The following is a 57,521-nucleotide window of genomic DNA, read 5'->3' as shown; positions in this document are numbered from 1 at the left end:
GTGACGGGAAACAGCACGCTTTCGGACGGATCGCGGCTGCCCTCGCAATTGATCCGCGTGATATCGTCGCCGGGCACGTCCGACGCGTCGATCTGCGGCGAGATCGCCTGCTTGCTCGGCTTGTCGACGACGAACCCGTCGCGCTTGCTCCAATGGCCGGTGCGGAAGGTGACCGACGACACGTGCCCTTCGCCGATCCCGCGCAGCGACAGCAGGAAACGCACGCCGCCCTTAGGCGCGCCGGTTTGGTCGGACAGCGGGATCATGCTGGGATTGAACAGCGCGGCGGCCTCGAACGAATATTCCTCGCTGAAATAAGCACCGATGACCGTTTTAGCGTCGTCGCTCGCCTGCTCGGCGGCGGGGACCAGCGTGGCGACCTCCTCGTACCGGCGCTGCAGCAGCCGGTCGAGGTTGCGGTGGCGCTTGTGCAGCGGCGCGATCGTCGCCTCGCGCGCCTTCAGCTCGTTCGCGCCCATCGCCAGGATGGCGTCGACGATGCGTTCGGTGCGCGACGGCTCGGTATCGGCGAAGGGTTGGGGATATTGCGGGTCGAACGGGCGGATGACGGTGCGCGACGCGTCGGGCGCGAGATGCAGTTTCGAATGGGTCAACAGGCTCATGCGGGTCCTCGGTCGTTCCCCGCGTCAATACGCACGAGCAGCGATTTGGATCAGGCGCTAGTGCGATCCACCAGCGGGGCGAAGCGCGCGACTTGCTTGCCGACGAGGCACAGCTGCTCGATCACCGCCGGGTCGGTCGCGCCGCCATGCTCGTCGAACTTGGTGATCTGGGTGTTGATCGCGGCGGCGAACGGCGTCGGCCAGCCGCGCAGCGCGTGGACGATCGAGCGCAGCGCGGCGATCGTGCTCCCCGTCGCTTGCCAGCCATAGGCGGTCGCGATCAGCCCGACCGGCATGTCGGCGAGATAGGGCCGCGCGTCCTTCGATGTTTCCTCGAGCAGATCGAGCGCGTTCTTGACCACGCCCGAAATGCTGCCGTGATAGCCCGGGCTGGCAATGATCAGCGCCGACGCCCCGCGCACCGCCTCGACGAAATCCTGCTCGTGGTGCGTGCGGCTGGTCGTGCGCGGGTCGTAGAGCGGCAGCCGCGCCATGTCCTCGCCGCCGAACAGCCGGGTGCGGAACCCCTCGCGCTCGACCGCATCGAGCGCGATCCGCAAAGCGCGCTCGGTCGACGACACCGCGCCGATCGTTCCGCCAATTCCCACCACCAGCGGCGCGTCGGTCATGCGTTCGAATCTCCACGCCGCGGGTGCGCGACCGCCCAGCGATAGCGGCCCCCGGGCGCTGCCTCAATCCACGCACTGTGCGGTGGCGGCGATTTGGGCTAGATCGCCTTCCGATGCGGCGGTTGCGCGATCTGTATTATATAAGTAATACGCTAGAGGCCGATGCGCCGAGTGGATTTTGACGACGATGCGTGACGACCCCGAAGACCCCGGCCGCAAGCCCGACCCTTTATGGGGCGCGCATTCGGTCTATCCGACCGAACCCCAGCCCAACGCGCTCGACGGCATTCCGCCGCTCGATTATCCGGGCGCGGCGACGGTGCCGCCGAAAAAGCGGCGCCGCTGGGGGCGCATCATCGTCCGCACGCTGGCGGCGTTCGTCATCCTGTTCGTCATCCTGGTCGGCTGGCTCGCGGTCACTGCGCCGCTCTCCAAGTCGCTCCAGCCGCCGACCCCGCCCTCGATCACCCTGCTGGCATCGGACGGCACCACGCCGATCGCCAAGCGCGGTGCGATCGTCGGCAAGCCGGTCGATGCGGCGAAGCTGCCCAAATATGTGACCGGCGCGTTCATCTCGGTCGAGGATCGGCGTTTCTACTCGCACTGGGGGATCGACCCCTGGGGGATGGGCCGCGCATTGTTCCGCAACGTCGGCGCGGGTGGCGTGCGCGAGGGCGCGAGCACGATCACGCAGCAACTCGCCAAGAATTCGTTCCTCGATTCGGATCGCACCTTCCTGCGCAAGGGCCGCGAGATCCTGATCTCGTTTTGGCTCGAGGCGTGGCTGTCGAAGAACGAGATCCTGTCGCGCTACCTGTCGAACGTCTATTTCGGCGACAACGTCTATGGCCTGACCGCGGCGTCGGAGCATTATTTCGATTGCGAGCCGAACGAACTGAGCATCAGCCAGGCGGCGATGCTGGCAGGGCTGGTGAAGGCGCCGTCGAAGCTCGCGCCGACCGGTAACTTGAAGGGCGCGCGCGACCGCGAGAAGGTCGTGCTCGCGACGATGGTCGACACCGGCACGCTGACCAAGGCGCAGGCGGCGGCGGTCAAGCCCGCGACCCCGCGCCCGCGCCCGGTCAAGCTGGTACCCGACGGCACCTATTTCGCCGACTGGGTGCTGCCCGAAGCGCGTGACACCGCCGGTGACCTGAGTCAGGAAACCACCGTCACCACGACGCTCGACCTCCGCCTGCAGCATGCCGCCGAGCGCGCGGCGCGGCGCGCGGGGCTGCGCCAAGCGCAGATCGCGATCGTCGCGATGCGCCCCGACGGCCGCGTCGTCGCGATGGTCGGCGGCAAGGATTACAAGGCGAGCCCGTTCAACCGCGCGACGCAGGCGCGGCGCCAGCCGGGATCGGCGTTCAAGCTGTTCGTCTACCTCGCCGCGATGCGCGCCGGCCTTACTCCGGATGACAAGATCGAGGACGAGCCGATCACCATCTCCGGCTGGAGCCCGAAGAACAGCGACGGCAAGTACGAAGGCACGATCACGCTGCGCCGCGCGTTCCAGAAATCGTCCAACGTCGCCGCCGCGCGGCTGATCCAGAAGGTCGGGATCGATGCGGTGATCAAGGCGGCGCGCGACCTGGGCATTTCTACGCCGCTGCCGCACGAAGCGACGATCGCGCTCGGCACCGCGACGGGGTCGCTGCTCGAACTGACCAGCGCGTTCGCGGCGGTGGCGGGCGACGGCTATCCGGTCGGCGCGCGCGGGATCGAGGCGAACGACAACAAGAGCTGGTACGACCGGCTGGTCGGCACGCGCAGCGCGTTCGGCGACCACGTGCGCGACGAAATGCTCGACCTGCTCACCGCGTCCGCGACGAGCGGCACGGGGCATGAAGCCGCGCTGTCGGTGCCGACCTATGGCAAGACCGGCACGACGCAGGACAGCCGCGACGCCTTGTTCGTCGGGTTCGCCAAGGATCTGGTGGTCGGCGTGTGGGTCGGCAACGACGACAACACCCCCAATCCCGGCCTGTCGGGCGGCGGCGTACCCGCGCGGGTGTGGAAGGATTTCATGCAACAGGCGCTCGGCATCGCGCCGCCACCCCCGCCCGTCGTCGATGCAAACGATGACATCGCCAACGCGACCGACGGCAATCTGACGATCGATCCCGGCGCCGGGCCGCTGCCGGTCGAGGGCAGCATCGAGGGGCTGGGGGTCAACCTTCAGGTCAAGAAGGACGGCACGATCAAGATCAGCCCCGCGCCTGACACCGGCGACCGCCCGCCGCGCCCGCCCGATCAGCGGCCGGGCGATAACTAGACCGGATCGGCATTCGGCCGGCCACCGCGGCGAAAATCGCTACCAATTTAGGATTTCGTCTGATCTACCCTGCGCGATGACTAGTCCGGCAGATACGCGTTTCCCGTCCTCGCTTCGCCGCCGCGTCGGCGTGGCCTGGCGGGCGCAGGACGGTGGCTTCGATGGCGCGGACTCGTCGCGCACGTGTCGCGCTGGTGTCGCGTTGCCGGCGCTTCGCGGACGCGAACCCGATGCAAATCGCCCAAAACACCGCCGCAGTGTAAACTTTGTGAACTTAGCGCCTGGCGAGTTGCACCACGGACGGTGGCATAATCGGCGGCTTCGCGGCACATAGGGCGCATGCGCTTCTTCTCCGACAACGCCGCCCCCGCCTGCCCGCCGGTGATCGATGCGATCGCCGCGGCCAATGTGCTCGACACCGCGTACGACGGCGACCGCTGGAGCCGGCAGCTCGACGGGCGCTTCTCGGACCTGTTCGGGACAGAGGTCGCGGTGCTGTGGACGCCGTCGGGCACCTCGGCGAACTGCCTCGCGCTCGCCGCGCTCTGCCCGCCGCACGGCGCGGTGATCTGCCACCGCGAGGCGCACATCAACAACGACGAGGCGGGGGCGCCGGGCTTCTACCTCCACGGCGCCAAATTGCTGCTCGCCGAGGGCCCGGGCGCGAAGGTCACGCCGCAAGCGGTCGAGGCTATCCTCGCCGGCATCCGCAACGACGTCCACCAGGTGCAGGCGCATGCGCTGTCGATCACCAACGCGACCGAATACGGCCTGACCTACACGCCCGACGAGGTCGCGGCGCTGGGCGAGGTCGCGAAGGCGCGCGGGCTCGGCTTCCACATGGACGGCGCGCGCTTCGCCAATGCCGTCGCGCATTCGGGCGCCGATCTCGCCGACCTGACGTGGCGCGCGGGGGTCGACGCGCTGAGCTTCGGGTTCATCAAGAACGGCGGGATGACCGCCGAGGCGCTCGTCTTCTTCAAACCCGAGCTCGCCGCCGCGACGCACTATCGCCGCAAGCGCGCCGGGCTGCTGGTGTCGAAGGGCCGCTACCTCGCCGCACAAATCCTCGCGATGCTCGACGACGACGTGTGGCGCACCAATGCGCGCGCCGCCAATGCCGGGGCGGCGCTGCTGGCGAAGGCGGCGGGCGAGCGGCTGGTCTATCCGGTCGAGGCCAATGAAGTGTTCCTGCGCGCCACCCCCGACGAGGCCGCCAGCCTGCGCGCACTCGGGTTCGATTTCTACGACTGGGCGCCGGGCGAGGTTCGGCTCGTCACGTCGTGGAACCAGAGCGAAGACGCGATCCGCCCGCTCGCCGACGCGATCGCCGCGCTTCCATAGGCCAGCCTTATAACCCCACAATCATAACCGGGGTTGCCGGACGAGCGCGCGGGCGTAGAGCAGCGATCGTGCTCCAGCCGCCCCAAGCCAAGCCGCAATCGGCGCGCCTCGCGGTGTTGATCCCGTTCGGGATCGTGACGCTGATCTGGGGATCGACCTGGCTGGTGATCCGCGATCAATTGGGCGTGGTGCCGCCAAGCTGGTCGGTGACATACCGGTTCGTGGTCGCCGGGGTCGCGATGGCGGTCTACGCCATCGCGCGCCGCGACAGCTGGCGGTTCGATGCGCGCGGCCTGGGGTTCGCCGGCGCGATTGGGGTCGCGCAATTCTGCCTCAACTTCAATCTCGTCTACCGCGCGGAGCAGCATATCACGTCGGGGCTGGTGTCGGTGGTGTTCGCGCTGCTGCTAATACCCAACGCACTGTTCGCGCGGATTTTCCTCGGACAGAAGATGGGGCGCCAGCTTGTCGCCGGGTCGGGCGTGGCGATGGCGGGGATCGTGCTGCTGTTCGTCCACGAAGCGCGGATCGACCCCAACGGCCCGGGGCAAGCCATCGCCGGAGTCGCATTCACGCTGGCCGCGATCCTCGCCGCATCGAGCGCCAACGTGCTCCAGGCGACGCCGACGGCGGCGCGCTATCCGATGGCACCGACGCTCGCGCTCGCGATGCTGATCGGCGCCGGGCTCGACGCTTTGTTCGCGCTGGCGACCGCCGGACCGCCGTCGATCGAGCTGCGCGTGGCCTATTGGGCCGGCATTCTCTATCTCGGGCTTGCCGCCTCCGCGCTCGCCTTCCCGCTATATTATGGCGTGCTGCGCACGATCGGCCCGGCCAAGGCGGCCTATTCGAGCGTGATCGTGCCGGTCATCGCGATGATGCTGTCGACCTTGTTCGAAGGCTATCGCTGGTCGGGGCTGGCGGTCGCGGGCGCGGCGCTGACCGCGGCGGGGCTCGTCATCGCGTTGAGGGCACGCAGGCCGAACCGATAGTCGGGATAGGCGGGCCGCCAGCCGAGCACGCGCTTAGCCTTGCCGTTCGCGACGCGGCGGTTCTCGGCATGGAACGCGTGCGCTTCGGGTGACAGCGCTTCGAGCGGGACGATCGGCGGCGGTTCCCTCCCGAGCAGCGCGCTGGCGAACTCGATCACCACATCCTGCGGCGCGGGCAGGTCGTCGGACAGATTGTAGGCCCCCGGCGGCGCGTCGAAGCCGGCGATCACGCCGCTGGCGATGTCGTCGACATGGACTCGGCTGAACACCTGCCCCGGCTGTGCCGTGCGATGTGCTTGGCCCGAACGCACGCGATCGAGCGGCGAGCGGCCGGGGCCGTAGATCCCGGGCAAGCGAAACACCCGCGCGCCGAGCGCCAGCCAGTCACCGTCGGCCTGGTTGCGACCCGCGCGGCGACCCTTGATCGGGGCGCTTTCATCGACCCACGCCCCGCCCGTGTCGCCATAAACCCCGGTCGACGAGAGATAGCCGAGCCACTTGCCACCGTCGGCCAGCGCTGCGCCGTAACGCGCAAGCACCGGGTCGACCTCGCCCGGCGGCACCGACGACAGGATGTGGCTCGCCGCGTCGATCGCCGCGATCACCCCGGCGCGGTCGTCGAAATCGAGGTTGCCCGCGTTCCCGGTCGCGTCGATCCACCACGCGTCGAGCCGCGCCGCGATCGCGTTCGCCGCATAGCCCAGCCCGAAGATCAAAAGCCTGGCCACACCACTCCGCCGATCGACATTGCCATGGCTTTCCTCTTGGCTGTCCCGCCGCTCCCGCGTAGCACGGCGCGAAGCCTTGGCAACCACGCGCCCCACCGGTCGTTTCCGCCAAGTACCGACGATAACGGGAAAAGAATGATCGACGCCCAGTCCGCCCTCGCCACGCCGACCATCACGCGCCGCGAGGATTATCGCCCGCCCGACTGGCTGGTCCCCGACATCGCGCTCGATTTCGATCTGGATCCCGCGACGACGCGAGTCACCGCGACGCTCGACGTGGTGCGGTCGAGCGCGCACGACCGTCCGCTGCGGCTCGACGGCGACGGGCAGGTACCGCTCCGCGTGCTGGTCGACGGCGCGGCGCACAACGACTGGCGGATGGACGGCGACACGCTTGAGATCGCGCTCACCGGCAGCGAGCACCGGATCGAGACCGAGGTCGCAATCCACCCCGACCGCAATACGCAGTTGATGGGGCTCTACGCTTCGGGCGGCAACCTGTGCACGCAATGCGAAGCGGAGGGGTTTCGCCGCATCACCTTCTTCCCCGACCGGCCCGACGTGCTCGCGCGCTATTCGGTGAAGATGACCGCCGAGCGGAAACGTTTTCCCGTGCTGCTGGCGAACGGCGATCCGATCGCGGCGGGGGATGCGGGAGACGGCCGTCACTGGGCCGAATGGCGCGATCCGTTTCCCAAGCCGTGCTATTTGTTCGCGATGGTCGCGGGCGACCTGTCGGCCAACCGCGCGAGCTTCACCACGATGTCGGGCCGTACGGTCGATCTCGCCATCTGGGTCCGCGCCGACGACCTCCCCAAGACGAGCCACGCGCTCGCCGCCTTGCAAACCGCGATGGCGTGGGACGAGAAGGTATACGGCCGCGAATACGATCTCGACGTGTTCAACATCGTCGCTGTCGACGATTTCAACTTCGGCGCGATGGAGAACAAGGGGCTGAACATCTTCAACAGCCGCTACATCCTCGCCGACCCCGACACCGCGACCGATTACGATTACGACGCCATCGCCGCCGTCGTCGCGCACGAATATTTCCATAATTGGTCGGGCAATCGGGTGACGTGTCGCGACTGGTTCCAACTGAGCCTGAAGGAAGGTTTCACCGTCTTTCGCGACCAGAGCTTCTCCGCCGACCAGGGATCGGCCGCGGTCAAGCGGATCGAGGATGTGCGGGGGCTTCGTGCGAGCCAGTTTCCGGAGGATGCCGGCCCGCTCGCGCACCCGATCCGGCCCGATTCGTACATGGAGATCAGCAACTTCTACACCGCCACCATCTACAACAAGGGCGCCGAAGTCATCCGCATGATGGCGGCCATCCTGGGGCCCGAGCGCTTCCGCATGGCGACCGACCTCTATTTCGACCGCTACGACGGGACGGCCGCAACGTGCGAGGATTTCGTGCGCTGCATGGAGCACGGCGGCGGGGTCGACCTATCGCAGTTCCGGCGCTGGTATTCGCAGGCGGGGACGCCGCGCGTTTCGGCGGCGCTCGACCATGACGCCGGATCGGGGCGCGCGACGTTGCGGCTCGCCCAGCACACCCCGCCTACCCCGGGCCAGCCCGACAAGGAGCCGTTCGTCCTCCCCTTACGGATCAAGCTGTTCGGCGAAAGCGGCGCGACGCTGAGCGATCAGCAACTTTACATGCTCGACCAGCCGACGGTGGCGATCACATTCGAGGGTGTCACTGAGCATCCCGTGCTGTCGATCAATCGCGGTTTCTCGGCGCCGGTGATCATCGAAAGCGACCGCTCGACCGACGAGCTCGCCTTCCTGTCCGCGCACGACGACGATCCGTTCGCCCGCTATGAAGCGATGCAGCAATTGATGCTCGACACATTGGTGTCGGCGGTAACGCTGGGCCGCGTCGAGCATCGCGCGGTGATCGAGGCGGTGCGGCGCACGCTCGAAGACCCCGCGCTCGACCGCGCCTTCGTCGCCGAGGCGGTGCTGCTGCCGTCGGACGCGTTCATCGGCGACCAATTGCCGGTGGTCGATCCCGACGCGGTGTTCCGCGCGCGCGAAGCGCTGCGCCGCGACCTCGGCAAGAGCCTCGCCGGCCTGTGGCGCTCGGCCTATGCCGATGCGAGCCAACCCGGGCCGTTCGTCTATTCGCCCGCCGCCAAGGCGAACCGCCGGATGCGCACCGTCGCGCTCGGCTATATCGCCGCGAGCGGCGCGGACGACGCGGCGTCACTCGCATTCGCGCAGTTTGAATCAGCCGACAATATGACCGATCGGCAGGGTGCGCTGACCACGCTCGCCAACGGCACTTCCGACGAGCGCGTTGCGGCGCTCGACATCTTCTACAATCGCTATTCGACCAACCCGTTGGTGCTCGACAAGTGGTTCCAGACGCAGGCGCTGTCGGCGCGCGACGATACGCCGGCGGTGGTCGCGGACCTCGCGCGGCATCCCGATTTCAGCCTCGCCAACCCCAACCGCGCTCGCTCGCTGGTCGGCGCATTCGGAGTCAACCAGCGTGCGTTCCACGCCGCCAGCGGCGCGGGATACCGCTTCCTCGCGGATCATCTCATCGCGCTCGACAAGCTCAACCCGCAGACCGCCGCCAAGCTGCTCCCGCCGCTCGGCCGCTGGCGGCGGTTCGACGAAGCGCGTGCGGCGCTGATGAAGGCCGAGCTCGAACGCATCCTCGCAACGCCGGAGCTGTCGAAGGATTTGTTCGAACAAGCGTCGAAGAGCCTCGCGGGCTAGCGCATGGTCGACTCCGAAACTCGCGCCGCAGCCGCCCAGGAAAAGATCAAGCAATCGGCCGCCGCTCTGAAGATCAGCGCGGACGTGCAGGTCGACAGTGCGGATCGGCGTACCGAGCTCGCCGCCGACCGCACTATTCTGGCGGCCGAGCGGACCTACGCCGCTTGGGTGCGAACCGGGCTGACCGCGCTGGCCTCGGGGGTTGGGGCGCGCGCGTTGCTCGACAAGGTCGTTGCCGACTGGCTGACCAAATCGACCGGCGCGATGCTGATCCTGTTCGCGGCGTTCTGCTTCGTCGCAGCGGTATGGCGCGAACTGGCACCCAGCGTACAGCCCCCCAAGCCACGTGCGCGGCGCCTGCCGACCGCGCTTCTCGTCGCGATCAACGGATTCCTGGTACTCGTCGCGCTCGCCGCTTTTATCGGCGTGGTGATGACGCCTTAGGCAACAGATTGCGCATCGCCAGCGCGTTCTCGATCGCCGCGCCCGAGGTCGTGTTGTCGAAGATCGTCCAGCTTTCGACAACGCTCGCCGCCGCCGCCGCGGCCAAACGCGCGATCGTCGCATCGTCATAGCTCGACCAATAGATGCGCGGCGAACCGTGGAGGCGGGCATAGGTCAGTCCGGTCCAGCCGCCGGGCGTGGCGGCTTCGGGCACGCGCGCCGGGTCGGCAGCGACACGCGCGACGCGGTGTTCGGCGAGCGACTGATCGGCAGCGGCCGTGAACCAGCTGGCGTGGCGCGGCTCGCACACGATCGGGCCGTCGCCGAAGCAGTGCCGCAGATCGACGAAGAAAGACTCCACGGTGTTGGCGTCGAAGGCGAGACTCGGCGGCAACTGCACGAGCACCGGCCCGCGCCTGTCGCCAAGGTGCGCGGTCTGTTCGGCGAACGCCGCGACCAGATCGCCGCAATCGGCCAGCCGCCGTTCGTGCGTGATCGCCTTGGGCAACTTGACCGCGAAGCGAAAACCCTCGGGCACGCTCGCCGCCCAGCGCGCATAGGTCTCCGGCTTGTGCGGGCGGTAGAAGCTCGAGTTGATCTCGACCGCGTCGAACCGCGTCGCATAGCGTTCGAGCGCACTGCCGCCCTCGCCGAACCGGTCGGCCACCGCGCGCGGAATAGACCAGCCGGCGGTGCCGATACGGATCAGAACAGCCGCCCGCCGTTCGGCACCGCCTCGCTCGGTCCGATCAGCACGACCTTGCCATCCGCATCGGGAAAGCCGAGCGTCAGCACTTCGGACACGAACGGCCCGATCTGGCGTGGGGCGAAATTGACCACCGCGGCGACTTGCCGGCCCACCAGTTCGCCCAGCCTATAATGCTCGGTGATCTGCACCGACGATTTCCTGATGCCTATGCCCGCGCCGAAATCGATCCGCAGCTTGTAGGCGGGCTTGCGCGCCTCCGGAAACGGGTCGGCGGCAACGATCGTGCCGATGCGGATGTCGACCTTCAGCCAGTCGTCGAACGCGATCACCGGCTCGGCCGGCGCGCCCGCCTCGTGCGTGACATGCATCAGAAATTGACGTCGTCGTAATGCGGCGCGGGCGGGATTCCCTCCATCCGTTCGCTCAACAACGGGCGGAAACTGGGCCGCGACTTCATCCCCGAATACCAGCGCGCGGTCGCCTCGTGGCTACGCCAGTCGATCCCGCCGAGATAATCCACCACCGAAATCTGCGCCGCCGCTGCCAGATCGGCGAGGCTGAGCGTCGCACCCGCCATCCAGTTATGCCGGTCGAGCAGGTAATCGGTGTAATCGAGATATTCGAGGCCTGCCTTCATCGCTTCGCGCAGCACCTTCGCGTCGGGGCTCGCCTTGGTGATGATTCGCTTGATCATCCGCTCGCCGAGCAATTTCTCGGTCACGTCGCGGAAGAAATAGGTGTCGAACCATGTCGACAGCCGCCGGATCTCCGCGCGCTGCACCGCTGTCCCGTTGATCATCTGCGCCTTGTCGACCGTCTCGTCGAAATATTCGCAGATGACGAGCGAATCGATCAGCCGGATGTCGCGCTCCGCATCGGCAATCACCGGCGTCTGCCCCGCCGGGTTCATGTCGATGAACTCGTCGCGCCGCTCCCACGGATTTTCGCGCACCAGCGTGTAGCCGACGCCCTTTTCGCCTAACAGCAGCCGGACCTTGCGCGAAAACGGACAAAGCGGGAATTGATAGAGCTGCCACATGCCGCCAATGGTAGGGGCTACGGCCAAGCGGGGGAAGCAGCGAAATCTGGCCGATCCGCCAGGATAGTGCTACGCGCCCGCGCCTAATCAACTACGGATGACCAATGGCCGCCTACAAAGCCCCCGATTTCAACGAACGCGCGGCCGCCGCGCGCGCCGCCAAGCAGCGCGCGATCGAGCTGCTGCGCGACAAGCCCGTCGCCGATCCCGCCGCGATCGCCGCCCGTCAGGCCGCGCGCGAAGCCAAGGAAGCGGCCGAGGCCGAGCGCCGCGCCGCCAAGCGTGCTGCCGCCGAACAAGCCAAGGCCGACAAGAAGGCGGCGGCACTCGCCGCGGCGGAAGCGGCCAAGCCCGCCCCCAAGAAGGAAGTCGTGGTACCGAGCGCCGCCGAGCTAAAGGCAGCGCGCGACGCTCGCTACGCCGCGCGCAAGGCGCGCCAGCGCTAGCCGATCCGCGCGCCCATCCCGCCGTCGACCGGCAGGATCACGCCGGTCACGAACTTCGCCTCATCCGAGCAGAGGAAGAGCGTCGCGTAAGCCGTGTCCCACGCGTCGCCCATCTGCGCGAGCAGGGGCACGCGCTGAGCGCGTTCGGCGCGGACGGTTTCGCGGTCCAGCCCGCGCGCTTTGGCGATGCCGTCGATCGCCATCGGCGTATCCATCAATCCGGGCGCGACGGCGTTGACGCGGATACCGTACTTGGCGTTGGCGAGCGCGGTCGACTGGGTCAGCCGGTTCACGGCGGCCTTCGAGGTTTCGTACGCGACCATGTGCCACCCGGCGATTCCCGCAAGTGACGAGATACTGACGATCGCGCCACGCCGGCGCTCGCGCATCCCCGGGATCGCGGCGGCGATGCCGTTAAGCACGCCCTTCAGGTTGACCGACAGGATGCGGTCGAACGCATCCTCGGCGACCATATGCGCCGGGCCATCCTGCCCGCCGATCCCGACATTGTTGACGAGGATATCGACCGTGCCCGCCGCCGCGACCGCGGCATCGCAATCGGTACGCTTCGTCACGTCGCAGGCGATCGCCTCGACCTGCCCGCCTTCCGCGACAATCGCCGCGGCCGTTTCCTCGGCGCGCGCAAAATCGCGGTCGGCGCACCACACCTTCGCCCCTTCGCGGGCGAACAACATGGCGATCGCGCGCCCGTTCCCGATCGTCTCGCCCGGCGATTGCCCCGCGCCCATCACCAGCGCGCTCTTGCCCGCCACTCTCATTGCGGGAAATCCGCATCGAGCATTTGCCCCGCTTCGAGTTGCACCCCGAAGCTGTTCAGGAACATCGACACCTGTGTGTATTGACCGACGGTGAAGACGGCATCCATGCGCTGCTTCTCGGTCAGATCGCCGAGTCGCGCCCACGTCGCGTCGCTCACGAAGAAATCGCCGACCAGATCGTCGGCCACGCGCAGCAACGCGGCGTCGCTCGCACTCCAGCCATTGGCGTCCGGCCCGATCTTGATCCGCTCGATCTCTTCGCGAGTCAGCCCCGACTGCAGCCCGATCCGCGTATGCTGAACCCATTCGTAGCCCGAGCGGCACAACCAGCCGGTGCGCAGGATCAGCAATTCGCGCTCGCGAGCGCCGAGCGAATTGCGGTCGGACAGGATGTACCCGCCCCAGAGGTTGAACCGCTTGAGCGCCTTGGGCGCGCGGGCCATCGTGCGGAAGATGTTGAGGACGTGCCCGCCGAACCCGGCGAGCACTTCGCGCTGTTCGTCGTCAAGCTCGCCATTGGCCAGCGGTTCGATCCGCGGTCGGTCCAGTCGCATCACCTCTCCCTATCGTCGCGCGCCAGTGTAGCGCAACGACGGGCGGAGTCTTTACCGATTGACGGTGTCGATCACGCGCTCGAGGCGATCGATCGTGCGGCCAAGCTCGTCACTCATCGCAGCAGCATCGCGCGCGGTACGGCCGGCCACCGCCATCGCGCCGATCGTCCCGTTGCGCAATTTCTCGCGATAATAGGGGTCGCGGCGCGCCTGCACGTCGGCGAGCGTATCGTCGGGCCGGATGTCCGAATTTGGCGCGAGGTCGGCAAGCGGGCCGACGCGCGTTTCGAGCACCGCGTTGGCAAGCTGATCGACCAGGGCAGCGGCGGCAACTTGCGCGCGCGGATCGTTCAGCACGCGCGACGCGGTGCGCAGGTCATCGCGCGGCGGCGGGGCATAACGGTCGTGCGCGAGGGCCGGAGTCGCCATCGTCGCGGCGACGGCAAACAGGATGATGTTACGCATGATACCAGTCCGATATGGTGTCCGGGACGGCGGTACATAGCACGCAAACCGCTCGATTTGAAGGGCTCTACTCGGCCGCGACCAGTTCCACGCTGTCGTCGAGCGGATGGCTCAGCCGGTCGAGCATTTCCTTGGGGACGACCTGCCAGAACGCGCCCAGCGAGCGCCCCCAATCGTCGAGGATCGATTGCGACCAGGCGCTGTCGGTCGCCGCGGCGTGCGCACGGACGAGGTTCTTGAGCACCGCCTCCCAGTGCGCCGAGCTCAGCCTTTGCCACACGATCGATTCGCCATTGGCGCGGCGCTCGAAACTTTCGCTCGCATCGTAGACGAACGCCATCCCGCCGGTCATCCCCGCGCCGAAATTCGCACCGACCGGGCCGAGCACGACGGCCATGCCGTTGGTCATATATTCGCAGCCGTTCGCGCCGCAGCCTTCGACCACCACCGTCGCACCCGAGTTGCGCACCGCGAAGCGCTCGCCCGCCTGGCCCGCCGCGAACAGCCGCCCGCTGGTCGCCCCGTAGAGCACGGTGTTGCCGATGATCGTGTTCTCGTTCGACGCGAGCGGCGACGACACTACCGGGCGCACCACGATCGTTCCGCCCGACAAGCCCTTGCCGACATAATCGTTGGCGTCGCCGAACACTTCCAATGTGATGCCCTTGACCAGGAACGCGCCGAGGCTCTGCCCCGCGCTCCCCCGCAGTCGAACATGGACGTGGCCGTCGGCGAGCTTGTCCATACCGAAGATGCGGGTAATCTCCGACGATAGCCGCGTGCCGACCGCGCGGTGGGTGTTCCGCACCGAGTACGTCAACTGCATCTTCTCGCCGCGCGAAAAGACGTGCGCGGCGTCCTTGATCATCTGCGCGTCGAGGCTGTCGGGCACTTCGTTGCGCCACGTGTCGAGGCTGAAACGGCGTTGGACGTCGTCGGCATCGACCTTGGCAAGGATCGGGTTGAGGTCGAGATCGTCGAGATGCTCGGCCCCGCGGCTGACCTGGCGGAGCAATTCGGTGCGCCCGATCACCTCGTCGAGGCTTCGGAACCCCAGCCGGGCGAGGATGTCGCGCACTTCCTCTGCGATGAAGGTCATCAGGTTGATGACCTTTTCGGGCGATCCGGTGAACTTGTCGCGCAGCTTCGGATCCTGCGTGCAGACGCCGACGGGACACGTGTTCGAATGGCATTGCCGCACCATGATGCAGCCCATCGCGACGAGACTGAGCGTGCCGATCCCGAATTCCTCCGCGCCCAGGATCGCGGCGATCACGATGTCGCGCCCGGTCTTGAGCCCGCCATCGGTGCGCAGCTTCACCCGCCCGCGCAAGCCGTTGAGCGTAAGCGTCTGGTTGACCTCCGACAGCCCCATTTCCCACGGCGTCCCGGCATATTTGATGCTGGTTTGCGGGCTCGCGCCGGTCCCGCCGACATGCCCCGAGACGAGGATGACGTCCGCATGCGCCTTCGCGACTCCCGCCGCGACCGTGCCGATCCCCGCCGAGCTGACCAGCTTCACGCACACCCGCGCGCGCGGGTTGATCTGCTTGAGATCGTAGATGAGCTGCGCAAGGTCCTCGATCGAATAGATGTCGTGGTGCGGCGGCGGCGAGATCAGCGTCACCCCCGGCGTCGCGTGGCGCAGCTTGGCGATGAACTCGGTCACCTTGAAGCCGGGCAATTGCCCGCCCTCGCCGGGCTTGGCGCCTTGGGCCACCTTGATCTCGATCTCGTCGCAGGCGTTGAGATATTCGGCAGTGACGCCAAAACGCCCGCTGGCAATCTGCTTGACCCCCGAATTGGCATTGTCGCCATTCTCGTACGGGGCATAGCGGACCTTGTCTTCGCCACCCTCGCCCGACACCGCCTTGGCGCCGATCCGGTTCATCGCGATCGCCAGCGTCTCGTGCGCCTCGGGCGACAGCGCGCCAAGGCTCATGCCCGGCGTGACGAAGCGCTTGCGGATCTCGGTGATCGGCTCGACCTGATCGACCGCGATCCCTTCGTCAGGGAAGTTGAACTGGAGCAGGTCGCGCAGATACACCGGCGGCAGCTCGGCCACCCCGCGCGAGAACTTCTGATAGGTCGAATAGGAATCGGTCGCGACCGCGGTTTGCAGCAAGTGCATCAGCTGCGCCGAATAAGCGTGCGTCTCGCCGCCTTGCCGCTGACGATAGAAACCGCCGATCGGCAGCGTCGCGACGGCAGGGTCAAACGCTTGGTCGTGGCGCTGCTGCGCGTTGAGGTGGAGCGAGGCGTAACCCTCGCCCGAAATCTTCGCGGGCATGCCCGGGAACAAGTCGTTGACGAGGCTGCGCGACAGCCCGACCGCCTCGAAATTATACCCGCCGCGGTACGAGGAGATCACCGCGATCCCCATCTTCGACATGATCTTGAGCAGGCCTTCGTCGACTGCCTTGCGATGATTGGCGAGCGCCTTGTCGAGGGTCAGATCGCCAAACAGCCCGCGCCCGTGCCGGTCCGCGATCGCCGCTTCGGCCAAATACGCATAGACCGTCGTCGCGCCGACTCCGATCAGCACAGCATAATAATGCGTGTCGAGGCATTCGGCGGTCTCGATGTTGATCGAGCAATAGGACCGCAGGCCCCGCCGCACGAGGTGCGTGTGCACCGCCGCCGCCGCCAGCACGCCGGCGATGCCGACCGTGTCGCCGTCGATTGCGCGGTCCGACAGGAACAGCTCGGACTTGCCCTCGCGCACCGCCTGCTCGGCCTGGTTGCGGATCCGCTGAATCGCGGCGCGTAGCGTCTCGGGGTCGCCGCCCGAGGCGAAGGTACAATCGATGTTCGCCGCCGCGCTCCCGAAATGCGCCTTGAGCCGCGCCCAGTCCTTGCCGTCGAGCACCGGGCTTTCGAGCACCAGCACACCGTCCTGCGCCTGGCCCGTGTCGAGGATGTTGGCGAGGTTCGAAAAGCGCGTCTTGAGCGACATCACATGGCGTTCGCGCAAGCTGTCGATCGGCGGGTTCGTCACCTGCGAAAAGTTCTGCCGGAAGAACTGGCTGATCAGCCGCGGCTTGTCCGAAATCACCGCGAGCGGCGTGTCGTCGCCCATCGAGCCGATCGCTTCCTTCGCGGTCTCGACCATCGGCGACAGGATCAGCTCGAGATCCTCGATCGTCTGCCCTGCCGCGACCTGGCGCCGCATCAAGTCAGCGCGCTCGAACCGCGTGACGTGATCGCCTTTGGGTGTCGTCAAATCGTCGATGGCGATGAACTTGCCGATCATCGCGGCGTAATCGTGCTCGCCGGCGATCCGGTCCTTGACCTCGCGGTCGTGGAACAGCTTGCCCTCCTCGAGGTCGACCGCGATCATCTGGCCGGGACCGAGCCGGCCCTTTTCGACGATCATCGTTTCGGGCACGACGACCATGCCGCTTTCCGATCCAACGATCAGCAACCCATCGCTAGTCTGCGTGTAGCGCAGCGGGCGCAGCGCGTTGCGATCCATCCCCGCCACCGCCCAGCGCCCGTCGGTCATCGCGAGCGCGGCGGGGCCGTCCCACGGCTCCATCACGCTGCCGAGATATTTGAACATGTCGAGATGCGCCTTGGGCATCTCGCCCTTCGCGTCCCACGCCTCGGGCACGAGCATCAGCTTCGCGGTCGGCGCGTCGCGGCCCGATCGGCAGATCGCCTCGAACACCGCGTCGAGCGCGGCGGTGTCCGACGCGCCCGCGGGAATCACCGGCTTGATGTCCTCCGACGCTTCGCCGAACGAAGTCGCCGCCATCTTGATCTCGTGGCTGAGCATCCAGTTCTTGTTGCCGCGGATCGTGTTGATCTCGCCGTTATGCGCGAGGCAACGGAACGGCTGCGCGAGCCACCATTGCGGGAAGGTGTTGGTCGAATAACGCTGGTGGAAGATCGCGACGCGGCTCTCGAACCGCGGGTCCTTGAGATCGGGGTAGAAGACCGACAAGGATTCGGCGAGGAACAAACCCTTGTAGATGATCGAGCGGCACGACAGCGAGCAGATGTAGAAGCCCGAAATCTGCGCCGCGATCACCCGCTTCTCGATCCGGCGCCGGACGAGATAGAGGTCTTTCTCAAACTCCTCGGCGGATTGCCGGTCGGGGAGCGGTCCGGCGACCATGATCTGCTCGATCTCGGGGCGAGTCTCCTGCGCCTTGCGGCCGATCACCGACACGTCGACCGGCACCTGGCGCCAGCCATAGATCGTATAGCCCGCCTCAATGATCACGCTCTCGACGATCGTCCGGCACGCTTCCTGCGCGCCCAGATCGGTGCGCGGCAGGAAGATCATGCCGACGCCCAGCCGGTTGTCGGCGACCTTGTGCCCCGACGCCTGAATCGCCTCGTCGAAAAAGGCGAGCGGCAAGTCGATGTGCAGCCCCGCCCCGTCCCCGGTCTTGCCGTCGGCATCGACCGCGCCGCGATGCCACACCGCCTTCAGCGCATCGATCGCCGACTGCACCACGCGCCGCGACGGCCGCCCGTCGGTCGCCGCGACGAGCCCGACCCCGCACGCGTCGGATTCGAACTCGGGGCGATACATCCCCTCCGCGGCGAGACGGGCGCGCTGGTCGGTCATGGCTTGCCGGGTTTGCGCTTGGGCGGCGCGGGCAAGTCCTTGGTCGCAGCCTCGACCTTTGCCATGATTGCCGGCATGCGCTCCATGAACTTGGGAGTGAAGGCCTGCATCGCCTTCATCATGTCCGGCCCCATCATCAGCGTCATCGACTCGGCCGCATAAATGCGCCCCGTAGGCGTATCGAAAAAAGCGTGCAGATCGTTCAGCTGCGCCACCGTGAACCGGCGCGCATAAGCATTGGCGAACGCCACACGGACATCGGGTTCGACCTCATTCATCAGCGCGATCATCTCGTCGGTCATGACTTTCATCGAGCGGCGCATGCGCTCCTCGAAATAGGGGTCCTCCTTGCCCATCACGTCCCGAAAGGTCTTGCCACCGAGCGCCTTGTCGTCGGCGCCCATACCTTTGGCAAAATCATCGACCTTCATGTCGTACATGCTGGCCATCGACGCGTTGACCATCTGATCCATCACGACATGCATGATCCGTTCGTACGTCCCGAGCGGCCAGACTTGATCGATGACCGGCTTGGCGGCCGCCAGCCGTGCCGGGTCGACCGGTCCGGGATTTGCGGCGACTTGCGGCATTGTGGGTGCTGTCTGCGCCCAAGCGGGTGCCGCGACCGCCATCGCCACCGCCGTCAAAATCGTCTTCATGCTGCCTTCCTCTCCGAATTCGCCTTTGAGCGGAGATACTTATCGATATTCGCGGCTACATCCCGACCATCGCGCACCGCCCACACCACCAGGCTCGCGCCACGCACGATGTCGCCGGCGGCGAACACGCCGTCGATGCTCGTCATCAGCGTCGCATTGTCGACCAGCAGCGTTCCCCAGCGCGTCACGCCGAGATCGGGCGCGCCGAACAAGGTGGGCAAATCCTCGGCGTCGAACCCGAGCGCCTTGATCACCATGTCGGCGCCCCGCACTTCGCCCGCCGCGCCGTCGGGTTCGGGCGCGCGGCGGCCGCTGGCGTCGGGCGCGCCCAGGCGCATGCGGCCGATCAGGACATTCTCGACCGACGCCGCGCCGCCGAATGCCTGTGGAGCGGAGAGCCAGACGAACTCGACGCCTTCCTCCTCGGCGTGACCGACTTCGCGCTGCGACCCCGGCATGTTGTCGCGGTCGCGGCGATAGAGGCACGCGACCGAGGTCGCGCCCTGCCGCACCGCGGTGCGCACGCAATCCATCGCGGTGTCGCCGCCGCCCACGACGATCACCCGCTTGCCCGCCGCGTTCAGCCCGCCCTGGTCGAAAGCGGGCACGGCGTCGCCAAACCCCTTGCGGTTGGAGGCGGTCAGATAATCAAGCGCCTCGACCACCCCGCCGGTATCCGCGCCGGGCGTTTCCAGGCCGCGCGCGCGGTAGACGCCGGTCGCGATCAACAGCGCGTCGTGGCGGTCGCGGAGTTCATCCAGCGTCGCATCGCGCCCGGCCTCGAAGTTTTCGTGGAAGACGATTCCCCCTGCCTTGAGCCGATCGACGCGGCGCATCACGATCGGCTTTTCGAGCTTGAAGCCGGGGATGCCGTAGGTCAGCAGCCCGCCCGCGCGATCATGCCGGTCGTAGATATGGACGTCGTACCCGGCGACGCGGAGCAGTTCCGCCGCGGTCAGCCCCGCCGGCCCGGCGCCGACGATCCCGATCGATTGCCCGCGCGGCCGCCCCGCCACCAGCGGCTCGACCCAGCCTTCTTCCCACGCCGTATCGGTGATGAACTTCTCGACCGATCCGATGGTGACCGCGCCGTGACCGGAGAATTCGATCACGCAATTGCCCTCGCACAGCCGATCCTGCGGACAGATACGGCCGCAAATTTCGGGCATGGTCGAGGTCGCGTTGCTGAGCTCGTACGCCTCGCGCAGCCGCCCTTCGGCGGTCAGCCGCAGCCAGTCGGGGATATGATTGTGCAAGGGGCAATGCACCGCGCAATACGGTACCCCGCATTGCGAGCAGCGCGCCGACTGCTCCTCGGCGGTCGGAACGGCGTAGCGGTCGGCGATTTCCCGAAAGTCGGCGGCGCGCGCATCGGCGCTACGCTTGGCCGGATAGGCCTGCGCCATGTCGACGAATTTGAGCATGTCGCCAGCCATCGCCACTCCTTTCGGGAGCAGCGGTATCGCGTTCCACAGGTAGCGTCACGCGAAATCGGCTCTATAGGACAGCAATACTGACTATATTTTAGCTAGCTTAGGGTGTGGCGATCGACGCCAGCTTTAAATTCTAATGATTATATGACCGAACCGGTCTTATATGCCAACCAAGCGAGAGCGGCGGCACCTGCAACGATTCGATACCAGGCAAAGGGTGCGAACCCGCGCCGCGTCACGATCGCCATGAACGCCTTGATCACGGCCAAGGCGACCACGAACGCTACGGCCGCTCCTATCGCGATCAACCCGAAGTCGTGCGCGTGGAGTTCGTGGCGATGCTTGAACAGCTGCAACGCCGTTGCGCCGACGAGCGTAGGGAGGGCGAGGAAGAAACTGAACTCGGCCGCCGTCCGCCGATCGATCCCAAGCGCCATCGCCCCCATGATCGTCGCTCCCGACCGGCTGACGCCGGGGACCATCGCGAGGCACTGCACCAGTCCCACGGTGGCCGCCTGCCCCGTACCGACCGCCGCGACCCCGCCAGTCTCGCGCGGCCGAGCAAGCCGTTCGATCACCAGGATCGCGATGCCGCCGACGATCAGCGACCAGGCGACGATCCGCGCGCTTTCGAGCAGTGCGTCGATCCGGTCCTTCAGGATGAAGCCGATAACCACCGCGGGCAGGAAAGCGATCAAGACGTTGCGCACGAACGCGATCGATTCGGCGCGGCGCACGATCAGCCCTTTCAGGACTGCAACGAACGTTCGCCAGTACAGCACGACGATCGCCAGGATCGCGCCCGGCTGGATCGCGATGTTGAACACCGCCCAGCGCGCCGCGTCGTATCCCAGCAAGTCGCTCGCGAGGATCAGGTGGCCGGTCGACGACACCGGCAGGAATTCGGTCACGCCCTCGACGATGCCGAGGATGATGGCGGCGATGATATCGGACACGAAGGTTCCCCCCCTTAGGCCACGCACCCCGCGCGCCGGAAAATGTGACGTGGATCAGGCGGCGGCGCGCGTCCCGAACCGGCCAGCCTTGCGGTACCGCACCAACCAACTCGCCGCGACTGCCTCCATCGGCGTCGGCATGATGCCCAGCGCGGACAGGCCGGGCAGCGTGCCGGTTGCGACATTGTCGGTCTGCATCATCTTCCATTGGTCGCGCTTGATCGGCGCGAGCGGCAGGAAGCCCAGCATCGACAGCACGTTGCCGGCGATATCGGGCAGCTCGACGATCGACGGCGACCGCCCGATCGCCTCCGCGAGCCAGCGAACCAGGTCGCGCATCGCGATCACCTCGGGGCCGGCCAGCTCATACGTCTTGCCGGCGTGAGCCATCGGATCGGCCAGTACGCGCGCCACCGCCTTCGCAACGTCGACGACATGCACCGGCTGGAACCGCGCGCCGGGCTTGAGCACCGGCACCGCTGGCAGCGTGGCGACCATCGCGGCGAAGCGATTGATGAACTTGTCCTCGGGCCCGAACACCACCGACGGGCGCAGGATCGTGGTGCCGGGAAACGCCCCGCGCGCCGCCGCTTCGCCCGCGCCCTTGGTCGCGTAATATTTCGAGTCCGAGTTCGGGTCGGCCCCGATCGTCGAGATATCGACGAACGCTTCGGCGCCGGCGGCCCTGGCCGCTTCCGCCGCGGCGCGCAGCCCGTCCTGCTGAACGCCCTTGAAGTTCGGGCCCCAGGTGCCGACCAGATAGACCACCGCGTCCGACCCAGCGACGACGCGCGCGATCGTATCGGGCCGAGTCACGTCGGCGGCGGCGAACTGCGTCTGACCTAGCCCACCGAGCGGCTTGAGGAACCACGCCTTGCGCGGGTTGCGCTCGACGATCCGCACGCGCGCGCCGCCCGCGAGCAACTCCTGCGCGATATACCGCCCCAGGAATCCACCCCCGCCGATCAACGTTACGAGTTTGTCCTTCACGCGCGCCTCGCTGCCAAAATCTACCCGCTTCCATGCCGCGTCGCACGCGTGCCGACAACCCGTCCCTTGGCCGCGATCGCGCGGTTGACAACATGGTAGGTCACCCATAGAGCCGCGCGCCTACCCCGTGCCCGGATGGCGGAATTGGTAGACGCACCAGCTTCAGGTGCTGGCGCTCGTAAGGGCGTGGAGGTTCGAGTCCTCTTCCGGGCACCATTTTCCCGTTCGCGAAAGGCTAGAGGCTCAGCCTGTTTTCACGCCGTTGAACGCAGCGCCGTCCTGGTGGACGATCAACCCACAGACTTTGCCCGTCGCCGCGTCGCGGACGAATTCGATCTCCGCTTCGCCGGCACGAAAGAAAAACCGCGTTTGGGATTCCGGTACCATCTCCAGCTCGGCTTGGTTGCCGATCTTCGACGTCAGCCGCCCGTTCTTGAGCGATATCAGGTTACGAACGCTGGGCGTGAGCTGATAGACGCCGGCATAATCCGCCAGGACAGACGGCGGGACGACGACGCTCTTTCGCTCGCCAGGGAGGACGAACGGTACGCCGAACGCGGTTCGCGCAATGTCTTTCGCGACCAGCCCGTAGGCACCCCCAAAAAGGTTCGACAGGACGATTACCGTCAACTTGTCGTCGGGGTAGTAAGCGAGCATGCCGCCGAAACCGTCGATGTCACCGGTATGGCTGACGAAACGATGCCCGTCCTGTTCGCCGACGAACAGCCCCAGACCATAGCCGTTGCGATAGGGCGTGGTCATCATCTTGAGCGACGCGGGGCTGATGACGTTGCCAGCAAATAGCGCCGTTTCCCATTTGAACAGGTCGCCGACCGTCGAATGGAGATTCCCAGCCGAAAACAGCACGGTCATGCTGATGGCATCGGCATGCCGAATGCCGTCGAGGTCAACGGCATAACCAGTGGCACGGCGCGGCACGACAATTCGTTCGTCATCGACCCCGGTCGCATTCATGTGCAACGGATCGAAGATCTGCCCCTTGAGAAACGCTCCGTAGGATTGGCCGGACACCATTTCGATCAGGCGACCCAACACGATATAATCGGAATTGCCATAGGTGTATTTCGTGCCGGGTTCGTATTCGAGCGGCTTGGCGCTGATGCGCGCAATGAGTTCGTCCGGACTTGCCGCCCTCGTGCGAATGTCCGCGTAATCCGGAAAAGCCGTAATATTGGGCAAGCCGGACGTGTGGGTCAGGAGGTGCCGGATGGTCACGCGTGACCAGCTAGCCGGTGCGTTCGTGAGATATTTTCTGATCGGATCATTCAGCGAAAGGCGGCCCCGCTCCTGCAGAAGGAGTATTGCTGCCGCCGTAAACTGCTTCGTGATTGAGCCGATCGGGAATTTGGTGTCGATGGTATCGGCGGTTTTCGATTCGGCGTCCGCTAGCCCGTAGCTCCGTTGCAGAATCGGCTTGCCGGCGCGCGCCACCAGAATCCCCCCCAGAACAGATGATCCCGCTCAAAGGAAGCGGCCACCGCCTGCATCCGTGCGGCGGTCGCTGCATCGGACCGCGGGCCGGGCGCGGCGGGTGCCGCAACCGCCGCCGGCGCAAGTGCCGCCAACGCCATGAGCAGCCTGAATTTCATCCTGCAAATCCTCTCGATGCCGAGCGGCCGGCCGATCAGCGGCGACGCCGTTTCAAACTCCGCCGCGCGATCAAGCCGCCGATCAGCAGCAACACGATCGGCGCGATCCACAGCGGCGCGGTTACCGCGCTGAGCGGCGGGTCGTAGGTCACGTAGTCGCCGTAGCTCTTGATCAGCCAGGCGCGGACGCTCGCCGGGCTTTCGCCCGCGGCGATCCGGGTGCGGACCAGCGAGCGCATGTCGCCAGCCATTTCCGCATTGCTGTCGGCGATCGACTGGCCTTGGCAGACCAGGCAGCGCAATTCCTCCATCAACGCCTTGGCCTGCGCTTCCTTGGCGGGATCGGCGAGCTGGGTGTTGGCGTAACGCGCGGGTGGCAAATTGCTGTCGGCGAGCGCCGGTACGGCGACGATCAGCGCGGCGAGCAGCGCCAGCCGCTTCATTGCGCGCTCCGGATCGCGTCGAGGATCGCGGGCACGTCGTCGCCGCGGATGTCGCCGATATGCTGGAGCACGATCTTGCCCTGCCCGTCGATGACGAAGCTTTCGGGGACGCCGGATGAACCGAGCGACAGCTGGACGCGCGATTCGGGGTCGCTGCCGATCGCCTCGTACGGGTCGCCGTTGCGCGCGAGGAAATCGGCGATCGCGGGGCCGGTGTCGCGGATCGCAATGCCTTCGATGCGGACGCCAGCCTGCTTGAGCTCGAGCAATTGCGGCGCCTCGGCCATGCACGGGATGCACCAGCTGGCGAAGACGTTGACCAGCCGTGGCTGACCGTCGCGGAACGACGTCGTGGCGAGCCCCGGCTTGGTCGCAACGATCGGCGGGAGCGCGAAAGCGGGGAGCGGCTTGCCGACCAGCGCCGATTTGACCGTTCGGTCGGCTGGCTTAAGCAACGCCACCGCGGCGATACCGATCACCAGCACGAAGGTGAGCAGCGGCGCCCAGAGCAACGCGCGCTTCATTCCGCCTCCTCCCGCTTGGGCCGCTCGCGCCACCAGCGCCCGAGCAGCGACAGCGCGCCCCCCAGCGCGACCAGTGCGCCGCCGAGCCAGATCAGCGTCACGAACGGTTTCCACCACAAGCGTAATTGCCAGCGGCCCCGCTCGTCCTGCTGGCCGAGCACGGTGTAAAGCTGGCCATCGAGCCGAGTCGCGATCGCCGACTCGCTCGTCACCGTTACCGGCTCGGCGAAGAAGCGCGATTGCGGGTGGAGGATCAGCGGATCGCCGCCGCCGCGCCGCGCGCTCAATCTCGCCTCGAGCGCCGACCAGTTCGACCCGACACGCGGCTCGATGCTGTCGAGCGTTACGGTGTATGGGCCGACATTGTAGGGCTTGCCGATCTCGGCAGCGACGAGCGTCTCCTTGGTGAACGCGCTGTCGCTTGCCATGCCCGCCAGGCTAACCGCGATACCCAAATGCGCGACCACCATGCCGTACACGAACAGCGGCGTGCGGCGCAGGTTGCGCTTCCACAACGGCGCGACGCTTGCCGCCGCCAGCCCTGCCGCGAACGCAAGCCCGCATAACGGTAGAAAACCGATCCCCCCGCCGAACGCTGCGAACAGCGCCAACACGATCGCGGCGATTGCCGCCGGGACGGCGAGCCGCCTAAGCGCGACCTTGCCCTCATCGCGCCGCCAGCGCAGCACCGGCCCCGCGGCCATGAAGACGACCAGTGCCAGCACGATCGGACCGATCGTCTTGTCGAAAAAGGGCGGTCCGACCGACAGCTGCACGCCGAACCCCGCCGCGACGATCGGGTAGAGCGTCCCGATCAGCACGAGCGCGAGGATGACGGTCAGCAACAGATTGTTGGCGACCAGCGCGCCCTCGCGGCTCACCGCCTCGAACGTATTGCCGGCGCGCACCGTGCCCACGCGAAGCGCGAACAGCGCCAGCGCCCCGCCGATATAGAGCGCGAGCAACGCGAGGATGAACGCCCCGCGAGTCGGATCGACCGCGAAGGCATGGACGCTGGTGAGGATACCCGACCGCACCAGGAACGTCCCGATCATGCTCATCGAGAAGGCAACGACCGACAGCATCACCGTCCACGCGCGCAACCCGTCGCGGGTCGCGAGCACCGTCACCGAATGGAGCAAGGCTGTCGCCGCCAGCCACGGCATCAGGCTGGCGTTCTCGACCGGGTCCCAGAACCACCAGCCGCCCCAGCCGAGCTCGTAATAGGCCCAGTAGCTCCCCGCGGTGATGCCGAGCGTCAGGAAAATCCACGCGCCCAAAATCCACGGCCGCATCGCGCGCGCGAATGCCGGACCGACATCGCGCATGACGAGCGCGCCGACCGCGAAGCTGAACGCGACCGACAGCCCGACATAACCGATGTAGAGCGTCGGCGGATGGAACGCCAAGCCGGGGTCCTGGAGCAGCGGGTTGAGGCTGTTGCCTTCGGGCGCCGCGGGGATCTGTCGGGCGAACGGGTTGGAGGCGAACAGCAGGAAGGCGTAGAACCCTAGCGCGATCGCGGCCTGCGCGCCCAGTGTCGCGGTCAGCGTTGCGGTGGGCAGGCGGCGCTCGAGCAACGCCACCGCGCCGCCCGCCAGCCCCAGGATCGTCACCCACAGCAGCATCGACCCTTCGTGATTGCCCCACGCGCCGGCGAACTTGTACAGCCAGGGCGTCGCCGAATGGCTGTTGTCGACGACCAGCTTCACCGACATGTCGCTGGCGAGGAACACCGCGATCAGGCACCCCATCGCGACCAGCGCGAGCAGCCCTTGCACGAACGCAACCGGGCGCGCCGCCGCCATCACGTCGTCGCGTTTCTGCGCGATCCCGATCGCCGCCAGCGCCAGCTGCAACGCGGCGAGCGCGGCGGCGAACCACAAAGCGGCGAGGCCGGCTTCGGCGGTCATTGCTTCAGGCTCTTGGTCTCGTGCATCTTGCCGGCAATTTCGGGTGGCATGTATTTTTCGTCGTGCTTGGCGAGCAGGTTGGTCGCGACGAAGCTGCCGTCGGGCTGGAATTGCCCTTCCGCGACGACCCCCGATTTTTCACGGAACAGGTCGGGCGCGATCCCGCTGAACGTGACCGGTGTGGTCGCCTGGCCGTCGGTCACGACGAAATGCATCGTGACGCCGTCGGGCGCGCGCTTGACCGATCCGGCCGCGACCATCCCGCCGAGCCGTACCGCCTTGCCCAGCGGCAAGCCGTCCTTCTTGACGTCCGATGGCGCGTAGAAGAACGCCGCCTGATCCTTCAATCCCGACAGCGCGAGCAGCCCGGCGGCGATCACCGCGAGAACCGCGAGCGCGGCAAGGACGAGCCGCTGGTTCTTGGGCCTCACGGGAGTTTTCTCTCCGCCGCGCGCATCGCGAGCCAGCTCGACAGCGCCAGCCCTGCGCTCGCGACCAGCGTCACGGCATAGGCCGCGGTGACGAACGACCAGCCGCTCATACCGCGGCCATCCGGCGCATCCGCCCCTCCATCCTCGTCGCGGCGAGCATCGTGCGCATCCGCATCAGGACGATGCTCGCAAAGAATAAGGTGAACCCGCCGAGCGTGAACCAGAGCGGCCAGAGGATCGATTGGTCGATACTCGAGCTGGTCAGCCCGATGCTCTCGCCCTGGTGCAGCGTGTTCCACCACACCACCGAATAGCGGATGATCGGCAGCAGCACCGACCCCGCAACGCCGTAGATCGCCGGGATCCGCCCGTCGCCGCCGCGATCCTGATCGGCGCGCGCGAGCGCCATGTAGCCGAGATAGACGAAGAACAGCAGCAGCATGCTGGTCAGCCGCCCGTCCCATTGCCACCACGTTCCCCAGGTCGGCCGCCCCCAGATCGACCCCGTCGCAAGGCAAAGGAACGCGAACAGTGCACCGGGCAAGGCGATCGCGCGCGCCGCGACGTTCGCCAGCGGATGCCGCCACACCAGATACACGATCGACGACAAAGCGATCCCGCTCCAGCCGCCCATACCGAGCCACGCGGTCGGGACGTGGATGTACATGATCCGCACCGTCTCGCCCTGCAGATAATCGGGCGGGGTCTGCGTCAGCCCGGCCCACACCCCGAACGCGATCAGCGCGACACCCGTCCAGAACAGGATCCGCGTCAGTGGGCGCGCGATCTTCAGGAAGCGCGTGGGATTGGCGAAGGCGTGCAGGCTAGCCACGGGTCGGCAATAGCAAGATCGCGCGCATAATCCACGGCCCGTGTGCGCCGAACTTGTCGAACCGCCGCGGCTTCGTCATGAGCGCGTGCATGACGACCATCCGCCTTGGCACCCGCGGCTCGCCGCTCGCGCTCGTCCAGGCAGCCTTTGTGCGCGATGCGCTGGTCGAGGCGCACCACGCCACGGTCGAGATCGTCGTCATCAAGACCACCGGCGACAAGGTGCAGGACCGCCCGCTCGCGGAGATCGGCGGCAAGGCGCTGTGGACCAAGGAGCTCGACCGCGCTTTGCTCGACCGGGAGATCGATTGCGCGGTGCACTCGATGAAGGATGTCGAGACGATCCGGCCCGACGCGATCGCCATCGCCGCGATGCTGGAACGCGCCGACGTGCGCGACCGGATCATCGGCGCGGCGTCGGTCGCGGACTTGGCCGAAGGCGCGACGGTCGGGACCAGTTCGCCCCGGCGCGCGGCGCAGTTGCTGCGACTGCGGCCGGACCTGAAAATCGTCGGGTTTCGCGGCAACGTCGACACGCGGCTCGCCAAGCTCGCGGCGGGCGAGGCCGATGCGACGTTGCTCGCGGCGGCGGGGCTCGACCGGCTCGGGCGGCCCGATGTCGGCGTCGCGATCCCGCTCGACACGATGCTTCCCGCGCCCGCGCAAGGCGCGGTCGGAATCGAGGTGCGCCGCGGCGACAACGCGACCCGCGATATGGTCGCCGTGATCGGCCATGCGCCGACCGTCTCCTGTGTGCTCGCCGAGCGCGCGCTGCTCGCTGCGCTTCAGGCCGATTGCCATTCTCCGGTCGCCGCGTTGGCGAACGAGGACGGATCGATCCGCGCCGAACTCTTCGCCGAGGACGGCAGCGCCCATGTCGCGGGCAAGGGCACCGACCCGGCGGCACTCGCGCGCGATTTGCTCGCCCGCGCGCCGGACAGCATCCGCCGGTTGTTCGCGGCGTAATTGTTCGCCAAGGGACGCCGGATGAAGCCGCTCGACGACGAACAGCAAACCGCCCGCAATTGGTTCGAGGCGCTGCGCGACCAGATTTGCGCCGAGTTCGTCGAAATCGAGCGCGAGGCCGGGTCGGACGCGGGGTTCGACTATATCGCGTGGGATCGCACCGACCCGTCGGGCGAGCCCGGCGGCGGCGGCGTGCGCGGCGTGATGAAGGGCACGGTGTTCGAGAAGGTCGGGGTGAACGTCTCGACCGTTGGCGGCAGCTTCGAGGGCGAGTTTGCCAAGTCGATCCATGGCGCGGCGGAGAACCCGCACTTCTTCGCCACCGGGATCAGCCTGGTCGCGCACATGGCGAACCCGCACGTCCCCGCGGTGCACATGAACTGCCGCTTCCTCGTCACGACCAAGCGCTGGTTCGGCGGCGGCGCGGACCTCAACCCACCGCTCCCGAACGATGACGACACCCAGGACTTCCACGCCACGTTAAAGGTCGCGTGCGACCGGCACGACCCGGCGCACTACCCGCGCTTCAAGCAATGGGCCGACGATTATTTCTACATCCCCCACCGCCAGGTCCATCGCGGCGTCGGCGGCATCTTCTACGATCATCTCGAGGGCGATTTCGCGGCGAACTTCGCGTTCACGCAGGATGTCGGGCGCGCGTTCCTCGACGTCTATCCGCGCATCGTGCGCCGCCGCATGGCCGATCCGTTCACCGACGCCGATGTCGCGCAGCGCAATGCGTGGCGCGGGCGCTATGCCGAGTTCAACCTGGTGTACGATCGCGGGACGCTGTTCGGCCTCAAGACCGGCGGCAACATCGACGCGATCCTGATGAGCTTGCCGCCGGTGGCGACATGGGCGTGAGGGGGGCATGACTCCGAAACTGCTCCGCGTCCTGAAGGGCGAGCGGCTCGCCGTGCCGCCGGTCTGGCTGATGCGTCAGGCCGGGCGATATCTGCCCGAATATCGCGCGTTGCGCGCGGAGAAGGGCGGCTTCCTCGACCTCGCGACCGACCCCGAGAGCGCCGCCGAGGTCACGCTCCAGCCGATCCGCCGCTTCGGGTTCGACGGCGCAATCCTGTTTTCGGACATTTTGATGGTGCCGTGGGCGCTGGGGCAGGACCTGAGCTTCGGGGCGGGCGAGGGGCCGGTGCTGAGCCCCGCCCTGGTCGATCACGCGCTCGACAGGCTGATGCGCGTGCCCGAGCGGCTCGATCCGGTCTACGAGACGGTCCGCCGCGTCGCGGCCGAGCTGTCGCCCGAGACGACCTTCCTCGGGTTCGCCGGATCGCCCTGGACCGTCGCGACGTACATGGTGGCCGGGCATGGCAGCCGCGACCAGGGCGAGACGCGGCGCTTCGCCTATCGCGACCCCGCGGCATTCCGGCACATCGTCGAAGCGATTGTCGACCTAACGGTCGAGTATCTCGCCAAGCAGATCGACTGCGGCGTACAGGCGGTGCAATTGTTCGATAGCTGGGCCGGGAGCCTCAGCCCTGCGCAGTTCGAGCAATGGGTGATCGCCCCCAACGCGCGGATCATCGCCACGCTCAAGGAACGCCATCCCGACACCCCGGTGATCGGCTTCCCCAAGGGCGCGGGCGGCAAGCTCGCGGCTTACGCCAACGAGACCGGCGCCGACGCGATCGGGCTCGACGAGACGGTCGATCCGGTCTGGGCGAACGCGATCCTGTCCGCGGGCGTGCCCGTCCAGGGCAACCTCGACCCGCTAGCGCTGGTCACGGGCGGGCCGACGCTCGACGCCGCGATCGATCGCGTGCTCGCAGCATTTCCCCACCGGCCGCACGTCTTCAACCTCGGCCACGGCATCCTGCAGGACACCCCCATCGCGCATGTCGAGCAGTTGCTCGCGCGCGTTCGCGGCTAGGCGGAGCGCCCTCGCGCGGTCACCGGCCAGATCGCGACTAAGGTATCACCGCGCACGACGTGATAGGCGTCGTAGAGATTGACCGTCGGGTCGCAATGCGGCGTCATCGCCGTCAGCCGCGCACCCAGAGCGGGCGCCGCCTCGCCGTCGGGCACCACCACCGCGCCGTGCTCGTCGCCCATGAAGCGATAGCTGCTGCCCGCCGGCGCGCCCGCCATGATGACCGGCATTCCCGCTTCGGTCGCGAACGCCTTCAGCCCCGCATCGAGCGTCGCCATGCCGCCCGCATTGGCGCTGATCACGCGCGTGTCGACCATCAGCGCGGTCGCGAAGCTCGTGCCGAGATCGCACTCGTCATATTCGCGGTCCATGAATACGTACGATCCGACCTGAAGCTCGGTCAGCACACCCAGTTCCGCGTCGATCCGATGCGTGCCGGTCCCGCCCCCGGTGACGACGGGCGGCGCGAGGCCAGCCTCGGTCAGCACGGCGATCACGGTCTGGAGATAGGCGGTGCGATCGGCAATCGCGGCACGGCGGTCGGCGAAAGACGGGATATGCTGTTGCGACCCGCAATAGAATTGGACGCCGCTGTAGGTGAGTTGCGGCGCATCGGCGATCTGACGGGCGAGTGCGACTGCATCCGCCGCCGATGCGACGCCGGTGCGGTGGGTGCCCGGATCGATGTCGACCAGCACGCAGATCGGCTTGCCGTCGTTCGCGCCTGCGAGTGCGGCGACGGCGTCCCGGTGGTCGGCGACGACGGCCAGATCGCGCATCCGCCCTGCCAGCGCGACCAATCGCTCGATCGCCGGCGCCGTGACGACGGGCGAGGTCAACAGGATCGATTCGATCCCCTCCGCGGCCATCGTTTCGGCTTCGCCAAGCTTCGCACAGCACAATCCCACCGCGCCCGCCGCCACCTGCATCCGCCCGATATCGCCGCTCTTGTGCGTCTTGGCGTGCGGGCGCAGCGCGACGCCCGCCGCACGTCCGAACGCCGCCATCGCCGCGATGTTCGCCTCCAGCGCGTCGAGATCGATGATCAGCGCCGGCGTGTTGAGCCGCGCGCGCGATCCCGGCTGGCCGATCAAATGCGCGTGAAGGTGCTGGCTTGGGGTCACGCGCGCAACCTTGCCCGAGCGCGCCGCCAACACAAAACAAAACCGCCCCCGCCGGTCAGGCGGAGGCGGCTTCTGTAACACCGTCCGGCCGAGGCCGGCCGCCGCTTACTGCAGCGGCGTCGGGGTCGGCGCGTCGGTCGCGGTGGCGTCCAGCACGTTGTTGCCGTACGAATTCATCACCGCGCCGCTCTGCAAGTCGAGCGCCTTGGGCGTGCCGGTGATCACCGTATTCTCGATATAGCCCTTGGCCGCCGATCCGACCAAGCTGATGCCGGAGGTCGAGCTGACCGCAATCGTCGAATTGCTGACCTTGACGCTGTTGCTGAAGGTCGACGCCGGCGAGACTTGGATGCCGATCGCATTGGCGTAGAGCGTGGCGTGATCGATCGTCACGCGCGCTTGCGAGGTAGCGTTGACGCTTACACCTGCAGTAGAAAAGTTGCCGATAAACGAATCGGTAATCAGCACATCGCGCGCCGAACTGACTCGCACGCCTATAATTCCTGACACCGAGCCTGCGCCGTTGATGCTGAGGCCGCGGAGTACTACCTTAGCCGTGCCCGGGTTAGGCGATGAGCTGTCGTTGACGTTAACGCCGACGACCGCTGACGCGAGGATGCTGCCGAACGTCCCGGTGCAATCGATCGTGAGCGACTTGACGATCGTCACCGCGCCGAATCCGCCCGGATCGAGGCAATCGATCTCGCCGCCCGTCGCAGTCTTGCTTTCCGCGCCGGCGAAAGTCTTGCACGGCGCCGTGCGGCTACACGGATTGGCGTCGTCGCCGACCCCCGACACCCAGGTGCGCGTGGCCTGCGCCATCGCAGGACTGGCCACGAACAGGGCGACCATCGCCGCCAGCACTGTCACGAATAACTTCTTCATTACCGCTCTCCACTGAACGTTTCCGCTGGGCGACCCCTCACCCGGGCCAGCGGACGGATTGAACATTTCGAGCGGGAAGATGTCGCGTCGCGAAAGCCCCCCGGCCCTGACAGACTCGCGCCTCTGCAGGACGCGTTTGCCGCGGAGGCTATCACTCATTTGGTCGTGGTCAAAGACCCGTTCACCATAAATCGCCCTTCATGACCGGCCGGCGACGCGAGCGGCACTGCGAATTGGCTTCGATGCTCGTTGGATATCGGGAAAACATCAGGCCCATCAACGGTTTGCCGATCACCGCCCCGGGCGCAGTACGAACCCTGCCGCGGTGCCGCCGACCGCCGAGGGCGCGACCCAGACGTCGAACGCACCAGGCTCGGCGTAGCGTCTCTTATCGGGATGGACGAAGCCGAGATCGTCGCGGGTCAGGGTGAACGAAACCGTTACCGATTGGCCGGGATCGAGGTCGAGGTGGCGGATGCCCTTTAGCGCGCGCACCGGTTGGGTCAGGCTTGCCACCTTGTCGTTGACGTAGAGTTGCGCGACTTCGTGGGCCCGGCGCTTGCCGGTGTTGGTGACTGTCGCGGTGACGGTGACCGACCCGTCCCACGGCATCGCCGCGGCGCTAACGCGCGTCGGTGAATAGCTCACGCTCGAATAGGTCAGCCCATGCCCGAACGGGTAAAGCGGCTCGTCGGTCACTTCGCGGTAGCGCGCCTTGTAATTGGGGTCCTCGGTCAGCTGCGGCCGGCCGGTGCGGCGGTGGTCGTAGTAGAACGGCTCCTGCCCGGAGGCTTGCGGGAAGCTGACCGGCAAGCGGCCCTGCGGCACGTAATCGCCGAACACCAGGTCGGCGATGCTGTTGCCGGTTTCGGAGCCGAGGAACCACGTCGCCATGATCGCCGGCGCGTTCCGCACCGCGCCGGTCAGCGCGAGCGCGCGGCCGTGACGCAGCAATACGACGATCGGCTTGCCCGTCGCCGCGACGGCTTCGGCCAGCGCCAGCTGCGGCGCGGGGATGCCGATATCGACTCGCGCCTGCGCCTCGCCCGACATGCTCGCGCTCTCGCCGAGCAGCAGCACGACGACGTCGGCGTCCTTCGCCAGCCGCACCGCATGTTCGATCTCGCCGTCGATCGGCGCTTCGTAGTCGGACCCGCGCGTGACGCTCAATTTCGCCTTGTCGCCAAGCGCGGCGCGGAACCCCTCCTCGACCGTCACGCAGCTGTCGATATCGGGGAAGCTCGCCCAGGGACCGGGATAGTCGCCCTTCTGGCTCACCGCCGGGCCGATCAACGCGATGCTACCGCGCTTGGCGAGCGGCAACAGGCCGCCCTCGTTCTTGAGCAGCACCACCGACTTGCGCCCCGCCTCGCGCGCCAGCGCGATCGCGTCGGGGCGCCGCACGTCGCGTTGCTCGCGCGCCGGGTCAAGCGAGCGGTAGGGATTGTCGAACAGCCCGATCGCCTTCTTGACCGACAGCACGCGGCGTACCGCGGCGTCGACCGCCGCCAGCGGTACGCGGCCCGATGCCACCAGATCCGGCAGATGCTTCCAGTACAACCCCGACTGCATCGATATGTCGCACCCCGCGGTAAGCGCCTTGACCACCGCGTCGGGGCCGTCGGCGGCGTAACCGTGGAGGATCAATTCCTCCTCCGACGTGTAGTCGCTGACCACCAGCCCCTTGAACCCCCACTCGCCGCGCAGGATGTCGGTGAGCAGGTAGTGGTTGCCGGTCGACGGCACCCCGGCGATGTCGTTGAAGCTCGACATGGTGGTGATCGCCCCGGCGTCGAACGCCGCCTTGAAAGGCGGCAGATGCACTTCGCGCAACGTCGTGTCTGGAATGTCGGCGGTATTGTAGTCCATCCCGCCCTGCACCGCGCCGTACGCGGCGAAATGCTTGGGACAGGCGATCATCGAATCGTCGCGGCGGATGTCGGGACCCTGGAACCCGCGCACGCGGGCGCGGGCGAATTGCACACCGAGCCACGTGTCCTCGCCCGACCCTTCGACCACGCGGCCCCAGCGCTGGTCGCGCGCGACGTCGACCATCGGCGCGAAGGTCCACTGGATGCCCCTGGCCGACGCCTCGACCGCCGCCGCGCGCGCGGTGCGCTCGGCGAGGCCGGGGTCGAAGCTCGCCGTCTCGCCCAGGGGAACGGGAAAGGTCGTCTTCATCCCGTGGATCACGTCGCCCGCGAAGATCAGCGGGATCTTGTGCGGGCTCTGCTCGACCGCGACCTTCTGCAGCTCGCGCCCCGCCAGCGTGCCGATGCCGTTGAACAGCCCGACCATCTCGCCGCGCGCGATTCGCGCCTTCAACTCGTCCATGCTCTGCGCGACGAGGCCCGGATTGACTCCCGGCCCGTCGGTGCGCGCGGGGTCCGAATAGATCGACAGCTGCCCGGCCTTTTGCTGGACGCTCATGCGGGCAATCAGCCGCTCGATCAGCGGGTCGGTCGCCGGCGCCGCCTTGGCCAGCGCGGGAAGTGCAGCCGAGACGAACGCGACCGCGGAGGCACCCTTCAAAAGATCGCGGCGAGAAACGCTTCCGGCCATAACACTCCTCAGCCCGTCTGCGTCCCGGATCGTCGTGATGCCGGAACGGAAGAATTTTGTGCTTGGCGAATGCGCATGAAACCGGTTACCAAGCAAGCTGTGAAACGGTTACACGGCCCGCGAGAGGTCGATCAAGGAATATCCCGGGGCGCCAAGTCGCCCCGTTTAGGGGAGACGACATGAACAAGCTGATGAAGGCCAGCCTGCGTGCGGCGCTTGCGACGACCATTCTTGGCGGGGCAAACCTGATCCTTGTCATGCCGGCTTCGGCGCAGACCACATCGACGATTCAGGGCCATGTCGACGGCGCCGCCGCCGGGGCGACCGTCACCGTCACCGATGTGAACACTAACCATCAGGATACCGCGACGGTCGACGCGAACGGCAACTACGTCATCGTCGGGTTGCCGCCCAGCACCTATCGCGTCACGTCCGGCGACAAGTCGGTCCAGGTGGTGGTGCCGTTGAACCAGGCAGTCACCGCCGATCTGGTCGCCGAAGCGGCGTCGGCCGGCAAGGACATCGTCATCACGTCGTCGCGTGCCCGCGACGTAAAGACCGCGGCCGTCACCACCAACGTTTCACGGTTCCAGCTCGAAAACCTGCCCAACGGGGACCGCAACTTCCTCAACTTCGCTGCGCTGGCCCCCGGCGTCACCGTCTCCCCGCCGACGCTCAACGGCCGCGCGCGCCAGGTGCAGGCCGGCGCGATCAATTCGGACAACACCAACACCTTCATCGACGGCCTCAGCATCAAGAATCTGGTGAACCACGGCGGCACGCTCGGGCAGAATTACTCTTCGGGGAACCCGTTCCCGGCATCGGCGATCGACCAGTTCGACGTTCAGACGCAGAACTTCAAAGCCGAATACGAGCAAGCAGGCTCGGCCGTCATCTCGTCGATCACCAAAACCGGTGGCGACAAGTTCCACGGCGAGATCTTTGGCGAATGGCAGCCCAAGGCGTTCATCAGCGAAAATTACTTCGATCGGCCGGGCAAGTCCAACAATGCGACCGCGCCGTACCGGGCCAAGCCGAATTTCGACAACAAATTTTATGGCGGCAACCTGAGCGGCCCGATCATCAAGGACAAATTGACGTTCTTCGTCGATTTCGAAGGAACGAAGAAGACCTTCGGATCGAACGACATCCTCGTATATCCGGGCAATCTGGCCGCGCTGCCGCCCGCCGCGGCGACCTATGCGGCGAGCGCGCGGACGCAATATAACGGCAGCTTCCCGGCGACGTTCGACGAGAAGCTGTACTTCGGCAAGCTGACTTTCTTCGCGACGTCGAAGGACACGATCAACGTCAGCGCTTTCATCCGCAAGGAGGCCAACCTCCAGATCAACGGTGGTGTGACGACCACGGATGCGTCGACGAACAACCGCAACAACGAGTGGCGCTATCAGCTCACCTGGAACCATCGCGGCGACAACTGGCTGAACGAGTTCATCTTCGCCCGCGACGCCGCCGCCAACGGCGCGGTCCCCAACGTCCCTGGTTCGTCCTACGTCGTGACCTATGGCGGCTGTACGGTCCCGCCGTTCACCGCGGCAACGTGCCCCACACCGAACACGCCGAACACCGGCAATGGCCGGGTGTTGGTCCTGGGCGGGGTCAATTTCGCGCAGGACGATCATCAGTACCAGACGCTGTTCAAGGACAATCTGACGTTCTACGGCGGGCAGCACACGCTCAAGGCCGGGTTCAAGGTCAACTTCACCAAGCTGCAGCGGCTCGAGAACAACAACGGCAACGGTACGTATTTCTTCGACGCCAACACCTTCACCGGCATTGGCTCGTCGACGCCTTACGCAGCGTCGATCAATACCGCGAACGTCCAGCCGGTGACGGCGAAGAACACCGAAGTCGGCCTGTTCGTACAGGACGACTGGCGGCCGGATGACCATTGGCAGATCAGCGCCGGCATACGCTGGGACTATGAATCCAACGCGGTCAACAACGACTTCGTGACGCCCGCGGGTATCGCCGCGGCGATTCGCGCTTATCCCGGCTGGAAGGCGGCGGGGATTAACCCCGACGACTATATCTCGACGGGCAACAACCGTCCCGCGTTCAAGGGCGCATTCCAGCCGCGTCTCGGCGTGTCGTACGACGTGAAGGGCGACCGCGATCTCGTGTTCAGCTTTGGTGCCGGGCGCTACTACGATCGCTCGCTGTTCATCGATGCCGCGATCGAGACGATCAAGGACCGCTACGAGTCGGTGGTTACGATCAACACGCCGCCCAATTGCGTGCTGGGCAACCCGGGGTGCGTCGCGACGATCCCGACGACCACCGATCAGTTGCGCGCGCTGGCGGCCATGCAAGGCGGCGAAGTCCACCTGCTCAACAACCACACCAAGATCCCCTATTCGGATGAAATCAATTTCGGGATCAAGAAGCGGGTGGGGCGGATCAACACCTCGATCAATTTCTCGTACATCAAGTCGCACAACATCTTCCAGGAAGTGGTCGGCAACCGGCTGCCCGACGGGACGTACAATCCGGGCGGCAACCCGATCTACACGTACAACGGCAACGTCTATTCGGACGGGATCTTCTTCGGCGGGTCGGCGATCTTCAACGCGCCGCTGCCCGGCTATGGCAGCATCTTCATCGGCAACAGCGACGGCAAGGCGAACTACGCCGCTTTGTACCTTCAGGCCGACAAGCCCTATACCGAGCAATCCGGCTGGGGCTTCAGCACGACGCTGACCATTTCCACCGCGCGGACGAACGACAGCCGCAACACCGCGTCGATCGGCGACCCGTTCAACTTCGACGCACCGACGATCGGCGCGCAAGGCTATGGTCCGGTCATCGGTCTCGAGCGGTGGCGCTTCGTCGGGTCGGGCACCGTCCGCCTGCCCTGGAACATCAAGCTGACTACGCTCGTGACGCTGTCGGCGGGCCCCTCTTATGGCGGCGTCTTGTGCAACGTGCCGGCCACCGCGCCGGGCGGCGGCGGATGTTATCTGACCAACTTCGGCATCTACCGGCCCAAGGGCATCGGTTACAAGAACGTCGACTTCAACATCTCGAAGACGTTCAAGATGCCGTTCGCCAAGAGCCAGGAATTCACGGTCTATTTCCAGGCGCTCAACGCGTTCGATTTCGTCAACCGCAACTATTCGCAATGGGGCGGCGGCTTCCAGAACGCCGGCGGCCCCGGCCCGACCCTTGCGCCCGATCCGGGATCGGTGGCGAGCCAGGGACGCAACTTCAAGATCGGCGCCCGATACAAGTTCTAGGGGTCAAGGGGGCGGGCGGCGAGAGCCGGCCCGCTCTCGATCGCCAGATATCATGCGGCCAGCGGCGGCGCCTTGCAGTGGCGGTCGATGAACGCGGCGTGATCGGGCATCGCCGCCGCGACATCGGCGGTCACCTCCGCGATATCGCCGAGGAATTCGGCGATCGTTCCCCCCGGGATCGTGTCGACCAGCGGGTCATGGCCGCGACCGAGGCCTTGCCCGATCAGCACTTGCGTCCAGCTCTCGACGCGGAACAATTCCTGGGCGGCGCGCTTGTAGAACCGGCCCGACGACGCGAACAGCTCGAGGCGTTCGGTCAGGCTGTCGGGCACGGCCATGTGCTTGAGATAGGCCCAATAGGGCGTGTCCTCGCGCTCGGTGACCTTGTAGTGGGCGACGATGAAATCGCGCACGTCGGTGAATTCGAAATCGTGCTGGCGGTTGTACTCGGCCACATCGGGGGCGGCGAAGGCGCTGTGCGGGAACAGGCCGAGCAGCTTGACGATACCGGTCTGGATCAAATGGATGCTGGTCGATTCGAGCGGTTCGAGGAACCCCGCCGACAGTCCGATCGCGACGACGTTCTTCTCCCATGCCCGGGCGCGCTTGCCCGGGCGGAAGCGCACCGGGCGCGGATCGGCCAATGGTCTCGCATCTAGATTCGCCAGCAGCGTCGCCGCCGCTTCGTCGTCGGAGAGGTGGTTGCTCGAATAGACGTGCCCGTTGCCGGTGCGATGCTGAAGCGGGATGCGCCATTGCCAACCGTGCGGGTGCGCCGTGACGCGCGTGTAGGGCGTCAGCGGCGACACGCGCTCGCACGGCACCGCGAGCGCACGGTCGTTGAGCAGCCAGTGGTTCCAATCCTCGTATTCCACGCCGAGCGCGTCACCGATCAGCAGCGCGCGCATTCCCGAGCAATCGACGAACAAGTCGCCATCGACCGTCCGGCCGTCGGCCATCACAACGTGCGAAACATGCCCGCGCTCGCCGTCGAGCGCGACATCGACGATCCGCCCCTCGATCCGCTCGACCCCCTGGCCTTCGGAGCGGGTGCGCAGGAAGCACGCGAACAGCGAGGCGTCGAACTGAAAGGCGTAATCGAGTCCCGACAGCGGTGATTGCGGCTGGCGCGGATCGGGAAAGGCGAACTTGTTCTGGCGCGCGGCGAGGCAATTGAGCGCGTAATGATCGAAATGCTCCACCACCTCGCCATCGGCGCGCGCGCGCAGCCACAATTGGTGCGTGTGGAGCCACATGAAATCCTGGCCGATCCGGCCGAAGCCGTGGAAGTAGCGGTCGGTCCCGTCGCGCCAGCCGACGAAATCGATCCCGAGCTTGAATGTCGCCTGAGTCGCGCGGATCATCTCGACCTGATCGATCCCGGCCAGCGCCAGATAATCGCGGATCGCCGGGATGGTCGCCTCGCCGACGCCGATGATGCCGATCTCGTCCGATTCGATCAGGCGGATGCGATAGCTCTTGAAGACATGCGACAGCAGCGCCGCGGTCATCCACCCGGCGGTACCGCCGCCGACTATCGTGATGGTCTTCAGCGGCCGCGGCGGTTGCGTCATCCTGCTCTCCCGTGCCCCGTCTTAGGGCGGCGCACGGCGCTTGCCTAGCAACGCGACCCTCTCCGCGTAAACGGTTACATGAAGTGTTTGCAGCGCCGGCTCCACGCGCTAGGCTCGATTGCGAGCCGGCGCGACCGGCAATGGGAGAGCGCTGAAAATGGCAACGGTGCGCCTGACACAGGCGGCCAAGAGTTTCGGGCCGGTCGAGGTGCTGAAAGGCGTCGACCTCGACATCGCCGACGGCGAATTCGTCGTGTTCGTCGGGCCGTCGGGCTGCGGCAAGTCCACCCTGTTGCGCAGCATCGCGGGGCTCGAGACGCTGACCTCCGGGTCGATCGCGATCGACGGGCGCGTGGTCGACGATGTGCCACCGTCGGAGCGCGGGATCGCGATGGTGTTCCAGTCCTACGCGCTGTACCCGCACATGAGTGTCGCAGAGAACATGGGGTTTGCGCTCAAGCTCGCCGGGCGGCCCAAGGCGGAGGTCGCCGAGGCGGTCGCGGCGGCAGCGAAGACGCTCGACATCGAGCATCTGCTCGGCCGGCGGCCGAAGGAATTGTCGGGCGGCCAGCGCCAGCGCGTCGCGATCGGCCGCGCGATCGTGCGCCAGCCCAAGGTGTTCCTGTTCGACGAGCCGTTGTCGAACCTCGACGCCGCGTTGCGCGTGCGGATGCGCTACGAATTCGCCGGCCTGCACCAGACGCTCGGCACGACGATGATCTACGTGACGCACGATCAGGTCGAGGCGATGACGCTCGCCGACCGGATCGTCGTGCTCAACGGCGGGGTGATCGAGCAGGTCGGGACGCCCGACGCGCTCTATAACACGCCCGACACCCTGTTCGTCGCCGGTTTCATCGGCGCGCCGACCATGAACCTGCTGTCCGCGACGGTGACCGGGCCCGGCACGGTGCGGCTCGCCGGCGGGCAGCAAATCGAGACCGCAAGCGCCGCACTGCCGGTCGGCGCGACGGTGACGCTCGGCGTGCGGCCCGAACAGGTGCGGCTCGGCGGCGGGGACAACGCGCTGACCGGTGCGGTGCGGATGATCGAATCGCTGGGGTCGGCGCATCACGTCCACCTCGCGGTCGAGGGGATCGCCGACCCGCTGGTCGCGTCGTTCGCCGAGCGGCCGGCCGGAGAGGCGCTGACCGTGTCGGTGCCGCGCGAGGCGTTGTTGGTGTTCGACGCCGAGGGTCGCGCGATCCGGCAAGGGAGCCAGCCATGACGACGATCACCATCCGCGACGTTGCGCGCCGCGCTGCCGTTTCGGTCGCCTCGGCGAGCCGCGCGCTCAACAACCACAGCAACGTGACCCCGGCGACGCGCGAGCGCGTGCTCGCCGCGGCGCGCGCGCTCGATTATGTTCCGCATCTCGGCGCGCGGAGCCTGTCGCGCGGGCGGTCGAACACGATCGGCGTGGTGCTGCCCGATCTGTTCGGCGAATTCTTTTCGGAGATCATCCGCGGGATCGATTACGCGGCGCACCAGCGCGGGCTGCAGCTGCTCCTCACTAACATGCACGGCAGCCCCCAGGATACCGAAGCGGCGATCCGCGCGATGCGCGGGCGAGTCGACGGGCTGCTCGTGATGTCGCCGCAAGTCGATGTCGATTTCCTCGGCCGCAGCCTCCCCAAGGGCCTCCCTACGATCGTCATGAACGCCGCCGCCGACGGCGTGCACCCGACAATCGCGATCGACAATCTGGCGGGCGCGCGCGACGCGGTGGCCCACCTCGCGGCGCAAGGGTGCCGCCACATCGCACACGTCGCCGGCCCGCGCGGCAATGCCGATGCCGACGCGCGCCGCGCCGGGTTCGAGGAAGCGACCGCTGGCGCGGGGATCGTCATCGGGGGCGACTTCACCGAAGCGGCGGGAATAGCCGCCGCCCGCGCAATCCTGGCCGATCATCGCGATGTCGACGGCGTGTTCGCGGCGAACGACATGATGGCGGTGGCGTGCATGGCGACGCTGGCGGAAGGGGGGATGCGCGCGCCCGACCAGGTCGCGATCATCGGGTTCGACGGCGTGCCGATCGCGCAATATGTCACGCCGGCCTTGTCGACGATGGCGCTCAACCTGGCCGAACTGGGCGAGCGCGCGGTCGAGCGGCTGATCGCGGCGACCGAAAGTCCCGATGCCGCGCCGTCGACCGAAATGATGGTGCCGCACTTGATCGTGCGCGCGTCGAGCCGCCGTGCTTGATCGCCGACAACTCCTGCTCGGCGCCGCGGCGCTCGGCGGCTGCGCGCCGGTGATGCTCGACGCAGCGCCGGCCACCGACCTGATCGGCGACGTCCAGCGCCGCACCTTCGCGTTCTTCTGGGATCGCGCCAACCCCTCGAACGGCCTGATGCCCGACCGCTGGCCGAGCCCGAGCTTCTCGAGCATCGCCGCGACGGGCTTCGCGCTGACCGCCTATCCGGTCGGGGTCGAGCGCGGCTGGATCACCCGGGCGCAAGCGCGCGAGCGGACGCTGGCGACCTTGCGCTTCTTCTGGACCGCGCCACAGGGACCACAAGCGAGCGGGGTCAGCGGGTACAAGGGCTTCTTCTACCATTTCATCGACGTCGAGACGGGCCTGCGCTTCCGCCAGTGCGAACTGTCGTCGATCGACACCGCGCTGCTGGTGGCGGGGATGCTGTTCGCCGCGCAATATTTCGACCGTTCCGACGAAGCCGAGATCCGCGACCTCGCGCACCGCATCTACGCGCGCTGCGACTGGCGCTGGTTCCAGAAGGCCGATAAGCGTGTGTCGATGGGCTGGCACCCGGAGAGCGGGTTCATCGAGCGTCCGTGGTTCGGCTATACCGAGGGGCAGATTCTCTACATCCTCGCGCTCGGCGCCCCCGATCTCGCGCTCGGCCGCGACGCGTACGATGCCTGGTGTTCGACCTATCCCGACAGCTGGCGCGGTGTGGGCAAGGACCGTCACCTCGCGTTCGGGCCGCACATGGCACACCAATACACGCAATGCTGGATCGACCTGCGCGGCATCCGCGACAAGCCGATGCGCGACGCCGGGTTCGATTATTTCGAGAACAGCCGCCGCGCGACCTATGCCCAGCGCGCCTATGCCATCGCCAACCCCGGCAAATGGACCGGTTATTCAGAAGACATCTGGGGGCTGTGCCCGTGCGACGGCCCCGCCGATGTCACGATCGGCGGCCGGCAATTCTACGGCTATGCCGCGCGCGGGCCGGTCGGACTCCCCGATGGGCTCGACGACGGCACGATCGCGCCGACGGCGGCGGTCGCCTCGCTGCCCTTTGCGCCCGAGATCGTCGAGCCGGCCACGCGCGCGCTCTATGCGCGCTATGGCAGCGCAATCTACGGCCAGTATGGTTTCTTCGATTCGTTCAATCCCAGCTTCACCGCGCGCGACGTGCCCGTTCAGCATGGGCGCGTGACTGAGACGGCGGGCTGGGTCGACAGCGACTATCTCGGTCTCGACCAGGGGCCGATCGTCGCGATGATCGAGAACCATCGCAGCGGCCTGATCTGGAAATACATGCGCCAGTCGCCGGCGGTCAGGGCCGGCTTGCAACGCGCCGGATTCACCGGCGGATGGCTCGGATGAGGCTGCTCGCCGCCCTCGTGCTACTCCTACTCGGCAGCTGCACCGCCGCGCCCGGCAAGACCGTGCTCGACGTCTGGGCGATGGGCCGCGAGGGCGAGGTGATCGGCGACCTGATCCCGCAGTTCGAGCGCGAGAATCCCGGCGTCACGGTCCGCGTCCAGCAACTTCCCTTCACCGCCGCGCACGAGAAATTGCTGACCGGGTTCGTCGGCGACGCGATGCCTGATCTCGCGCAGCTCGGGAACAGCTGGGTGCCGGAGTTCGCCGCGCTGGGCGCGCTCGAACCGCTCGACGCGCGCGTCGCCGCGACGCCTGCGATCCCGCGCGGCGATTACTTCCCGGGCATCTGGGATTCGAACGTGATCGACGGGAAGCTCTACGGCGTGCCGTGGTACGTCGACACGCGGCTGCTGTTCTACCGCCGCGATCTGCTGACCAAGGCCGGGTTCGACCATCCGCCGCGCGACTGGGCCGAATGGCAGCGCCAGATGGCCGCGATCAAGCACCTCGTCGGGCCGAGCAAATACGCCGTCTTCTTGCCGCTCAACGAATATGAGCCGCTCGAAATCCTCGGGCTGCAATCGCCCCATCCGATGGTAACCGACGGCGTGCGCGCCAATTTCCGCAGCCCCGGCTTCCGCAAGGCGCTCGGCTTCTATCTCGGGCTGATGCAGGGCGGGCTCGCGCCGGTCGCCGCCAATACCGAGATCGCCAGCGTCTGGGACGAATTCGACCGCGGCTTCTTCAGCTTCTACATCACCGGCCCGTGGCAGATCGGCGAGTTCAAGCGCCGCCTGCCCGCCGATCACCAGGCCGAATGGATGACCGCGCCGATGCCGGGTCCCGACGGGCCGGGCGTGTCGAACGCGGGCGGATCGAGCCTGGTCGTGTTCAAATCGTCGGCGAAGAAGGACGCCGCGTGGAAGCTCGTCGCGTATTTCTCGCGCCCCGACGTACAGGTCCGCTTCCACGATCTGACCGGCGACTTGCCGCCACGGAAGAGCGTGTGGGCGACCCCCGCGCTCGCCAACGACCCCTATGCCAAGGCGTTCGGCGAGCAACTGACGCGCGTGCGCGCGACGCCCAAGGTGCCCGAATGGGAGCGGATCGGTGACGAGATCAAGATCGTCGGCGAAAAGGCCGCGCGCGGGCAATTGACCGCCGAGCAGGCGTCCGACGAGCTCGACAAGCGCGCCGACGAGATCCTCGCCAAGCGCCGCTGGATGCTATCGCGGGGGCGGTCATGAACCGCGAAGCCGCCGCCTGGGGGTTCGTCGCGCCGGCGCTCATCGCGCTCGCGCTGTTCTTCTTCCTGCCGGTGATCGCCGCGCTGATCCTGAGCTTCACCGATTTCGACATCTACGCCGTCGCCGACCTCGGCAATTTGCGCTTCGTCGGGCTCGACAATTACCTCCAGCTCTTACGCACCCCGCTGTTCTGGAAAGCGCTCGGCAACACCGCATGGTTCGTATTGCTCGGCGTGCCGCTGTCGATCGCGATGTCGCTCGCCGCAGCACTCCTGCTCGACAGCAAGCTCGCGCGGTTCAAGGGGTTCCTGCGCACCGCCTATTTCGCGCCGGTGGTGACGACGCTCGTCGCGGTCGCGGTGATCTGGCGGTATTTGCTCCACACCAAATACGGGCTGGTGAACTGGGTGCTTGGGCTGATCGGCATCGGCCCGGTCGACTGGCTCGGCGACCCCAAATGGTCGATGCCGGCGATCGTGCTGTTCGCGGTGTGGAAGAATTTCGGGTACAACATGATCATCCTGCTCGCGGGACTGCAGACGATCCCCGAAGAACTCCATGAGGCCGCGCGGATCGACGGCGCGAGCGCGTGGCAGCGGCTGCGGCACATCACCCTGCCCGGTCTCGCGCCGGTGCTGCTGGTGGTGTCGATCCTTACCATGGCGGGCTATTTCCAGCTGTTCGCTGAGCCCTATGTGATGACGCAGGGCGGGCCCGCGGAGAGCACCGTCAGCATCCTCTATTTCATGTACGACCAGGGCTTCAAATGGTGGAACCTGGGGTTCGCATCTGCGGTCGCGTTCGTGCTGTTCGCGATCCTGTTCGCGCTGACCATGCTCCAGCTACGGCTGTCCGAGCGGTGGACGCGATGAGGCGCGGCGGGCTCCTCACCAACGCCGCGTTGTGGCTGATCGCGCTCTTCGCGCTGGCGCCGCTCGCGTGGATGGTGTCGGTCAGCCTGATGGCGTCGGGCGAGGCGTCGACCTTCCCGCCGCCGCTCCTCCCCCCGCACCCGACCTTCGCCAATTTCACCGGCTTGTTCGCCGACACCGACATGGCGCGCTACCTCGTCAACAGCCTGGTGCTTGCGACGCTCGCGACGGCGATGTCGCTGACCTTCAACGTGATGGCGGGGTACGCCTTCGCCAAGCTGCGGTTTGCCGGGCGCGACCGCATCTTCCGCCTGCTCCTGACCGCGCTCGTGATCCCGGCGCAGGTCGCGATGATTCCGCTGTTCCTGATCTGCAAAGCGCTCGGCGTGGTCGACAGCTTCGCCGGGGTGCTGATCCCCTCGATCGCGAGCGTGTTCGGCATCTTCCTCGTCCGGCAATACGCGCTGTCGATCCCCGACGAAATGCTCGAGGCGGCGCGGATCGACGGGGCGAGCGAGGGGCGCATCTTCCGCTCGATCGTTCTGCCGACGCTCAAGCCGATCCTCGCGACGCTGGCGACGTTCAGTTTCCTGGGGAGCTGGTCCGATTTCCTGTGGCCGCTGATCATCCTCAACGACGGACGCAAGTACACGCTGCCGGTGGCGCTCGCCAACCTGAGCCGCGAGCACGTCCAGGATGTCGAGCTGATGATGGCGGGGAGCGTGGTGACCTTGCTCCCCGTGCTGCTGCTCTTTCTCGCGTTGCAACGTTACTACATCGCCGGGCTGATGGCGGGGAGCGTCAAGGGATGAAGAGGTTTATGATGGCTCTAGCCGCGCTGGCAAGCGTCGCCACGACCAAGGCGCCGCCCGCGCCGACGCTGCCGGAGGGCGTCCAGACCGCGCAGCCCGCGCCGGCGGGCGGGTACCCGTATCTGGTGTTCGTACCCAAGGGGTACGGCGCCGACACGACCGAGCGCTGGCCGCTCGTCATCTTCCTCCACGGATCGGGCGAGCGCGGGACCGATATCGAGGTGGTCAAGAAGAACGGCCCGCCCAAGGTCATCATGCAACACCCCGGGTCGCCCTATTTCCTCGTCTCTCCGCAGCTCGAGGTCGGCGACGACGGCAGCCGGTGGGACACGGCAAAGCTCGACGCGCTGCTCGCGGCGGTGCGCAGGACCTATCGGATCGACCCGGCGCGGATCTATCTCACCGGACTTAGCCTCGGCGGTTATGCGACATGGGACTGGGCGTTCAAGCACCCCGACCTGTTCGCCGCGATCGCCCCCGTCGCCGCCAATAGCGAGGACACCAGCCACGACCCGTGCGCCCTCAAGGACCTACCGATCTGGGCGTTCCACGGTGACCAGGACGATGTCGTCGATCCGCTGAAGGGCTTCGCGATCGTCCACGCGATCGACGCCTGCAAGGGCTCGGTCCGCCCGATGATGACCGTGTACCCGCGCATGACCCATGGATCGTGGGAACCCGCGTACGACGATCCCGCCATGTGGCGCTGGCTGCTCGATCAGCGCCGCGCGGTGCCCGCCCCGGATCCCGCTCCAACCAGGAAAGCCAAGAAATGACCAGCCCGTTCCCCGACGATTTCCTGTGGGGATGCGCCACCGCGGCGTATCAGATCGAAGGCTCGCCGCTCGCCGACGGTGCGGGGGCGTCGATCTGGCAGCGCTTCAGCCACGATCCGCGACTGATGGCGGCGAAGGGCGATACGGGCGACGTCGCGTGCGACCATTACAACCGCATGGCCGACGATGTCGCGCTGATGAAGGAATTGGGACTGCAGGCCTATCGCTTCTCCGTGGCATGGGGTCGCGTGCTGCCCGACGGGACCGGGAAGGTGAACGCGGCGGGGCTCGATTTCTACGAGCGGCTGGTCGACACGTTGCTGGCGAACGGAATCGAGCCGCTGTGCACGCTCTACCATTGGGACTTGCCCGCCGCGCTCGACGACCGCGGCGGCTGGCTCAACCGCGACAGCGCGGACTGGTTCGCCGATTACGCCCGCGTGATGTTCGACCGGCTCGACGGACGCGTGAAGAAATGGGTGACGCTCAACGAGCCATGGGTGATCACCGACGGCGGCTACCTCCACGGCGCGCTCGCGCCGGGGCACAAGAACGTGTTCGAAGCGCCGATCGCCAGCCGCAACCTGATGCGCGCGCACGGTGCCGCAGTGAAAGCGTATCGCGAGGTCGGGCGCCACGAGATCGGCCTCGTCGTGAACCTCGAGCCCAAATATCCCGCGTCGGGCTCGCCCGAGGACACGGCTGCGCTGGCACGCGCCAATGCTTACATGAACCGCCAGTATCTCGACCCCGCGATCCACGGGACCTGCCCGGCGGAGCTCGCCACGATCTTCGGCGAGGCATGGACCGACTGGTCGGCCGATGACCTCGCGCTGGCCAGGCAGAAGATCGATTTCGTCGGGGTCAACTACTATACGCGCAACGTAACGCGCGCCGACGACAGCTGGCCGCTCAACGCCGGCATGGTGAAGCAGCCGCTCGCCACCTACACCACCACCGGTTGGGAGGTGTTCCCGCAGGGACTGACCGATGTCCTGCTATGGGTGAAGGAGCTGTACGGCGACCCGGCGATCTACGTCACCGAAAACGGCGCCGCCTTCTTCGACCCCCCGGTCGCCGAGCAGGGCCGCGTCGAGGACCCCTTGCGCGTCTCGTACCTGCGCCAGCACATCGCCGCGGTCGGCGAGGCGATCGAACGGGGCGCCAACGTCAAGGGCTATATGCTGTGGTCGCTGTTCGACAATCTCGAATGGTCGCTCGGCTATTCGAAGCGCTTCGGGATCGTCCACGTCAATTTCGCGACGCAGCAACGCACGCTGAAGGATTCGGCCAGATTGTACCGCGAAGTGATCGCGACCAACGGCGCCTGCCTAGACTAGCGCCGCCTTCGCCTGCGCTTCGGCTTCGGCGTGAAGCGCCCAGAAATTCTCGACTGGCCGGCCCGCCAGACGGCGTTGCAGCACCGCGAGATGCGACCCCCAGCCGCCGCCGAAGTTGCGCGCATCGTCGGCGCCGCGCAGCCCGCTGTGCGTGAGCGTCAGCCGCGTGCGCCCACCATCGAGCGGCCCGAGTTCGAACAGCACGCTCCCCGCCTTGCCGCCGTCCCAGCTGAACGCGAGACGGTGCGGTGGATCGATCGTCTCGATCGTCTCGAACCACGCTTTGCCGACGTTCGCGACATAGCGTTCGGGCGTCGGCACGTCGCCGTCGGACAACGCGGCATGGTCGAAGGTCAGCCCGAACTTGCCGCCGACGCGCGGTTCGGTGGCGCCGCCCATGAACCAGCGCGCGCGCAGCTCGGGTTCGACCAAATAGCGCCACACCGTCTCGACCGGCGCGTCGAGGTCGCGGACGAAGACCAGTTTCGCCGGCGTGATCGTGTCGGTGTCGGCCATCGTCATTGCTCCGTCGTTGTCGCGAGGTTGCCGAGGATCATCGTCCAGCCTGCGCGCGTGCGGTCCTCGTAATCCGTCCACACGCCCTCATGCGTTAGCGTCAGCCGCGATCCCGCGCCCTGCGGTTGGATAGCGACCGTGACGCGAGTCCATTCGCCCTCGTCGACCTCGCCCACCATGCACGCCCGGAACTGGAAGACGAGGCGGCGCGGCCGCTCGATGGTTTCGTAGCGCAGCCGGTGCAGCGCATCCTTGCCGCCGCGCCGCTCGACGATCACTGCTTCGCCGCCCACGCGCGCGTCGATCTCGCACGTGAGCATCTCGCCGTCGGGCGTCCTGAACAGGAAATGCCGCGCCTGCGCCGGGTCGAGCCAGGCGTCGAACACGCGTTCGGCCGGTGCCGCGAAATCGCGCGTGACGGTCAGGATCGCGCTCATGCCTCGTCCTCCGCGAGCAGCGCTTCGAGCCGGTCGAGGCTGATGCTCCACATCTTTTCCCATTGCCGCAGCCACGCATCGGCCTCGGCCAGCCGGTCGGCCTTCAACCGGCATAGTTGCTGGCGCCCCGCCTTGCGGCGTTCGACCAGCCCGGCACGTTCGAGCACGCCGACATGTTTGGCCGCCCCAGCGAAGCTCATCGCGAAGGGAGCGGCGAGTTCGCCCACCGAACGCTCGCCGGCGGCGAGGCTGGCGAGCATCGCGCGGCGCGTCGGATCGGCTAATGCGGCGAAGGTCGTGTCGAGTCTTTCAACCATATGGTTTAATTATGTCCGCCAGTCGCAATTGTCAACCTGTCAGTTGAATATTGCCGCTCTTGCCCAAATTCCCGCCGCGCGACACAAAGGGGCGGGGTTGCAGCGAGTTAGGGGGTGGCGATGGCGGCGACGGCGTGGGACGATGACGGCAACCCGTTGGAGGATTGGGAACGCGACCTGACGCGCCCCGACGGTTTTCCGCTGGTCGCGACGCTGGCCGGGTCGGGTGCGATCGTCCTCGTCGCGATTGTGGTGTTCAACTTCCTGACGATCGACGTGATGGGACATATCGTCGCAGTGCTCAGTGGGGCGATGCTGGTCGCGGCGCTCGTGTTCGCGGGGGCCTGGTTCCTGACGCTGCGCCACGCGACACTCGGCTGGAACGTCGCGGCCGGGGGCGCCATGGCCGGTGTCGCGTTGATGGCGGTGGTGGTCGTGTTGGCGATCGACGCGGCGGGGACCCAAGCCGATGCGCGTACCGTGCGGCTGATCCGGATTAACGGTCAAGGCGAGCCGGTGCTACCGCCCGGGGTCAAAGGCGGACCGATCACCGCGGCGACGATGGATTTCTTTCGCCAGGCGATCGCCGAGCGCCACAAGCGCGAAGACATGGCGCGCGGGCTGGGGCTCGATCGTCTGGCCAATGCCAGCGCGATCGAGCGCGAGCCCGACCTGGTGCGCGATTGCGGCCGTTTTGCGCGCAACGCGCCGCGGATCGACGAGATGGATCGCGCGTTCATGGCCAAGATCGCGGCGTTCCGCACGCGGCTCGGCGGGATCGTCAAGGACCCCGCAATGCGCGACTCGCTCCTCAAGGGGTTCGACGATTCGCTCGGCTCGGGCAGCGCCGACATGCACGAAACCAATCGCGTGACGCACAGCCTGTTCGATCAGGCCGGGCCGCTCTGCACCTTGCTGGCGGCGCGGCACTGGAAGCCGATGGGGACCATGTTCATGTTCACGTCGCGGTCCGACCTCGCCGCGTTCGACCGCCGGATCGCCGCGTGGAACGACCTGATCCGCGAAGCGCAGACGATCGCGGCGCGACAGGACGAGCGGATGCGCGAATCGGGTTTCGTCGACGGCAACACGCGGCTCTGATCACTCCTCCGAAGAATCGTCGCCGTCGGGCCGTTGGCCGCCCATGCCCGGCCGGCGCCCGAGCCCGCCACGCCGGGGACGGTACTCATCGATCGGCGGGTCGATCCTGGGCAGCTCGCCGCGCGTGATCCGCCCGTCATGGTTCTTGTCCAGCATCGCGAACCGGTCGAGCGCGGCGGCGCGGAATTCCTGCGGGTCGACCCCGCGGTTGAAATTGGTGTCGGCGACGACGACCGGCTCGGGATAGTCGAAGAACGAATAGCGCGCGGCGCCGCGCTTGGTGTCGGCGTAGCGCGGCGTTTTCGCTTCGCCGCTGCCGCCGTTGCCGAACGACATCCCGCCCGGACCGCCGCCACCGCCTCCGCCGCCACGGCGACCACCGCCGCCCCCGCCGCCACGACGACCGCTGCCATTACCCCCGCCGCTGCGCGCACCGTGCATCGGTCCCGCGCCCTCGCCACCGGTGCGGATTTCGGGGGCTAGCACGGTTTCGTAATATTCGATGTCGTCGGGATCGATCTCACCGTCCTTGCCGCGGTCGAGCACCGCGAAGAAGCGCATCGCGTCGGCGACGAATTCGTTGGCGCTAATCGATTCGTCATGGTCGGTGTCGGCGCCGTCGAACCACATCCGCACCGGGTCGGGCCCGCGGAACGGCTCGCCCATCGGGCTGATGAACAGCTTGTTGTGCGACCGCGGCTCCTCGCGCGGCAAGGGCGGTGGCATCGGCGGGAGCGTGCCCGCGAGCGGCGGCTTGTCCTGCGCCGCCGCCATCAACGCCACGCTCAGTATCGCCGCCAACATCGCCCGCACTCCACCGCTACTGGCAGAGCGCTAGGCCGGCTTTGTCGCACAAATGTGTCGGAGCATTTGATCCGCTCACGCGGATTACGGCACCGGCCCGCTCCCCCGCCCGACCGCCAAGTCAGGATATTCTATGGGCGGTCGGGCGGGGGAGCGGGCTGGTGCCGCTCGGACGTCAGTCCGCAAACAGCAAAACCGGCGTCTCGAGATATTTCTTGAGCGCCTGGACGTAGCTCGCCGCGTCCCAGCCGTCGACGACGCGGTGGTCGCAGCTGATCGACAGGTTCATGCATTTGGCGCGGCGGATCTCGTCGCCGTCGAACACCGGGCGCTCGACGATCTTGTTAGGCCCGATGATCGCGACTTCGGGGCGGTTGATGACCGGCGTCGTCGCGATCCCGCCGAGCGGGCCGAGGCTGGTCACGGTGATCGTGCCGCCACCCATCTCGTCGGGCTTGAGCTTGCCAGCGCGCGCCGCTTCAGCCAGCCGCGAAATCTCGCTCGCGAGCTGCCACACATTCTTGTCCTGCGCGTCGCGGATGACGGGGACGGTGAGCCCGGCATCGGTCTGCGCCGCCATGCCGAGATGCACGCGGCCGTGCCGCGTCACCACGCCCGCTTCGTCGTCGTAACGCGCATTGAGCATGGGGAACTCGGGCAGCGAGCGGCAGATCGCGACGATCAGCAGCGGCAGCATCGTGAGCTTGGGCCGCTGCCCACGATTGCCATTGAGGTCGGCGCGCATGTCCTCGAGGCTCGTCACGTCGATCTCGTCGACATAGGTGAAGTGCGGGATGCTGCGCTTCGACGCCGCCATGTTCTCGGCAATCTTGCGACGCATGCCGATGACCTTGATCGCCTCGTCGTCGCGCGCGCGCGAGGCGTGCGGCGCGTGATAGCCCTGGCCCGAGCCGTAGCGCAGGAAGGCGTCGAGGTCCGAATGCCGCAACCGGTCGCCCTCGGCCTTCACCGAGGCGAGGTCGATGCCGAGTTCCTTCGCGCGCTGGCGCACGGCGGGCGAGGCGAGGACCTTTAATTCCTCCCCGGGACGGGGAGGGGGACCATCCGCAGGATGGTGGAGGGGGCGGGCCGCGAGCGAATCGCTATCAGGCGATCCCCCTCCACCACCAGCTTCGCTGGCGGTCCCCCTCCCCGTCCCGGGGAGGATTTCTTTTTCATACGCCGGCGTCTTGCCCTCGGCGTCGGCGACGCCCGGGTTTTCCGCCTCGACGGTTTCCTCGACCTCGTCCTTCGCGGGCAATTCACCCGGCGCGACATCGGCGACGGTTTCCTCCGACGGCGCGATCGCCGCATCGCCCTCGACCTCGATCACCACCAGGGTCGATCCGATCGGCACCTGGTCGCCGACCTCGCCCGCGAGCTCGATCACCGTGCCCGCGACCGGCGATTCCATCTCGACCGTCGCCTTGTCGGTCATCATGTCGGCGAGGCTCTGGTCCTCGCTAACCGTGTCGCCGACCTTGACGTGCCACGCGACGATCTCGGCCTCGGCAATGCCTTCGCCAATGTCGGGCAAGCGGAATTCGAAACGAGCCATCAAAAAACTCCTTTCGTGTCGAGCGAAGTCGAGACACGCTGGCATGATACCGAAACCCGTTTCTCGACTTCGCTCGAAACGAACGGGGGAGGAGCGGACATCATCGTCAGTCCTTCATGATCTTCTTGAGCGCCTGTCCGATGCGGACGGGGCCGGGAAAATATGCCCATTCGAGGCTGTGCGGGTACGGCGTGTCGAACCCGGTGACGCGCTCGATCGGCGCTTCGAGGTGATAGAAGCAGCGCTCCTGGACCAGCGCCGACAGCTCGGCGCCGAACCCGCTGGTGCGCGTCGCTTCGTGGACGATCATGCAGCGCCCGGTCTTGGCAACCGATGCCTCGATCGCGTCGATGTCAAGCGGGACGAGTGTGCGCAGGTCGAGGATCTCGGCATCGACCTCGGCTTCCTCAGCGACCTTCTGGCAGACATGGACCATCGTGCCGTAGCACAGGATCGTCAGCGCCTCGCCGCTCCGCACCACGTCCGCCTTGCCCAGCGGCACCTTGTAATATCCCTCGGGCACCTCGCCGCCGGGGTGCTTCGACCAATTTTCCGCGGGGCGGTCCCAATGGCCGTTGAACGGGCCGTTGTAGATGCGCTTGGGCTCGAAGAAGATGACCGGGTCATTGTCCTCGATCGCCGCGATCAGCAGCCCCTTGGCATCGTACGGCGTCGCGGGGATCACCGTCTTCACGCCCGAAATGTGCGTGAAGATGCCCTCGGGGCTTTGCGAGTGCGTCTGCCCGCCGAAGATGCCGCCGCCATAGGGCGCGCGGATCGTCAGCGGCGCGATGAACTCGCCCGCCGAGCGGTAACGCAGCCGCGCCGCCTCGCTGACCAGCTGGTCGAGCGCGGGGTAGATGTAATCGGCGAATTGGATCTCAGGGACCGGGCGCAGGCCGTACGCGCCCATCCCGACCGCGACGCCGACGATCCCGCATTCGGTGATCGGCGTGTCGAACACGCGCGTCTTGCCATGCTTCGCCTGCAGCCCCGCGGTGGCGCGGAACACGCCGCCGAAATAGCCGACATCCTCGCCCATCACGATCACGTCGGGGTCGCGCGCCATCATTACGTCGAGCGCGGAGTTGATCGCCTGGATCATGTTCATGCGCGTGGTGCCGCCGGCGTCGTTGGCGCTTGCTTCGGTGTCGATCACGTCGCTCATTTCTTGCGCGCCCATGGCCGTCCGCTCGCTTCTTCCTCGTCCAGCATCATCTGGCGCTGCTCGCGCAAATGCCACGGCATTTCCTCGAACACCCCGTCGAACAACGTGTCGAGCGGCTGGTGGAGGCCATGGCCCAGGATGCCGTTCTTCTCCGCCGCCTTCTGCGCGGTCTTGACCTGCTCGGCCAGTTCGAGATCCTGCGCCGCGTGGCGCTCCTCGTCCCATTCGCCGAGCGCGATCAGATGGTTCTTGAGCCGCACGATGGGGTCGCCGAGCGGCCAGGCGGTCGGCTCGCCCGCGCTGCGATATTGCGTCGGATCGTCGGAGGTCGAGTGCCCCTCGGCACGATAGGTGAAATGCTCGATCAGCGTCGGGCCCTGGTTGGTCCGCGCGCGCTCCGCCGCCCATTGGGTCGCGGCATAGACCGCGAGCGCGTCGTTGCCGTCGACCCGCAGGCCCGCGATCCCATAGCCCACGCCACGCGCCGCGAACGTGGTCGCCTCCGCGCCGGCGAACCCGGAGAACGAGCTGATCGCCCATTGGTTGTTGACGACGTTGAAGATCACCGGCGCGCGATAAACCGTGGCGAAGGTCAGCGCCGAGTGGAAGTCGCCCTCCGCGGTCGATCCTTCGCCGCACCACGTCGCCGCGATCCGCGTGTCACCCTTCGACGCGCTCGCCATCGCCCAGCCGACTGCCTGCGGATATTGCGTCGTCAGGTTGCCCGAGATCGAGAAGAACGAGAAGCGCCGCTCGGAATACATGATCGGCAGCTGCTTGCCCTGCAGCTTGTCGCCCGCGTTCGAATAGATCTGGTTCATCATGTCTTCGAGCGGGCACCCGCGCGAGATCAGCACGCCTTGCTGGCGGTACGAAGGGAAGCACATGTCGTCGTCGGCGAGCGCGGCGGCGGCGCCGATCGACACCGCCTCTTCGCCGAGCGATTTCATGTAGAAGCTGGTCTTGCCCTGCCGCTGCGCGCGGAACATGCGTTCGTCGAACGCGCGCACCAGCGCCATGTTGCGGAGCATCTTGCGCAGCGTGTCGGGGCTGAGCTTGGGGTCCCATGGGCCCACCGCCCGGTTGTCCTCGTCGAGCACGCGGACCATCGAATAGGCCAGGTCGGTGAAGCTCTTCGGGTCGTCCGCGATATCGGGGCGCCGCGCCGCGCCCGCCGCGGGAATATCGACCGCCGTGAAATCGACCGCGTCGCCTGGCCGGAACTTGGGTTCGGGGACGTGGAGCGACAAAGGTTTCAGGTTGGCGCGCGTGTCGCTGGCCATGCTCTCTCCGGGTTCGACTCGATAGCGTAACGCTTGGGCGCCGCGATGGTCCCCTTGTTATTTAATTTCAAGCGGGTTGGCGAGTCACCCGCCCACCGTCTGCTCGATCACCCCGAAGATCGGATGGTGCCTGTCGTCCTCCGCCCAGATGCGGACGGTATCGCCGGCCTTGAGGAACGGCGTGACCGGCTTGCCGCCTTCTATCGTCTCGATCGTGCGGATTTCGGCGAGGCACGAATAGCCGACCCCGCCCTCGGCGATCGGCTTGCCTGGCCCGCCCGCGGCGTCGCGGTTCGACACGGTGCCCGATCCGACGATCGTCCCCGCGCCGAGCTTGCGCGTCTTCGCGGCGTGCGCGACGAGCGTGCCGAAGTCGAACGTCATGTCCTCCGCCGCCTCGGCGCGGCCGAACGGCTGGCCGTTCAAATCGACCATCAGCTTGCGGTGGAGCTTGCCGTCCTGCCACCAGTCGCCGAGCGCGTCTGGCGTCACGAACACCGGGGAGAAGGCGCTGGCGGGCTTGGACTGGAAGAAACCGAATCCTTTGGCGAGCTCGCCGGGAATGAGGTTGCGCAACGACACGTCGTTGGTCAGCCCGACCAGCAGGATCGCGTCCAGCGCTTGCTCGCGCGTCGCGCCCAATGGCACGTCGCCGGTCACCACCACGACCTCGGCCTCAAGGTCGCAGCCCCACGCCTCGTCGGCGAGCGGGATCGGGTCGCGCGGGCCGAGGAACCCGTCCGACCCGCCCTGATACATCAGCGGATCGTGCCAGAAGCTTTCGGGCATCTCGGCATTGCGCGCCTGCCGCACCAGCGCGACATGGTTCACGTACGCCGACCCGTCGGCCCATTGGTAGGCGCGCGGCAAGGGCGAGGCCGCGTCATGCTCGTGGAACCGCTCGAGCGGGATCGCCTGGTTGCGCACATCGGTCGCCAGCACGATCAGGTCGGGGAGCAGATGGTCCCAGTCGTCGAGCGCGGCTTGCAGCGTCGGCGCGATGTGCCCGGCGTCGGCGTACCAGGCAAGGTCGTCCGATACGACGACGAGCTTCCCATCGCGTCCGTGCTTCAGGCTGGCGAGTTTCATGCGGACTCCTTTTGCCCCTCCCTAGCCGCACCGACGGGGGATTGACCAGCCGCCCGCTTGCCCGCCACACCGACCGAAAGGTTGCAGGAGAGGACTGATATGACCCCCGACAGCGTGCCCGGCCGCTTCGCCTATAACGAGGATCACGAGGCCTTCCGCCAGACCGTTCGCAGTTTCCTGCAAAAGGAAGGCGTGCCCAATGTGGGCGACTGGGAGAAGAACCGCCTTGTACCCAA

The 57,521-nt window shown here is 66.9% G+C and carries 52 protein-coding genes and 1 tRNA gene (1 of these 53 running past the window's edge); 21 read left to right on the top strand and 32 right to left on the bottom strand.

What is annotated here, in order from left to right:
* Positions 1–623: the beginning of a glycoside hydrolase family 130 protein gene (locus E7773_RS03750; RefSeq protein ID WP_293988367.1), read on the bottom strand. The gene continues 658 nt to the left of window position 1, outside the view; 623 of the gene's 1,281 nt are visible here — the first part of the coding sequence; its start codon is at positions 621–623; its stop codon lies off the left edge, out of view.
* Positions 624–673: 50 nt separating this feature from the next.
* Positions 674–1,252 carry an NADPH-dependent FMN reductase gene (locus tag E7773_RS03745; RefSeq protein ID WP_293988365.1) on the bottom strand — a complete coding sequence of 193 codons (579 nt, stop codon included), beginning with the start codon at positions 1,250–1,252 and terminating at the stop codon, positions 674–676.
* 187 nt (positions 1,253–1,439) lie between these two features.
* On the opposite strand from E7773_RS03745, the gene E7773_RS03740 reads away from it, so the two are divergent.
* The 3 genes from E7773_RS03740 to E7773_RS03730 all read left to right on the top strand — a co-directional run bounded on the left by E7773_RS03740 (position 1,440) and on the right by E7773_RS03730 (position 5,863).
* Complete coding sequence (locus E7773_RS03740; protein ID WP_293988362.1) at positions 1,440–3,527, top strand: PBP1A family penicillin-binding protein; 2,088 nt, start codon at positions 1,440–1,442, stop codon at positions 3,525–3,527.
* Between the two features lie 339 nt (positions 3,528–3,866).
* The gene (locus E7773_RS03735) at positions 3,867–4,871 is read left to right on the top strand and encodes a beta-eliminating lyase-related protein (RefSeq protein ID WP_293988360.1); all 1,005 of its coding nucleotides are present in this window, start codon (positions 3,867–3,869) and stop codon (positions 4,869–4,871) included.
* 68 nt (positions 4,872–4,939) lie between these two features.
* Positions 4,940–5,863 (top strand): EamA family transporter, encoded by a 924-nt coding sequence (locus E7773_RS03730; protein WP_293988359.1) that lies wholly within the window; start codon positions 4,940–4,942, stop codon positions 5,861–5,863.
* On the opposite strand, the gene E7773_RS03725 is transcribed toward E7773_RS03730, so the two are convergent.
* Positions 5,773–6,591, bottom strand: a complete 819-nt coding sequence (locus tag E7773_RS03725; protein ID WP_293988356.1) for an NAD(P)-dependent oxidoreductase — start codon at positions 6,589–6,591, stop codon at positions 5,773–5,775. The genes E7773_RS03730 and E7773_RS03725 overlap by 91 nt on opposite strands.
* Positions 6,592–6,726: 135 nt before the next feature.
* Here E7773_RS03725 and pepN point away from each other — a divergent pair, with 135 nt between their 5' ends.
* Positions 6,727–9,324: an aminopeptidase N gene (gene pepN, locus E7773_RS03720; protein ID WP_293988352.1), complete on the top strand. Its 2,598-nt coding sequence runs from the start codon at positions 6,727–6,729 to the stop codon at positions 9,322–9,324.
* A 3-nt stretch (positions 9,325–9,327) separates the two neighbouring features.
* Positions 9,328–9,768: a DUF202 domain-containing protein gene (locus E7773_RS03715; protein ID WP_293988349.1), complete on the top strand. Its 441-nt coding sequence runs from the start codon at positions 9,328–9,330 to the stop codon at positions 9,766–9,768.
* Here E7773_RS03715 and E7773_RS03710 read toward each other — a convergent pair.
* From E7773_RS03710 to E7773_RS03700, 3 genes are read right to left on the bottom strand one after another with little or no spacing between them, the layout of a single operon-like run.
* Positions 9,743–10,435: a DUF72 domain-containing protein gene (locus E7773_RS03710; protein ID WP_293988347.1), complete on the bottom strand. Its 693-nt coding sequence runs from the start codon at positions 10,433–10,435 to the stop codon at positions 9,743–9,745. The genes E7773_RS03715 and E7773_RS03710 overlap by 26 nt on opposite strands.
* Positions 10,436–10,473: 38 nt before the next feature.
* Complete coding sequence (locus tag E7773_RS03705) at positions 10,474–10,845, bottom strand: tRNA-binding protein (protein WP_293988345.1); 372 nt, start codon at positions 10,843–10,845, stop codon at positions 10,474–10,476.
* Positions 10,845–11,516 (bottom strand): glutathione S-transferase family protein, encoded by a 672-nt coding sequence (locus tag E7773_RS03700; RefSeq protein WP_293988343.1) that lies wholly within the window; start codon positions 11,514–11,516, stop codon positions 10,845–10,847. Before E7773_RS03700 ends, E7773_RS03705 begins: the two co-directional genes overlap by 1 nt.
* 104 nt (positions 11,517–11,620) lie before the next feature.
* Between E7773_RS03700 and E7773_RS03695 the strand changes: the two genes are divergently transcribed.
* Positions 11,621–11,962: a DUF6481 family protein gene (locus E7773_RS03695; RefSeq protein WP_293988340.1), complete on the top strand. Its 342-nt coding sequence runs from the start codon at positions 11,621–11,623 to the stop codon at positions 11,960–11,962.
* Here the strand turns inward: E7773_RS03695 and E7773_RS03690 are convergent.
* The 8 genes from E7773_RS03690 to E7773_RS03655 all read right to left on the bottom strand — a co-directional run bounded on the left by E7773_RS03690 (position 11,959) and on the right by E7773_RS03655 (position 22,377).
* Positions 11,959–12,741 (bottom strand): SDR family NAD(P)-dependent oxidoreductase, encoded by a 783-nt coding sequence (locus E7773_RS03690; protein WP_293988337.1) that lies wholly within the window; start codon positions 12,739–12,741, stop codon positions 11,959–11,961. The two genes, E7773_RS03695 and E7773_RS03690, sit on opposite strands and share 4 nt — an antisense overlap.
* Positions 12,738–13,295 (bottom strand): carboxymuconolactone decarboxylase family protein, encoded by a 558-nt coding sequence (locus tag E7773_RS03685; RefSeq protein WP_293988334.1) that lies wholly within the window; start codon positions 13,293–13,295, stop codon positions 12,738–12,740. The genes E7773_RS03690 and E7773_RS03685 overlap by 4 nt, the downstream gene beginning before the upstream one ends.
* Positions 13,296–13,346: 51 nt before the next feature.
* The gene (locus E7773_RS03680; RefSeq protein ID WP_293988331.1) at positions 13,347–13,760 is read right to left on the bottom strand and encodes a hypothetical protein; all 414 of its coding nucleotides are present in this window, start codon (positions 13,758–13,760) and stop codon (positions 13,347–13,349) included.
* A 67-nt stretch (positions 13,761–13,827) separates the two neighbouring features.
* Positions 13,828–18,339: a glutamate synthase large subunit gene (gltB, locus tag E7773_RS03675; protein WP_293988328.1), complete on the bottom strand. Its 4,512-nt coding sequence runs from the start codon at positions 18,337–18,339 to the stop codon at positions 13,828–13,830.
* A complete protein-coding gene (locus E7773_RS03670) occupies positions 18,336–18,998 on the bottom strand; it encodes a DUF2059 domain-containing protein (RefSeq protein ID WP_293988325.1) in 663 nt (220 codons plus the stop codon). Before E7773_RS03670 ends, gltB begins: the two co-directional genes overlap by 4 nt.
* Positions 18,995–20,434, bottom strand: a complete 1,440-nt coding sequence (locus E7773_RS03665; protein WP_293988322.1) for an NAD(P)-dependent oxidoreductase — start codon at positions 20,432–20,434, stop codon at positions 18,995–18,997. Before E7773_RS03665 ends, E7773_RS03670 begins: the two co-directional genes overlap by 4 nt.
* 137 nt (positions 20,435–20,571) lie before the next feature.
* Positions 20,572–21,387, bottom strand: a complete 816-nt coding sequence (locus E7773_RS03660; RefSeq protein ID WP_293988319.1) for an undecaprenyl-diphosphate phosphatase — start codon at positions 21,385–21,387, stop codon at positions 20,572–20,574.
* Between the two features lie 54 nt (positions 21,388–21,441).
* On the bottom strand, positions 21,442–22,377 hold the full coding sequence (locus tag E7773_RS03655) for a complex I NDUFA9 subunit family protein (protein ID WP_293988316.1): 936 nt from the start codon (positions 22,375–22,377) through the stop codon (positions 21,442–21,444).
* Between the two features lie 129 nt (positions 22,378–22,506).
* On the opposite strand from E7773_RS03655, the gene E7773_RS03650 reads away from it, so the two are divergent.
* Positions 22,507–22,593, top strand: a tRNA-Leu gene (locus E7773_RS03650).
* Between the two features lie 27 nt (positions 22,594–22,620).
* Here the strand turns inward: E7773_RS03650 and E7773_RS03645 are convergent.
* The 6 genes from E7773_RS03645 to ccmC form a co-directional block, all read right to left on the bottom strand.
* Entirely contained in the window at positions 22,621–23,829 is a 1,209-nt protein-coding gene (locus E7773_RS03645) for a serine hydrolase (RefSeq protein ID WP_293988313.1), read from the bottom strand.
* A gap of 193 nt (positions 23,830–24,022) precedes the next feature.
* Positions 24,023–24,430, bottom strand: coding sequence for a cytochrome c-type biogenesis protein (locus tag E7773_RS03640; RefSeq protein WP_293988310.1), 408 nt, complete (start codon positions 24,428–24,430; stop codon positions 24,023–24,025).
* On the bottom strand, positions 24,427–24,954 hold the full coding sequence (locus E7773_RS03635; protein WP_293988307.1) for a DsbE family thiol:disulfide interchange protein: 528 nt from the start codon (positions 24,952–24,954) through the stop codon (positions 24,427–24,429). The genes E7773_RS03640 and E7773_RS03635 overlap by 4 nt, the downstream gene beginning before the upstream one ends.
* Positions 24,951–26,867 carry a heme lyase CcmF/NrfE family subunit gene (locus tag E7773_RS03630; RefSeq protein WP_293988305.1) on the bottom strand — a complete coding sequence of 639 codons (1,917 nt, stop codon included), beginning with the start codon at positions 26,865–26,867 and terminating at the stop codon, positions 24,951–24,953. Before E7773_RS03630 ends, E7773_RS03635 begins: the two co-directional genes overlap by 4 nt.
* Positions 26,864–27,298: a cytochrome c maturation protein CcmE gene (gene ccmE, locus E7773_RS03625; RefSeq protein ID WP_293988302.1), complete on the bottom strand. Its 435-nt coding sequence runs from the start codon at positions 27,296–27,298 to the stop codon at positions 26,864–26,866. Before ccmE ends, E7773_RS03630 begins: the two co-directional genes overlap by 4 nt.
* 106 nt (positions 27,299–27,404) lie before the next feature.
* A complete protein-coding gene (gene ccmC, locus E7773_RS03620) occupies positions 27,405–28,130 on the bottom strand; it encodes a heme ABC transporter permease CcmC (protein WP_293988299.1) in 726 nt (241 codons plus the stop codon).
* Positions 28,131–28,219: 89 nt separating this feature from the next.
* Between ccmC and hemC the strand changes: the two genes are divergently transcribed.
* The 3 genes from hemC to hemE are packed head-to-tail and all read left to right on the top strand — an operon-like array spanning position 28,220 to position 30,983.
* Positions 28,220–29,095 (top strand): hydroxymethylbilane synthase, encoded by an 876-nt coding sequence (gene hemC / locus E7773_RS03615; protein WP_293988296.1) that lies wholly within the window; start codon positions 28,220–28,222, stop codon positions 29,093–29,095.
* Between the two features lie 21 nt (positions 29,096–29,116).
* Positions 29,117–29,959 carry an oxygen-dependent coproporphyrinogen oxidase gene (hemF, locus tag E7773_RS03610; RefSeq protein WP_293988293.1) on the top strand — a complete coding sequence of 281 codons (843 nt, stop codon included), beginning with the start codon at positions 29,117–29,119 and terminating at the stop codon, positions 29,957–29,959.
* 7 nt (positions 29,960–29,966) lie between these two features.
* On the top strand, positions 29,967–30,983 hold the full coding sequence (hemE, locus tag E7773_RS03605; RefSeq protein WP_293988291.1) for a uroporphyrinogen decarboxylase: 1,017 nt from the start codon (positions 29,967–29,969) through the stop codon (positions 30,981–30,983).
* On the opposite strand, the gene E7773_RS03600 is transcribed toward hemE, so the two are convergent.
* From E7773_RS03600 to bglX, 3 genes are all read right to left on the bottom strand, one after another.
* Positions 30,980–32,107, bottom strand: a complete 1,128-nt coding sequence (locus tag E7773_RS03600) for a DSD1 family PLP-dependent enzyme (RefSeq protein ID WP_293988288.1) — start codon at positions 32,105–32,107, stop codon at positions 30,980–30,982. The genes hemE and E7773_RS03600 overlap by 4 nt on opposite strands.
* Positions 32,108–32,212: 105 nt before the next feature.
* On the bottom strand, positions 32,213–32,992 hold the full coding sequence (locus E7773_RS03595; protein ID WP_293988286.1) for a right-handed parallel beta-helix repeat-containing protein: 780 nt from the start codon (positions 32,990–32,992) through the stop codon (positions 32,213–32,215).
* Between the two features lie 291 nt (positions 32,993–33,283).
* Complete coding sequence (gene bglX / locus E7773_RS03590) at positions 33,284–35,554, bottom strand: beta-glucosidase BglX (protein ID WP_293988284.1); 2,271 nt, start codon at positions 35,552–35,554, stop codon at positions 33,284–33,286.
* Positions 35,555–35,733: 179 nt separating this feature from the next.
* Between bglX and E7773_RS03585 the strand changes: the two genes are divergently transcribed.
* Positions 35,734–38,811, top strand: coding sequence for a TonB-dependent receptor (locus tag E7773_RS03585; protein ID WP_293988282.1), 3,078 nt, complete (start codon positions 35,734–35,736; stop codon positions 38,809–38,811).
* A 50-nt stretch (positions 38,812–38,861) separates the two neighbouring features.
* Here the strand turns inward: E7773_RS03585 and E7773_RS03580 are convergent, their stop codons facing one another.
* Positions 38,862–40,385: a tryptophan halogenase family protein gene (locus tag E7773_RS03580; RefSeq protein WP_293988280.1), complete on the bottom strand. Its 1,524-nt coding sequence runs from the start codon at positions 40,383–40,385 to the stop codon at positions 38,862–38,864.
* A 157-nt stretch (positions 40,386–40,542) separates the two neighbouring features.
* Between E7773_RS03580 and ugpC the strand changes: the two genes are divergently transcribed.
* From ugpC to E7773_RS03540, 8 genes are read left to right on the top strand one after another with little or no spacing between them, the layout of a single operon-like run.
* Positions 40,543–41,613 carry a sn-glycerol-3-phosphate ABC transporter ATP-binding protein UgpC gene (gene ugpC, locus E7773_RS03575; protein ID WP_293988278.1) on the top strand — a complete coding sequence of 357 codons (1,071 nt, stop codon included), beginning with the start codon at positions 40,543–40,545 and terminating at the stop codon, positions 41,611–41,613.
* On the top strand, positions 41,610–42,590 hold the full coding sequence (locus E7773_RS03570) for a LacI family DNA-binding transcriptional regulator (protein WP_293988276.1): 981 nt from the start codon (positions 41,610–41,612) through the stop codon (positions 42,588–42,590). The genes ugpC and E7773_RS03570 overlap by 4 nt, the downstream gene beginning before the upstream one ends.
* Entirely contained in the window at positions 42,583–43,965 is a 1,383-nt protein-coding gene (locus tag E7773_RS03565) for a glucoamylase family protein (RefSeq protein WP_293988274.1), read from the top strand. The genes E7773_RS03570 and E7773_RS03565 overlap by 8 nt, the downstream gene beginning before the upstream one ends.
* Positions 43,953–45,212 carry a sugar ABC transporter substrate-binding protein gene (locus tag E7773_RS03560; RefSeq protein ID WP_293988272.1) on the top strand — a complete coding sequence of 420 codons (1,260 nt, stop codon included), beginning with the start codon at positions 43,953–43,955 and terminating at the stop codon, positions 45,210–45,212. Before E7773_RS03565 ends, E7773_RS03560 begins: the two co-directional genes overlap by 13 nt.
* Positions 45,209–46,084, top strand: a complete 876-nt coding sequence (locus E7773_RS03555) for a sugar ABC transporter permease (protein WP_293988270.1) — start codon at positions 45,209–45,211, stop codon at positions 46,082–46,084. The genes E7773_RS03560 and E7773_RS03555 overlap by 4 nt, the downstream gene beginning before the upstream one ends.
* A complete protein-coding gene (locus tag E7773_RS03550; RefSeq protein WP_293988381.1) occupies positions 46,081–46,896 on the top strand; it encodes a carbohydrate ABC transporter permease in 816 nt (271 codons plus the stop codon). Before E7773_RS03555 ends, E7773_RS03550 begins: the two co-directional genes overlap by 4 nt.
* Positions 46,893–47,672 carry a PHB depolymerase family esterase gene (locus tag E7773_RS03545; protein WP_293988267.1) on the top strand — a complete coding sequence of 260 codons (780 nt, stop codon included), beginning with the start codon at positions 46,893–46,895 and terminating at the stop codon, positions 47,670–47,672. The genes E7773_RS03550 and E7773_RS03545 overlap by 4 nt, the downstream gene beginning before the upstream one ends.
* Positions 47,669–49,012: a GH1 family beta-glucosidase gene (locus tag E7773_RS03540; RefSeq protein WP_293988265.1), complete on the top strand. Its 1,344-nt coding sequence runs from the start codon at positions 47,669–47,671 to the stop codon at positions 49,010–49,012. The genes E7773_RS03545 and E7773_RS03540 overlap by 4 nt, the downstream gene beginning before the upstream one ends.
* Here the strand turns inward: E7773_RS03540 and E7773_RS03535 are convergent.
* Genes E7773_RS03535 through E7773_RS03525 form a run of 3 tightly spaced genes read right to left on the bottom strand, consistent with a single transcriptional unit; the run spans position 49,004 to position 50,282 of the window.
* Positions 49,004–49,528, bottom strand: a complete 525-nt coding sequence (locus tag E7773_RS03535) for an SRPBCC family protein (RefSeq protein ID WP_293988263.1) — start codon at positions 49,526–49,528, stop codon at positions 49,004–49,006. The genes E7773_RS03540 and E7773_RS03535 overlap by 9 nt on opposite strands.
* A gap of 2 nt (positions 49,529–49,530) precedes the next feature.
* Positions 49,531–49,965 carry an SRPBCC domain-containing protein gene (locus E7773_RS03530; protein WP_293988261.1) on the bottom strand — a complete coding sequence of 145 codons (435 nt, stop codon included), beginning with the start codon at positions 49,963–49,965 and terminating at the stop codon, positions 49,531–49,533.
* Positions 49,962–50,282 (bottom strand): metalloregulator ArsR/SmtB family transcription factor, encoded by a 321-nt coding sequence (locus E7773_RS03525; protein WP_293988259.1) that lies wholly within the window; start codon positions 50,280–50,282, stop codon positions 49,962–49,964. Before E7773_RS03525 ends, E7773_RS03530 begins: the two co-directional genes overlap by 4 nt.
* A gap of 120 nt (positions 50,283–50,402) precedes the next feature.
* Here E7773_RS03525 and E7773_RS03520 point away from each other — a divergent pair, with 120 nt between their 5' ends.
* Positions 50,403–51,383, top strand: a complete 981-nt coding sequence (locus E7773_RS03520; protein WP_293988258.1) for a hypothetical protein — start codon at positions 50,403–50,405, stop codon at positions 51,381–51,383.
* On the opposite strand, the gene E7773_RS03515 is transcribed toward E7773_RS03520, so the two are convergent.
* The 5 genes from E7773_RS03515 to E7773_RS03495 form a co-directional block, all read right to left on the bottom strand.
* Complete coding sequence (locus E7773_RS03515) at positions 51,384–52,187, bottom strand: EF-hand domain-containing protein (protein ID WP_293988255.1); 804 nt, start codon at positions 52,185–52,187, stop codon at positions 51,384–51,386.
* Positions 52,188–52,362: 175 nt separating this feature from the next.
* A complete protein-coding gene (locus E7773_RS03510) occupies positions 52,363–53,745 on the bottom strand; it encodes a dihydrolipoamide acetyltransferase family protein (RefSeq protein ID WP_293988252.1) in 1,383 nt (460 codons plus the stop codon).
* Positions 53,746–53,851: 106 nt separating this feature from the next.
* Positions 53,852–54,856, bottom strand: a complete 1,005-nt coding sequence (locus E7773_RS03505) for an alpha-ketoacid dehydrogenase subunit beta (RefSeq protein ID WP_293988378.1) — start codon at positions 54,854–54,856, stop codon at positions 53,852–53,854.
* Between the two features lie 53 nt (positions 54,857–54,909).
* Entirely contained in the window at positions 54,910–56,196 is a 1,287-nt protein-coding gene (locus tag E7773_RS03500) for a 3-methyl-2-oxobutanoate dehydrogenase (2-methylpropanoyl-transferring) subunit alpha (RefSeq protein ID WP_293988250.1), read from the bottom strand.
* An 84-nt stretch (positions 56,197–56,280) separates the two neighbouring features.
* Complete coding sequence (locus E7773_RS03495) at positions 56,281–57,285, bottom strand: fumarylacetoacetate hydrolase family protein (protein WP_293988248.1); 1,005 nt, start codon at positions 57,283–57,285, stop codon at positions 56,281–56,283.
* Positions 57,286–57,384: 99 nt separating this feature from the next.
* Here E7773_RS03495 and E7773_RS03490 point away from each other — a divergent pair.
* Positions 57,385–57,521: acyl-CoA dehydrogenase family protein (locus tag E7773_RS03490; RefSeq protein WP_293988376.1), on the top strand; the 137-nt coding region annotated here is incomplete at its 3' end.

The organism is Sphingomonas sp., from assembly GCF_004799495.1.
In the GTDB taxonomy this organism is placed as follows: domain Bacteria; phylum Pseudomonadota; class Alphaproteobacteria; order Sphingomonadales; family Sphingomonadaceae; genus Sphingomonas.
The sequence above is the reverse complement of the archived record's forward strand: the minus strand, read 5'-3'. Positions and strand labels throughout refer to the sequence as shown.

Coding starts and splice junctions, on each gene's coding strand:
- bglX (WP_293988284.1), bottom strand. CDS start 35,554: ATGGCCGGAAGCGTTTCTCGCCGCGATCTTTTGAAGGGTGCCTCCGCG.
- E7773_RS03740 (WP_293988362.1), top strand. CDS start 1,440: ATGCGTGACGACCCCGAAGACCCCGGCCGCAAGCCCGACCCTTTATGG.
- hemF (WP_293988293.1), top strand. CDS start 29,117: ATGAAGCCGCTCGACGACGAACAGCAAACCGCCCGCAATTGGTTCGAG.
- E7773_RS03585 (WP_293988282.1), top strand. CDS start 35,734: ATGAACAAGCTGATGAAGGCCAGCCTGCGTGCGGCGCTTGCGACGACC.
- E7773_RS03520 (WP_293988258.1), top strand. CDS start 50,403: ATGGCGGCGACGGCGTGGGACGATGACGGCAACCCGTTGGAGGATTGG.
- E7773_RS03635 (WP_293988307.1), bottom strand. CDS start 24,954: ATGAAGCGCGCGTTGCTCTGGGCGCCGCTGCTCACCTTCGTGCTGGTG.
- E7773_RS03530 (WP_293988261.1), bottom strand. CDS start 49,965: ATGAGCGCGATCCTGACCGTCACGCGCGATTTCGCGGCACCGGCCGAA.
- gltB (WP_293988328.1), bottom strand. CDS start 18,339: ATGACCGACCAGCGCGCCCGTCTCGCCGCGGAGGGGATGTATCGCCCC.
- E7773_RS03550 (WP_293988381.1), top strand. CDS start 46,081: ATGAGGCGCGGCGGGCTCCTCACCAACGCCGCGTTGTGGCTGATCGCG.
- E7773_RS03735 (WP_293988360.1), top strand. CDS start 3,867: ATGCGCTTCTTCTCCGACAACGCCGCCCCCGCCTGCCCGCCGGTGATC.
- ugpC (WP_293988278.1), top strand. CDS start 40,543: ATGGCAACGGTGCGCCTGACACAGGCGGCCAAGAGTTTCGGGCCGGTC.
- E7773_RS03685 (WP_293988334.1), bottom strand. CDS start 13,295: ATGCGACTGGACCGACCGCGGATCGAACCGCTGGCCAATGGCGAGCTT.
- E7773_RS03670 (WP_293988325.1), bottom strand. CDS start 18,998: ATGAAGACGATTTTGACGGCGGTGGCGATGGCGGTCGCGGCACCCGCT.
- E7773_RS03570 (WP_293988276.1), top strand. CDS start 41,610: ATGACGACGATCACCATCCGCGACGTTGCGCGCCGCGCTGCCGTTTCG.
- E7773_RS03595 (WP_293988286.1), bottom strand. CDS start 32,992: ATGAAGAAGTTATTCGTGACAGTGCTGGCGGCGATGGTCGCCCTGTTC.
- E7773_RS03695 (WP_293988340.1), top strand. CDS start 11,621: ATGGCCGCCTACAAAGCCCCCGATTTCAACGAACGCGCGGCCGCCGCG.
- E7773_RS03515 (WP_293988255.1), bottom strand. CDS start 52,187: ATGTTGGCGGCGATACTGAGCGTGGCGTTGATGGCGGCGGCGCAGGAC.
- E7773_RS03510 (WP_293988252.1), bottom strand. CDS start 53,745: ATGGCTCGTTTCGAATTCCGCTTGCCCGACATTGGCGAAGGCATTGCC.
- hemC (WP_293988296.1), top strand. CDS start 28,220: ATGACGACCATCCGCCTTGGCACCCGCGGCTCGCCGCTCGCGCTCGTC.
- E7773_RS03495 (WP_293988248.1), bottom strand. CDS start 57,285: ATGAAACTCGCCAGCCTGAAGCACGGACGCGATGGGAAGCTCGTCGTC.
- E7773_RS03700 (WP_293988343.1), bottom strand. CDS start 11,516: ATGTGGCAGCTCTATCAATTCCCGCTTTGTCCGTTTTCGCGCAAGGTC.
- E7773_RS03705 (WP_293988345.1), bottom strand. CDS start 10,845: ATGCATGTCACGCACGAGGCGGGCGCGCCGGCCGAGCCGGTGATCGCG.
- E7773_RS03545 (WP_293988267.1), top strand. CDS start 46,893: ATGAAGAGGTTTATGATGGCTCTAGCCGCGCTGGCAAGCGTCGCCACG.
- E7773_RS03580 (WP_293988280.1), bottom strand. CDS start 40,385: ATGACGCAACCGCCGCGGCCGCTGAAGACCATCACGATAGTCGGCGGC.
- E7773_RS03525 (WP_293988259.1), bottom strand. CDS start 50,282: ATGGTTGAAAGACTCGACACGACCTTCGCCGCATTAGCCGATCCGACG.
- E7773_RS03500 (WP_293988250.1), bottom strand. CDS start 56,196: ATGGCCAGCGACACGCGCGCCAACCTGAAACCTTTGTCGCTCCACGTC.
- E7773_RS03680 (WP_293988331.1), bottom strand. CDS start 13,760: ATGCGTAACATCATCCTGTTTGCCGTCGCCGCGACGATGGCGACTCCG.
- E7773_RS03540 (WP_293988265.1), top strand. CDS start 47,669: ATGACCAGCCCGTTCCCCGACGATTTCCTGTGGGGATGCGCCACCGCG.
- hemE (WP_293988291.1), top strand. CDS start 29,967: ATGACTCCGAAACTGCTCCGCGTCCTGAAGGGCGAGCGGCTCGCCGTG.
- E7773_RS03690 (WP_293988337.1), bottom strand. CDS start 12,741: ATGAGAGTGGCGGGCAAGAGCGCGCTGGTGATGGGCGCGGGGCAATCG.
- pepN (WP_293988352.1), top strand. CDS start 6,727: ATGATCGACGCCCAGTCCGCCCTCGCCACGCCGACCATCACGCGCCGC.
- E7773_RS03745 (WP_293988365.1), bottom strand. CDS start 1,252: ATGACCGACGCGCCGCTGGTGGTGGGAATTGGCGGAACGATCGGCGCG.
- E7773_RS03640 (WP_293988310.1), bottom strand. CDS start 24,430: ATGAAGCGGCTGGCGCTGCTCGCCGCGCTGATCGTCGCCGTACCGGCG.
- E7773_RS03505 (WP_293988378.1), bottom strand. CDS start 54,856: ATGAACATGATCCAGGCGATCAACTCCGCGCTCGACGTAATGATGGCG.
- E7773_RS03715 (WP_293988349.1), top strand. CDS start 9,328: ATGGTCGACTCCGAAACTCGCGCCGCAGCCGCCCAGGAAAAGATCAAG.
- E7773_RS03665 (WP_293988322.1), bottom strand. CDS start 20,434: ATGGCTGGCGACATGCTCAAATTCGTCGACATGGCGCAGGCCTATCCG.
- E7773_RS03535 (WP_293988263.1), bottom strand. CDS start 49,528: ATGGCCGACACCGACACGATCACGCCGGCGAAACTGGTCTTCGTCCGC.
- E7773_RS03555 (WP_293988270.1), top strand. CDS start 45,209: ATGAACCGCGAAGCCGCCGCCTGGGGGTTCGTCGCGCCGGCGCTCATC.
- E7773_RS03560 (WP_293988272.1), top strand. CDS start 43,953: ATGGCTCGGATGAGGCTGCTCGCCGCCCTCGTGCTACTCCTACTCGGC.
- E7773_RS03630 (WP_293988305.1), bottom strand. CDS start 26,867: ATGACCGCCGAAGCCGGCCTCGCCGCTTTGTGGTTCGCCGCCGCGCTC.